47 protein-coding genes and 1 pseudogene (1 of these 48 cut by a window edge) are annotated in these 57,671 nt (G+C 73.1%); 19 read left to right on the forward strand and 29 right to left on the reverse strand.

All coding sequences use genetic code 11. From position 1 onward, the window contains the following. From K7B10_RS27930 to K7B10_RS27940, 3 genes and pseudogenes are all read right to left on the reverse strand, one after another. Positions 1-230 (reverse strand): annotated as a pseudogene (locus tag K7B10_RS27930) (hypothetical protein); the annotation flags it as partial. Positions 231-343: 113 nt separating this feature from the next. Next, on the reverse strand, positions 344-2,047 hold the full coding sequence (locus tag K7B10_RS27935; RefSeq protein WP_229340184.1) for a multicopper oxidase family protein: 1,704 nt from the start codon (positions 2,045-2,047) through the stop codon (positions 344-346). Positions 2,048-2,148: 101 nt separating this feature from the next. Beyond that, entirely contained in the window at positions 2,149-2,649 is a 501-nt protein-coding gene (locus K7B10_RS27940) for a hypothetical protein (protein ID WP_229340186.1), read from the reverse strand. A 71-nt stretch (positions 2,650-2,720) separates the two neighbouring features. Between K7B10_RS27940 and K7B10_RS27945 the strand changes: the two genes are divergently transcribed. Next, positions 2,721-3,431, forward strand: coding sequence for a DUF998 domain-containing protein (locus K7B10_RS27945; RefSeq protein WP_229340188.1), 711 nt, complete (start codon positions 2,721-2,723; stop codon positions 3,429-3,431). Next, a complete protein-coding gene (locus K7B10_RS27950; protein WP_229340189.1) occupies positions 3,428-4,360 on the forward strand; it encodes an alpha/beta fold hydrolase in 933 nt (310 codons plus the stop codon). Before K7B10_RS27945 ends, K7B10_RS27950 begins: the two co-directional genes overlap by 4 nt. On the opposite strand, the gene K7B10_RS27955 is transcribed toward K7B10_RS27950, so the two are convergent. The 4 genes from K7B10_RS27955 to K7B10_RS27970 all read right to left on the reverse strand — a co-directional run bounded on the left by K7B10_RS27955 (position 4,345) and on the right by K7B10_RS27970 (position 6,742). Next, the gene (locus tag K7B10_RS27955) at positions 4,345-4,764 is read right to left on the reverse strand and encodes a CBS domain-containing protein (protein ID WP_229340192.1); all 420 of its coding nucleotides are present in this window, start codon (positions 4,762-4,764) and stop codon (positions 4,345-4,347) included. The genes K7B10_RS27950 and K7B10_RS27955 overlap by 16 nt on opposite strands. Before the next feature lie 128 nt (positions 4,765-4,892). Beyond that, positions 4,893-5,594, reverse strand: coding sequence for a DUF305 domain-containing protein (locus K7B10_RS27960; RefSeq protein WP_229340193.1), 702 nt, complete (start codon positions 5,592-5,594; stop codon positions 4,893-4,895). After that, positions 5,591-6,277 carry a thioredoxin-like domain-containing protein gene (locus K7B10_RS27965; RefSeq protein ID WP_229340195.1) on the reverse strand — a complete coding sequence of 229 codons (687 nt, stop codon included), beginning with the start codon at positions 6,275-6,277 and terminating at the stop codon, positions 5,591-5,593. The genes K7B10_RS27960 and K7B10_RS27965 overlap by 4 nt, the downstream gene beginning before the upstream one ends. Positions 6,278-6,349: 72 nt before the next feature. After that, on the reverse strand, positions 6,350-6,742 hold the full coding sequence (locus K7B10_RS27970) for a hypothetical protein (RefSeq protein ID WP_229340197.1): 393 nt from the start codon (positions 6,740-6,742) through the stop codon (positions 6,350-6,352). Between the two features lie 173 nt (positions 6,743-6,915). Between K7B10_RS27970 and glnA2 the strand changes: the two genes are divergently transcribed. After that, positions 6,916-8,277, forward strand: coding sequence for a gamma-glutamylpolyamine synthetase GlnA2 (gene glnA2 / locus K7B10_RS27975; protein ID WP_030156261.1), 1,362 nt, complete (start codon positions 6,916-6,918; stop codon positions 8,275-8,277). Between the two features lie 102 nt (positions 8,278-8,379). Here glnA2 and K7B10_RS27980 read toward each other — a convergent pair whose 3' ends face one another. Next, complete coding sequence (locus tag K7B10_RS27980; protein WP_229340199.1) at positions 8,380-10,479, reverse strand: PIG-L family deacetylase; 2,100 nt, start codon at positions 10,477-10,479, stop codon at positions 8,380-8,382. 179 nt (positions 10,480-10,658) lie between these two features. Then, entirely contained in the window at positions 10,659-12,743 is a 2,085-nt protein-coding gene (locus K7B10_RS27985) for a PIG-L family deacetylase (protein WP_229340201.1), read from the reverse strand. 789 nt (positions 12,744-13,532) lie between these two features. On the opposite strand from K7B10_RS27985, the gene K7B10_RS27990 reads away from it, so the two are divergent. Next, positions 13,533-16,520: a bifunctional [glutamine synthetase] adenylyltransferase/[glutamine synthetase]-adenylyl-L-tyrosine phosphorylase gene (locus tag K7B10_RS27990; RefSeq protein WP_229340203.1), complete on the forward strand. Its 2,988-nt coding sequence runs from the start codon at positions 13,533-13,535 to the stop codon at positions 16,518-16,520. 12 nt (positions 16,521-16,532) lie between these two features. On the opposite strand, the gene K7B10_RS27995 is transcribed toward K7B10_RS27990, so the two are convergent. Both K7B10_RS27995 and K7B10_RS28000 read right to left on the reverse strand, forming a co-directional pair. Further along, complete coding sequence (locus K7B10_RS27995) at positions 16,533-16,925, reverse strand: hypothetical protein (RefSeq protein ID WP_229340205.1); 393 nt, start codon at positions 16,923-16,925, stop codon at positions 16,533-16,535. 75 nt (positions 16,926-17,000) lie between these two features. Then, positions 17,001-17,831: a helix-turn-helix domain-containing protein gene (locus K7B10_RS28000; RefSeq protein WP_229340206.1), complete on the reverse strand. Its 831-nt coding sequence runs from the start codon at positions 17,829-17,831 to the stop codon at positions 17,001-17,003. Between the two features lie 343 nt (positions 17,832-18,174). Here K7B10_RS28000 and K7B10_RS28005 point away from each other — a divergent pair, with 343 nt between their 5' ends. Genes K7B10_RS28005 through K7B10_RS28015 form a run of 3 tightly spaced genes read left to right on the forward strand, consistent with a single transcriptional unit; the run spans position 18,175 to position 20,458 of the window. After that, positions 18,175-19,023, forward strand: coding sequence for a helix-turn-helix domain-containing protein (locus K7B10_RS28005; protein ID WP_229340208.1), 849 nt, complete (start codon positions 18,175-18,177; stop codon positions 19,021-19,023). After that, on the forward strand, positions 19,020-19,277 hold the full coding sequence (locus K7B10_RS28010; protein WP_229340210.1) for a DUF397 domain-containing protein: 258 nt from the start codon (positions 19,020-19,022) through the stop codon (positions 19,275-19,277). The genes K7B10_RS28005 and K7B10_RS28010 overlap by 4 nt, the downstream gene beginning before the upstream one ends. Then, on the forward strand, positions 19,274-20,458 hold the full coding sequence (locus K7B10_RS28015) for a hypothetical protein (protein ID WP_229340213.1): 1,185 nt from the start codon (positions 19,274-19,276) through the stop codon (positions 20,456-20,458). Before K7B10_RS28010 ends, K7B10_RS28015 begins: the two co-directional genes overlap by 4 nt. Before the next feature lie 79 nt (positions 20,459-20,537). On the opposite strand, the gene K7B10_RS28020 is transcribed toward K7B10_RS28015, so the two are convergent. Further along, positions 20,538-21,143, reverse strand: coding sequence for a TetR/AcrR family transcriptional regulator (locus K7B10_RS28020; protein WP_229340214.1), 606 nt, complete (start codon positions 21,141-21,143; stop codon positions 20,538-20,540). A gap of 105 nt (positions 21,144-21,248) precedes the next feature. On the opposite strand from K7B10_RS28020, the gene K7B10_RS28025 reads away from it, so the two are divergent. Continuing rightward, entirely contained in the window at positions 21,249-22,790 is a 1,542-nt protein-coding gene (locus K7B10_RS28025; protein ID WP_229340216.1) for an APC family permease, read from the forward strand. Next, positions 22,712-24,292, forward strand: a complete 1,581-nt coding sequence (locus K7B10_RS28030; RefSeq protein WP_229340218.1) for an amidohydrolase — start codon at positions 22,712-22,714, stop codon at positions 24,290-24,292. The genes K7B10_RS28025 and K7B10_RS28030 overlap by 79 nt, the downstream gene beginning before the upstream one ends. 10 nt (positions 24,293-24,302) lie before the next feature. Here K7B10_RS28030 and K7B10_RS28035 read toward each other — a convergent pair whose 3' ends face one another. The 3 genes from K7B10_RS28035 to K7B10_RS28045 all read right to left on the reverse strand — a co-directional run bounded on the left by K7B10_RS28035 (position 24,303) and on the right by K7B10_RS28045 (position 27,960). After that, a complete protein-coding gene (locus tag K7B10_RS28035; protein WP_229340220.1) occupies positions 24,303-25,193 on the reverse strand; it encodes a phosphatase PAP2 family protein in 891 nt (296 codons plus the stop codon). A 68-nt stretch (positions 25,194-25,261) separates the two neighbouring features. Further along, positions 25,262-26,308 (reverse strand): LacI family DNA-binding transcriptional regulator, encoded by a 1,047-nt coding sequence (locus K7B10_RS28040; RefSeq protein ID WP_229340222.1) that lies wholly within the window; start codon positions 26,306-26,308, stop codon positions 25,262-25,264. Between the two features lie 26 nt (positions 26,309-26,334). Further along, complete coding sequence (locus tag K7B10_RS28045) at positions 26,335-27,960, reverse strand: glycoside hydrolase family 13 protein (protein ID WP_229340224.1); 1,626 nt, start codon at positions 27,958-27,960, stop codon at positions 26,335-26,337. 222 nt (positions 27,961-28,182) lie between these two features. Between K7B10_RS28045 and K7B10_RS28050 the strand changes: the two genes are divergently transcribed. The 5 genes from K7B10_RS28050 (at position 28,183) to K7B10_RS28070 (ending at position 34,114) form a co-directional block, all read left to right on the forward strand. Next, the gene (locus K7B10_RS28050) at positions 28,183-29,457 is read left to right on the forward strand and encodes an extracellular solute-binding protein (protein ID WP_229340225.1); all 1,275 of its coding nucleotides are present in this window, start codon (positions 28,183-28,185) and stop codon (positions 29,455-29,457) included. 8 nt (positions 29,458-29,465) lie between these two features. Then, a complete protein-coding gene (locus K7B10_RS28055) occupies positions 29,466-30,503 on the forward strand; it encodes a carbohydrate ABC transporter permease (protein WP_229340227.1) in 1,038 nt (345 codons plus the stop codon). A gap of 2 nt (positions 30,504-30,505) precedes the next feature. Further along, positions 30,506-31,420, forward strand: a complete 915-nt coding sequence (locus K7B10_RS28060) for a sugar ABC transporter permease (RefSeq protein WP_372481472.1) — start codon at positions 30,506-30,508, stop codon at positions 31,418-31,420. 76 nt (positions 31,421-31,496) lie between these two features. Then, on the forward strand, positions 31,497-33,104 hold the full coding sequence (locus K7B10_RS28065; protein WP_229340229.1) for a glycoside hydrolase family 13 protein: 1,608 nt from the start codon (positions 31,497-31,499) through the stop codon (positions 33,102-33,104). Then, positions 33,092-34,114: a LacI family DNA-binding transcriptional regulator gene (locus K7B10_RS28070; RefSeq protein ID WP_229340231.1), complete on the forward strand. Its 1,023-nt coding sequence runs from the start codon at positions 33,092-33,094 to the stop codon at positions 34,112-34,114. The genes K7B10_RS28065 and K7B10_RS28070 overlap by 13 nt, the downstream gene beginning before the upstream one ends. A 107-nt stretch (positions 34,115-34,221) precedes the next feature. Here the strand turns inward: K7B10_RS28070 and K7B10_RS28075 are convergent, their stop codons facing one another. Then, positions 34,222-34,473, reverse strand: coding sequence for a hypothetical protein (locus K7B10_RS28075; protein WP_229340233.1), 252 nt, complete (start codon positions 34,471-34,473; stop codon positions 34,222-34,224). A gap of 154 nt (positions 34,474-34,627) precedes the next feature. Further along, the gene (locus K7B10_RS28080; protein ID WP_229340235.1) at positions 34,628-35,176 is read right to left on the reverse strand and encodes a hypothetical protein; all 549 of its coding nucleotides are present in this window, start codon (positions 35,174-35,176) and stop codon (positions 34,628-34,630) included. A gap of 238 nt (positions 35,177-35,414) precedes the next feature. On the opposite strand from K7B10_RS28080, the gene K7B10_RS28085 reads away from it, so the two are divergent. Further along, positions 35,415-37,127, forward strand: coding sequence for a carbohydrate-binding module family 20 domain-containing protein (locus K7B10_RS28085; RefSeq protein ID WP_229340237.1), 1,713 nt, complete (start codon positions 35,415-35,417; stop codon positions 37,125-37,127). Positions 37,128-37,248: 121 nt separating this feature from the next. Continuing rightward, positions 37,249-42,591: a pullulanase-type alpha-1,6-glucosidase gene (gene pulA / locus K7B10_RS28090; RefSeq protein WP_229340239.1), complete on the forward strand. Its 5,343-nt coding sequence runs from the start codon at positions 37,249-37,251 to the stop codon at positions 42,589-42,591. Here pulA and K7B10_RS28095 read toward each other — a convergent pair. From K7B10_RS28095 to K7B10_RS28130, 8 genes are all read right to left on the reverse strand, one after another. After that, on the reverse strand, positions 42,578-43,114 hold the full coding sequence (locus K7B10_RS28095) for a GNAT family N-acetyltransferase (RefSeq protein ID WP_229340241.1): 537 nt from the start codon (positions 43,112-43,114) through the stop codon (positions 42,578-42,580). The two genes, pulA and K7B10_RS28095, sit on opposite strands and share 14 nt — an antisense overlap. A 22-nt stretch (positions 43,115-43,136) precedes the next feature. Continuing rightward, positions 43,137-43,859, reverse strand: a complete 723-nt coding sequence (locus K7B10_RS28100; RefSeq protein ID WP_229340243.1) for a TetR/AcrR family transcriptional regulator — start codon at positions 43,857-43,859, stop codon at positions 43,137-43,139. A 31-nt stretch (positions 43,860-43,890) separates the two neighbouring features. Continuing rightward, a complete protein-coding gene (locus K7B10_RS28105) occupies positions 43,891-44,940 on the reverse strand; it encodes a PDR/VanB family oxidoreductase (RefSeq protein ID WP_229340245.1) in 1,050 nt (349 codons plus the stop codon). Further along, positions 44,937-45,833 (reverse strand): metal-dependent hydrolase, encoded by an 897-nt coding sequence (locus K7B10_RS28110; RefSeq protein WP_229340247.1) that lies wholly within the window; start codon positions 45,831-45,833, stop codon positions 44,937-44,939. Before K7B10_RS28110 ends, K7B10_RS28105 begins: the two co-directional genes overlap by 4 nt. 142 nt (positions 45,834-45,975) lie before the next feature. After that, complete coding sequence (locus K7B10_RS28115) at positions 45,976-47,412, reverse strand: hypothetical protein (RefSeq protein ID WP_229340249.1); 1,437 nt, start codon at positions 47,410-47,412, stop codon at positions 45,976-45,978. Positions 47,413-47,586: 174 nt separating this feature from the next. Further along, a complete protein-coding gene (locus tag K7B10_RS28120) occupies positions 47,587-49,527 on the reverse strand; it encodes a hypothetical protein (protein ID WP_372481473.1) in 1,941 nt (646 codons plus the stop codon). Between the two features lie 98 nt (positions 49,528-49,625). Continuing rightward, positions 49,626-50,423: a tyrosine-protein phosphatase gene (locus K7B10_RS28125; protein ID WP_229340252.1), complete on the reverse strand. Its 798-nt coding sequence runs from the start codon at positions 50,421-50,423 to the stop codon at positions 49,626-49,628. Between the two features lie 80 nt (positions 50,424-50,503). After that, the gene (locus K7B10_RS28130; protein ID WP_229340254.1) at positions 50,504-51,106 is read right to left on the reverse strand and encodes a rhomboid-like protein; all 603 of its coding nucleotides are present in this window, start codon (positions 51,104-51,106) and stop codon (positions 50,504-50,506) included. A gap of 188 nt (positions 51,107-51,294) precedes the next feature. On the opposite strand from K7B10_RS28130, the gene K7B10_RS28135 reads away from it, so the two are divergent. Both K7B10_RS28135 and K7B10_RS28140 read left to right on the forward strand, forming a co-directional pair. Then, a complete protein-coding gene (locus tag K7B10_RS28135) occupies positions 51,295-51,981 on the forward strand; it encodes a hypothetical protein (protein ID WP_229340256.1) in 687 nt (228 codons plus the stop codon). A 77-nt stretch (positions 51,982-52,058) separates the two neighbouring features. Beyond that, entirely contained in the window at positions 52,059-53,501 is a 1,443-nt protein-coding gene (locus K7B10_RS28140; RefSeq protein ID WP_229340258.1) for a PepSY-associated TM helix domain-containing protein, read from the forward strand. A gap of 59 nt (positions 53,502-53,560) precedes the next feature. Here K7B10_RS28140 and K7B10_RS28145 read toward each other — a convergent pair whose 3' ends face one another. Continuing rightward, entirely contained in the window at positions 53,561-54,145 is a 585-nt protein-coding gene (locus tag K7B10_RS28145; protein ID WP_229340260.1) for a winged helix-turn-helix domain-containing protein, read from the reverse strand. A gap of 404 nt (positions 54,146-54,549) precedes the next feature. Next, complete coding sequence (gene glnII / locus K7B10_RS28150; RefSeq protein WP_229340262.1) at positions 54,550-55,569, reverse strand: glutamine synthetase; 1,020 nt, start codon at positions 55,567-55,569, stop codon at positions 54,550-54,552. Between the two features lie 265 nt (positions 55,570-55,834). On the opposite strand from glnII, the gene K7B10_RS28155 reads away from it, so the two are divergent. Further along, positions 55,835-56,776, forward strand: coding sequence for a Gfo/Idh/MocA family protein (locus K7B10_RS28155; RefSeq protein ID WP_229345463.1), 942 nt, complete (start codon positions 55,835-55,837; stop codon positions 56,774-56,776). Positions 56,777-56,829: 53 nt separating this feature from the next. Here the strand turns inward: K7B10_RS28155 and K7B10_RS28160 are convergent, their stop codons facing one another. Both K7B10_RS28160 and K7B10_RS28165 read right to left on the reverse strand, forming a co-directional pair. Further along, complete coding sequence (locus K7B10_RS28160) at positions 56,830-57,423, reverse strand: hypothetical protein (RefSeq protein ID WP_229340264.1); 594 nt, start codon at positions 57,421-57,423, stop codon at positions 56,830-56,832. A gap of 110 nt (positions 57,424-57,533) precedes the next feature. Continuing rightward, positions 57,534-57,671: the end of an ArsC/Spx/MgsR family protein gene (locus K7B10_RS28165; RefSeq protein WP_229340266.1), read on the reverse strand. Its footprint extends 234 nt past the window's final position; 138 of the gene's 372 nt are visible here — the last part of the coding sequence; its start codon lies off the right edge, out of view; its stop codon occupies positions 57,534-57,536.

Consider the following 57,671-nt stretch of genomic DNA (forward strand, 5'->3'; position numbering starts at 1 on the left):
GCCGCGGCGGGCTGCGCCTCGGGTGCGGGTGCGGGTGCGGGTGCGGGTGCCGGCTCGGGCTCGGGTGCCGGCTCGGCCTCGGGTGCCGACTCGGGCCGGGCTTCCGGCTCCGGGGTCTTGTCCAGCGAGAGGGGCTTCGCCGGCTCGGCGGCCGGCTCCGGTATGGGCGTGCCCGCGGGCTCCGTCGGCGGACCGGACGGGCTGTCGGGCTGGTTCGGGGGCGTGCTCATACCTGGCGGGAGTCCTCACGGTGCTGGTGTACGCGGTGATCACCAAGCCTGCCATGCGCCCCCGACAGCCCCAAAGGGGTTTGGCCCGGGGGGCCAAACCCCTCGTGCGGGAGCTACCGCCGGTAGCCGAGGACCGTCATCATCCCCGCCTCCGCGTGGTAGACGTTGTGGCAATGCACCATCCACAGCCCGGGGTTGTCGGCGTCGAAGTCCACCGTCAGCTTCCCCTTCGGCAGGATCAGCGCGGTGTCCTTGCGCGCCCCGCCCGCACCGCCGCCCAGGGCGAAGGTGTGCCCGTGCAGGTGCAGCGGGTGCCACATCGTTGTGGAGTTGTTGAACTGCAGCCGGACCCGCTCGCCCGCCTTCACCGGGTGCCGCTGGTCCGGGGTGTACGGCTTGCCGTCGAAGGCCCAGTCGTACTTGGCCATCCCGCCGGTGAGTTCGATCCCGATCGTGCGGTCCGGCGTACGGGCCGCCAGGGCGGCGGGCTCGGCCGCCCGCAGCGCGTCCGCCGTCAGCGGCCTGCCGGCCAGCTCGGCGGGCCGGGTCGCGGCCGTGGGCGCGGTGCCCGGCCCGGTGCGCAGCAGGGCGAGCGCCGACGCCGACCCGCCCTTGCCCTCGGCGAGCGCGGTCAGCGGGAACACCCCGTCCTGCGCGGTGACCAGCGCGTCGTACCGCTCGCCCATGCCGAGCAGCAGCGAGCCGGTCTTCGCGTGCTCCACCGGGTAGCCGTCGGTGTGGGTGACCGTCAGTTCGTGGCCGCCGAGGGCGATCCGGAAGGCGGTGTCCCCGCCCGCGTTGACGATCCGCAGCCGGATCCGGTCGCCCGGCCTCGCGGCGAAGACCGAGGGGTCCTGCGCCGTCCGGCCGTTGACCAGGTAGTACGGGTACGCCACGTCGCCCGGGTCCTTGCCGAGGACGTCGCTCTCCCCGCCCATGAGCAGCCGCGAGGGCGCGCCGCCGGCCGCCGGGGTCTGCGGGGTGGCGCCGCCGCCGTGGCCCGCGTGGCCGCCGCCCGTGTTCATGTCCATGCCCTTGCGGAGCTCGGCGAGGACCGCGTCCGGGGTGGTGCCGTCCACTCCGTCGACCCAGTCGTCCAGGACCACCACCCACTCCTTGTCGTAGGAGAGGGGTTCCTTCGGGTCCTCGACGACGAGCGGCGCGTACAGGCCGCGGTCCTGCTGCGCCCCCGAGTGGGGGTGGAACCAGTACGTCCCCGGGTGCGGGACGGCGAAGCGGTACGTGAAGGACCCGCCCGGCGCGATCTCGCGCTGGGTCAGGCCCGGGACCCCGTCCATGTCGTTGCGCAGGGCGAGGCCGTGCCAGTGCAGGGAGGTGGCCTGCGGGAGGTTGTTGGCCAGGGTCAGGGCGAGGGTGCCGCCCGCGGTGACCCGGACCTCCTGCCCGGGCAGCCGGTCCCCGTACGCCCAGGAGCGGACGGTGAGCCCGCCGCCGAGGTCGAGCGGGGTGGCGGTGGCGGTCAGCTTGACCTCGGAGAGCGGTCCGGTGGCCTTGCGGGCGGCCTCGGCGGCCTGCACCTCGGGCCCGGCGGGGTCCACGTAGCCGCCCGGCGAGGCGGCGGGGGAGGGGCCGCCGTGGTTCATGGACCCGTGGTCCATGCCGGAGCCGGCGGCCGCGCCGGAGCCGGCGTCGGAGCAGGCGGCGAGCAGCCCCGAACCGGCGAGGGCGGCGGTGGCGCCGAGGACGGCGCGGCGGGTGGGACGGCCGGGACGGTCGGACCGGTCCGGTCGGTCGGACTGGTCGGCCCGGTCGGCCCGGTCGGGAAGGGGGCGCGGTCGGTTGGGAAGAGAGCGCATGGAAGCACCTCGTGGCGTGTGTCGTACGAGCGGATGGGCACCGTCTGCTGCCGCCGTCGGGCCCGCTGCGCGGGCGTGCGGGGGCGGCAGCGGGCCCGTCGCTATACGCGCAGTACCGCCAGCCGGGTGAGGCGTTCGCGGGGTGAGGGCGGGTCGGGTCCGCCGGACCGGCCCGGCGTGCGGGCCGCGCCCCCGAGCGGCGCGGCGTCGCGGAGCCCGGCCGGTCCGGCGCCCAGGATCAGCAGCGTGAGCCCGCCGAGCACGGCCAGGCACACCGACATGGGGTCCATGCCGGAGCCGGGGAGCGGTGCCCCGGCGGCGGGGGCCCGGTCGCCCGAGGCCTCCCGTCGCGGCGTCCCGCCCGTGCCGTGGTCCGCGGTGTGGTCCGGGTCCTGGTCTGCGGCGATGTGGCCCGAGGTGTGGCCGGCCGCACGTACGGCCGAGGCAACGGCGGCGACCGGAGTCGCGTCCTCCATGGCGTGGGACCGACTCGGATGACCCAGGGTGTGCATGGTGACGATGCCCAGGAGCAGCACAGCGAGCAGCAGCAGCCGGGGCCACCGGGTGGCTCGCTGTGCGGTGCGCTGGGCAGGGCGCGTCATGGGCGGAACCCTACCCCGGGTGGGTATCTGACCGTAGGACCGGGTCCGCCGTGTTGAGGATGATGCGCAATATGTCCACCAATCCCGAAAAAGGACTGTTCGTGAAGAGCCCGTGGCCGGTCGCCCTCCTCATCGGCCTGGGCGCCGCCGCGTACACCGCCTGGGTGCTCGAGGTCGTCCTGTCGACCGGCCTGAACCCCATCGAGACGTACGTCAGCGAGCTCGCCGCCCAGGACCAGCCGCTCGGCGGGCTGTTCCGGGCCACGGACTTCACCGCCGGCCTGCTCGCCTTCGCGGGCGGCCTGCTGGGGCTCGCGTGGCCGCTGCGGGGCGGCGGGTCCCGGCGGCCCTGGTCGGTCGTCGGCTGGGCCGGCGTCACCCTCTTCGGCGCGGCCACCGCCGCCGACGCCTGGCTCCCGCTCAGCTGCACGCCCACCGTGGACCCCGTGTGCGCCGCCCGGGAGACCGCCGGCCTGGTCCCGGCCACCCATCAGGCCCACGCCGTCAGCAGCAGCCTCGCCATGACCGGCGCCCTCGTCGGGATAGTCGCCCTCACCTTCGCCGCCCGCCGCTACGGCCGGCTCGCCCCGCTCGCCCGCTACGGACCCGCCCTGGTGGTGACGGAACTGCTGGCCACCGTCTGGACCCTGTCCGCCATCGCGCTGTTCACCGCCGGGCGCGGGACCTGGGCGCTCGGCGCCGGGCAGCGGACGCAGGTGCTGCTCGTGGCGCTCTGGCTGGGCCTGCTCGCGTACTCCGTCCACAAGGAGCGGCGCACGTGACGGCGGGGCGCCGGGGCGAGCGCTTCGTACGCGTGGACGGGGTCCCCCTGCACGTCGTCGTCGAGGGGACCGGGCCCACCGTGGTGCTGAGCGCCGGGCTGGCGATGGCCTGGTTCGACTGGGACCCCGTCGCCGCGCTGCTCGTCGGGCAGGGCCGTACCGTGGTCCGCTTCGACCGTCCCGGGCACGGGCTGAGCGCCCCCGCCACCGCCCCGCCGACCGCCGCCGGGGAGGCGCGCCGGATCGCCGGGCTGCTGGACGCGCTCGGCCTGTCCGGCCCCGTCACCGTCGCCGGACACTCGATCGCCGGGTTCCACGCCGAGGCCTTCGCCCGCCTGTACCCCGAGCGGACCGCCGCCCTGGTCCTGGTCGACACCAGCATCGAGGAGGACCCCCGGACGGCGCTGCCCGCCGGGCTGCGCACCGGAGCCGCGCGCGTGCTCGGCCGGGCCCTGACCGCCGCGGGGCTGCCCGCCGCGCTCGCCGCGGGGCTGCCCGCCGCGCTGGGGCCGCTCGCGCGGCGCGCCGCCGTACGGGCCTCCCGCACCGGCGGCTCCGACCCGGCCGCGCGGGACCTCGTACGCCGCGTCTACCGCACCGGCCGGGTCTGGCGCGGCGCCCTGCTGGAGAACGCCCGCTACCCCGACGTCGCCGCCGAGGTGCTCGCGCTGCGCACCGGGCGCCCGCCGGCCGTGCCCGCCACCGTCCTCGCGGGGTACGACGGCTCGGCGGGGCGGGTGGCGCAGCGGTGGCTCGCGCGCCAGGCGGAGCTGGCCCTCCGGCTCGGAGCCCGCTTCGAGGTCGCCGAACCGGCGGGGCACCTGGTCATGCTGGACCGCCCGGGCCGGGTGGCGCGGGCGGTCCTGGATGCGGGGGTGCCGGACGCGGGGGTGCCTGATGCGGGGGTGGCCGGTCAGCGCCTCGCGTAGACCTTCTCGACGAAGCCCGCCAGCTGCTCCTCGGAGAGGTGCTGGGCCAGGTCGGCCTCGCTGATCATGCCGACCAGCTTCTTGTTCCTGATCACCGGCAGCCGCTTGATCTGGTGGCTCTCCATCTCCTCCAGCACGTCGCTGACGTCCGCGCCCGCGTCGATCCAGCGCGGGGTTCCCCGGGCCATGTCACCGCAGGTGACCTTCGCCGGGTCGTGTCCCTTGGCCACGCAGTTCACGACGATGTCGCGGTCGGTGAGGATGCCGCACAGCCGCTCGTCGGCGTCGCTGATGGGCAGGGCGCCCACATTGAGCCGGGCCATCAGCTGGGCGGCCCGGTCGAGGGTCTCGGTGGCGGGGATCCACTGGGCCCCGGGGTGCATGATGTCTGCGGCGGTCGTCATCGCTGAACCTCCCTGAGCGCCGTTCACGGCCGCTCGCGGACGCGCTCGGCCGCGGCGTTCCCCACGCGGCGGAACACACGCCCGTACGGGTGAGAGGACGCCTCCCCCCACCGTACGAGCGTGTCCCGTCACCCGCGCGGCGCGGCCCCGCGCTGTTTCAGCATGTCCGCCATCAGGGTGAGCTCCGACTGCTGCGCCTCGACCATGCCCTGGGCCAGCGCCCGCTCGGCGGGCGTCTTGCACTGCGCCGCGCAGCCCTGGGCCATCGCGACGCCGCCCTTGTGGTGGTCGGTCATCAGCTGGAGGTAGAGCACCTCCGCGTCCCGGCCCTCGGCGGCGCCGAGCTGCGCGAGCTCCTCCTTGGTGGCCATGCCCGGCATGAGCGCGCCGGGCTTGGTGGTGGCGCCGCCCATGTCGTGCCCGGCCATGGCGCCCGTGTCGTGCCCGGCGTGCCCGCCGTGCTCGTCCGCGGCCCCCATCCAGGACATCGGCGGCTCGTCGGCCACCACCTTGGGCAGTCCCCACAGGTCCAGCCAGCCCAGCAGCATGCCCCGCTGGTTGGCCTGGGTGTTGGCGATGTCGTACGCGAGCCCGCGCACCGGCTCGTCCTTGGTGCGGTCCCGCACGATGAAGGACATCTCCACCGCCTGCTGGTGGTGCACCGCCATGTCCCGGGCGAAGCCCGCGTCCGGGGAGTAGAGGCCGGGCGCGCGGGACGACGTACGGGAGCCGTCGCCGTCGCCGCCGCTCGCGGAGGCGACCGTGGCCGCCACCGCGAACAGCAGCGCGAGCAGGACGGCCGTCCCGGCCGCCCAGTACGTACGGGTCACTTCTCGGCCAGCCCGTTGGTGCAGGCCGCGCCCGGCTCGGGGGTCTGCGGGCCCTGCACGTACTTGGTGAAGAACTGCGCGACGCGCGGGTCGTCCGCCTTGTCCACCGTCAGCTGCTTGCCCCAGGCGCTCAGCATGATCGTGCCGGCCTGCTCCTTGTCCGGGCTCATCAGCGTGTACGGGGTCTTGGCCACCTTCCCGGCGAGCGCGTCGACGTCGCCCTTGGCGGCCTTCTCGTTGTACGTCACCCAGACCGCGCCGTGCTCCAGCGAGTGCACGGCGTTGACCTCGGGGATCGCGTTCTTGTAGACGTCGCCGTTGCAGTTCATCCAGCGCGGGTTGTGGTCGCCGCCGACCGGCGGGTTCATCGGGTACTTCACCGGGGTCTCGACGTGGTTGCGGCCGAGCGTCTTCGCGTCCCAGCTCTGCTCGCCGGTCACCGGGGTCTTGCGGGCCTCCGCCGCGGCGGCCTCGGCCTTGCGGACAGCCGCGGCCGCGGCGTCCTTCTTCTCCTTCTTGTCGATCATCACCCAGGCGCCGAATCCGACGAGCGCGGCGACGACGGCCGCGGAGGCGGTGATCGCGACGGCCTTGTTGCGCCGTTCGCGGGACTGCTCGGCGCGGCGCATCTCGGCTATGCGCGCCTGGCGGGAGTTGCTGTCGGGAGAGGTCCTGCTGGCCATGTGCCCTGAATCCTTCTGCTGAGGGGGGTGGAGGGATGGATCCGGTGGAGCGCGGTACGGCGCCCGGACCCGTCAGGTCCGCAGCACTTGGAGGGCGTGGAGGTCGGGGGCGCGCGCGAGCGTCCCGTGCGGCCGTGCCGGTCCGCCGCCGACGGCGCGCACGACGGGATCCGGGGCCGAGCCCGGCACGGTCACGGCGGGCGGCGGTGCGGGCAGCACGCCCGGGGCCACGTGCGAGAAGGGGGAGCAGCCGGGCGGCTCGTCGGGAGCCACGCAGACGGCGCGCGCGGCGGTCGCCGGGGTCTTGGCGGTGTCCGCGGCCCCCGCCGTCCCGGCGTGCGGCTCGCCCGGCCGTACACACAGGAACAGCGCTCCGAACAGCACCGAAAGGGCCACCGCGATGACGGCACGCCGACGTACGTGGCGCCCGATGCGCCCGCGTCGTATGTGCTCCCGGCCCCCCATGGGCGCAGATGGTAATGCTCATGACGGCCCCGAGGTCAGTGCGGGGGTGCCGCGACCTGTCAAGGATGCGTAATGTGGCGGAAACCGCGGCTGGCGATACTGGGCCCGCCCGACTGTGCCCCCGCCACTCGGGGGAGTGGTGCACAGGCCGTCTGAACTGCGAGGATGAAGGCATGGACAAGCAGCAGGAATTCGTCCTCCGGACGCTCGAGGAGCGCGACATCCGGTTCGTGCGCCTGTGGTTCACCGACGTACTGGGCTTCCTGAAGTCCGTCGCGGTCGCCCCCGCCGAGCTGGAGCAGGCCTTCGACGAGGGCATCGGCTTCGACGGCTCGGCCATCGAGGGCTTCGCCCGGGTCTACGAGTCCGACATGATCGCCAAGCCGGACCCCAGCACGTTCCAGATACTGCCGTGGCGCGCCGAGGCCCCCGGGACCGCCCGGATGTTCTGCGACATCCTGATGCCGGACGGCTCCCCCTCCTTCGCGGACCCCCGCTTCGTCCTCAAGCGGATCCTGAACAAGACCTCCGACCTGGGCTTCACCTTCTACACCCACCCGGAGATCGAGTTCTTCCTGCTGAAGGACAAGCCGCTGGACGGGACCCGCCCGGTGCCGGCGGACAACTCCGGCTATTTCGACCACACTCCGCAGAACGTCGGCATGGACTTCCGCCGCCAGGCGATCACCATGCTCGAATCCATGGGCATCTCGGTCGAGTTCAGCCACCACGAGGGCGCCCCGGGCCAGCAGGAGATCGACCTCCGCTACGCCGACGCCCTCTCCACGGCCGACAACATCATGACCTTCCGCCTGGTGATGAAGCAGGTGGCGCTGGAACAGGGTGTCCAGGCCACGTTCATGCCCAAGCCCTTCTCCGAGTACCCGGGCTCGGGCATGCACACCCACCTCTCCCTCTTCGAGGGCGACCGCAACGCCTTCTACGAGTCGGGCGCCGAGTACCAGCTCTCGAAGGTCGGCCGCTCGTTCATCGCGGGCCTGCTGCGCCACGCCGCGGAGACGGCGGCGGTCACGAACCAGTGGGTGAACTCCTACAAGCGCATCTGGGGCGGTTCCTCCCGCACGGCCGGCTCGGGCGGCGAGGCCCCCTCGTACATCTGCTGGGGCCACAACAACCGCTCGGCCCTGATCCGCGTCCCGATGTACAAGCCGGGCAAGACGGGCTCCTCCCGCGTGGAGGTCCGCTCGATCGACTCGGGCGCCAACCCGTACCTGACGTACGCCGTCCTCCTCGCGGCCGGCCTCAAGGGCATCGAGGAGGGCTACGAACTCCCGGCGGGCGCCGACGACGACGTCTGGGCCCTCTCCGACGCGGAACGCCGCGCGATGGGCATCGAACCGCTCCCGCAGAACCTCGGCGAGGCCATCTCCCTGATGGAACGCAGCGAACTGGTGGCCGAAACCCTGGGCGAGCACGTCTTCGACTTCTTCCTGCGCAACAAGAAGCAGGAGTGGGAGGAATACCGGAGCGAGGTCACCGCCTTCGAACTCCGCAAGAACCTCCCGGTGCTGTAACCGCAGGTCAGAGAGCCATAGGCGCACGCACAACACTCCGGGCCGGTGGTCACAGACCACCGGCCCGGAGTCGTCTCACGGCCCGGGGCCGTGGGGGCGGGGTTATTTCGGGGGGACCGCTTTGTGCCAGGGGGTTCGGGGGGGTTGGGGGCGGGTGGGGGGTGGGGTCGTCGTGACGTGGAGTTCGGCGTCCAGGCCCAGGACCGCCGTCGTCGTGGCGCCCGCCGGTTCGAGGACGCCGGCCGGGGCGCCCGCGTAGAGCATCTGCGACTCCGTCCACGCCGGCGGGCCGCCGAGGCCCGTCGTGCCGGCCGTGCCCGTGTCCGCGCGGCCCGACAGGAGGCGGCCCGCGACGCCGACCGCGCCGTAGCCCGCCCGGCCGCCGGCCTCCGAGACGCTGGAGACCTGCGGCTTGCCGGTGCCCGCGGTGACCAGGGCCGTACGGACGACCCCCGAGTCGGGGCGCCGGAAGTAGAGCCGGACGCCCGCGCCCTCCGGAGCCGCCGAGAGCGGGACCGTGGTGGCGGGCAGGCCCGTCGGGAACGGCCCCTGGAGCGGGGCGCCCGGGGCGGGCTGGGTCCAGGCCAGGACGGATTTGCCGGTGGTGGCGTACACCTGGCGCCGCCCGGCGGAGTCGACCGCCGTCACCGGGTCGCTCTGCAGGTCCTCGCCGCCCAGCTGCTGCCAGGCGCCGAAGACGCCGTCCGGCTGCTGCTCGCGGGCGCGCAGCGTGCGGCGGGAGTCGCGGACGTAGACGGTCAGCCGGCCGTCCGGGGTCACGGCCGCCGCGGGCGCGCTGATCGCGGAGGTGCCCTCTTCGTCGACGCCCTCGGGGGTGCCGAGCGACTGCCACGGCCCGAACGGGCCGTCGGGGGCGGCCTGGACGGCGTACACGATCTCGCGCCGGTAGTCCGACGCCCCCGGGCCGAGGACCGTACGGGTGGCGAGGACCGCGACGCGGCCGTCGGGGAGGCGGGCGCTGCTCGCGCCCGGGTCGATGCCGGTGCCGGGGAGCAGCTGCGGACCGGTCCAGGCGGCTGCGGCCGGGCCGTCGCCCGGCCGGGTCCAGACCGCCATCTGCCCGTCCAGGGCCGCGAAGGCGTAGAGCCGGCCGCCGGTGCCCGCCGCCAGCCAGGAGGTGGTGTCGGCGCGGGCGTAGCGCAGCGACTGGGCCCAGTTGCGGCCGGTCGGGCTGCTCGCGACCTTGCGGTCGCCGCAACCGGAGGGACTGCCGCAGTAGTTCTCGTGGTCGAGCCAGGCGTACGTCTTGAGGAAGCCGATCTTCGTCTCGGCCGTCTGCGGGTCCAGCGCGTGCGGGAGGGTGCCGTTGTGGTAGCCGAGGTAGTTCTGCACCGAGAACCGCGGGCGGTCCGTGACCTGGGCGGCGTACGCGGCGGTGGCGGCCTGCACGAAGCGGGCGCCGTACATGTGGTCCTGGTGGTCGGTGTACTTGCCGGTGTCGTGGTAGCGGCCCGGCGTCGGGTCCTGCATGCGTATCGTCGTCGGCTTGTACAGCGCGAGCAGCCCGGCTATCGACCGGACCACCTGGTCCTTGGTGTACGTGGACTGCTGCCGGACCGGCGTTCCGGAGGCCAACTGGGCCCCGAGCGCGGGTATCTTGCCGTTCCACAGTCCCCGCAGGCTGTCCGGGTTCTCGGCGGTGGGGTTGCGGGCCTCGCGCATCTGCAGCCAGACCAGGTTGACCTGCGGCCGGGCTATGAGCACGTCGAGCTCGGCCTGGCCGCCGCCCGCGGTGGGTATGACCGTGCGCTTCCAGGCGCTGGTGCGGTCCCCGGTGACCATCTGCGCGTACGCGCAGCGGATGCCGTTCTGCCGCGCCTCGGCGTAGTGGGCGCGGTCGGCGGGCTGCTCCGGGTCCTTGGCGCCGGCCCCGTTGGCCTCGTTGCGGCCGTCGGCCTCGCCGGAGGTCAGGTAGACGGTGGTGAGCTGCAGGCCGGCGGTCAGCGAGCGGCTGAGGTCCGGGTTCATGAAGAACAGGTCGTCGTCGGGGTGGGCGACGACCTGGACGACCGATCCGGAGGTGGTGCTCGCGGTCAGCGCGAAGTCCGGGCCCTGCTTCTGGGTGGCGGTGGCCTCTGCCGACGTCTGCTGGCCGGTCGCGACGGCGAGCACGCCGGTGGCACCGACGGTGAGTACGGGAAGGAGGGCAGCGAGGAGGAAGCGGCGACGGGCAATCGGCATCGGTCACGCCTTGGGTCGTTCCGGGCGGGAAGAACGGCAGTTCAGTCTTTGAGAGGCCAAATCGGGTGACTTGGTTCACCGATGTGCTCGATGACTCATGCTTTCCGGAAACGACCGGACGTGATTGTGCACGGTGCGTTTTCGACGCGGGAACGTGCCCGGGATGTGGACGGACGCGGTCAGCGGGCCGCTGCCGGCGGAGCCGCGTTGCGCGGGCCCACCGGCAGCCAGGGCGCCAGGTGCGCGTCCGCGTCGTCCGCCGACGAGGTCACGTACAGCCGCGCGTCGAGGCCCACCACCGCCAGGCTGACCGTGTTCCTGCCGGTCACCGCGGACGACGGCGCCCCGACGAACATCAGCGGCGACCGCTCCCACGGCCGCCCCTCGCCGAGGCCCGCGCCCAGCAGCCCTCCCGCCGAGCGGCCGGCCAGCACGTGCCCGCTCGCCGTCACCGAGCCGAAGCCCTGGAGTCCGCCGAGATCGGTCAGGTGGTTCACCTTCAGCCCGCCCTCGCCCGTCACCAGGGCGGTACGGACATTGCCCGAGCCCGGCTTGCGGAACCACAGCCGCACCCCGCCCTCGCGCCCCTCCGCGGTGAGCGGGAGCGTCGTGTCCGGCAGCCCGGTGGGCGTGGCCGGCCCGAGCGGGGCGCCCGGCTTCGGCTGCGTCCAGCCCACCACCGACTTGGTGGTCGCCGCGAACACCATGCGCCGTCCGGCGCCGTCGGTGGCGGTGACCGGGGTGCCGTGCAGGTCGGCGCCGCCGTACGAGGCCCACGGGCCCCAGCCGCCGCCCGCGAGCTGCACCCGCCCGCGCAGCGAGCCCGCGCCGTCGCGCACGTACGCCGCCAACTGCCCGCTGCCGTCGACCGCGACGGCGGGGCCGCTGATGTCGGAGGTCCAGTTCTCGTCGGCGGTCTCGGGCGTGCCGAGCGACTGCCAGTCCCCGAACTCCTCGGTGCCGGGGCCCTTCTGGACGGCGTACACGACCTCCCGCCGGTAGTCCGAGGGCCGCGCGCCGAAGGAGGTGCGGGTGCCGAAGGCTCCGATCCGCCCGTCCGGCAGGGTGACGGTGGCCACGCCCGGGTCCATGCCGGTGCCGGGCAGCAGGCGCGGACCGCTCCACGCGCCTATGGGGCCGGAGCGGTGCCAGAGCGCGACCTGGCCGTCGAGCACCTTGAAGGCCCACAGGCCGTGCTCCTTGTCGGAGGTCAGCCAGGAGGTGCCGGTGCCGCGGGCGTAGTTGACGGTCGAGGTCCAGCCGTTGCCGGCGGGGTGGTCGGCGATCTTGAGGTCGCCGCAGCCGGCGTTGCTGCCGCAGTGGTTCTGCTTGTCGAGCCAGGCGTAGGTGCCGAGTATGTCCAGCTTCTCCCTGGCCTCGTCAGGGCCCAGGGCGCTGGGCAGGGAGCCGTTGAAGTAGCCGACGTAGTTCTGCACCGCGAAGTGCGGGCGGTCCTTCGCGTCGACGTCCTTCGCGTACGCGGCGAGGGCGGCCTGCACGAAGCGGGCGCCGTAGAAGTGGTCCTGGTGGTCCGTGTACTTCTTGGTGTCCGGGAAGCGGCCGGGGGTGGGGTCCTGGGCGCGGACGGTGGTCGGCCTGTACTGCTCCAGGACACCGACGAGGGTGCGGACGACCTGGTCCTTGGAGTACGAGAACCGCTGCTTGACGGGGGTGCCGGAGGAGAGCTGGGCGCCGAGCGCGGCCGTCTTTCCGTCCCACAGGCCGTGCAGGCTGTCGGGGGCGCTGTCGTAGACGGTGCCGGCCTCGCGCAGCTGCAGCCAGACGAGGTTGACCTCGGGCTTGGCGACGAGGACGTCGACCTCGGCGTGGCCGCCGCCCAGGGTGGGGACGACGGTCCGCTTCCAGGCGCTGCCGCGGTCGCCGGTGGCCATCTGGGCGTAGGCGGCGCGGATGCCGTTCTGGCGGGCTTCGGCGTAGGCGGGCTTGTTGGGCGGGGTGGAGGCCTGCTTGCCCTCGGTGGCGTTGATGCCGTCCGCCTCGCCGGCGGTGAGGTAGACGGTGGTGACGGGGTGGCCGGCGGCTATGGAGTACCGCAGGTCGGGGTTCATGAAGTACAGGTCGTCGTCGGGGTGCGCGACGATCTGCAGCACCCGGCCGGGGTCGGGAGCGTCGACGGCCGCCGCCGGTGCGGGACCGGACCGGTCGCCGCCGATGCCGTCGAGGGCCTCGAAGGCCTCGGAGCCGCGCAGTACGAACATGCAGCACGCGGCGGTGGCGGCGCAGCCGGCCACCGCCTTGACCACCCGCCCCCGGCGCCGGGCGGCCGCCGGGGCTTCGGCCCGGCCGGAACGGCGGGGGCTTCGGCCCGGCCGGAACGGCGGGAGGCCCGCCCGGCGCCGCCGGGCCGCCGGGCGGTGACCGCGTCCGCCGCGTCCTGCGCGGCCGCCGGACCCTCGGCCCGTGCGCGGCGTGCGGCGCGGCGGCCGCCGGTGGCCGGGGTCCCCGGACCCCCGCCCGGTACGCCGGACCAGGGCTGCGCCCCGTTGAGCCCCGCTGTGCCGTGGGGCGGCGCGTACGGCGACGGCGCGCCCGGCGTTGCCCCGGCCGGTCCGGCCGGTCCGGCCGATGGATGCTGCGAAGGGTCCCAGCCGGGGCCACCCGTCGGGGCGGACGGGCCCCGGCCGCCGGCCCAGGGCTGCTGCGCCGGACCTCCGCCCGGCACCCCCTGCCACGGCCACGCCGCGTCCGCGTCCGGGCCGCCCTGCCGGGGTTCCGGTGACGGGGGGCCCTGCCAGGGGGTGTGGCCCTGGGGGCGGGGGCCTTCGGGCATCGGGGTCCTTCGGGGCGGGAGCGGACCGATGAGGTCCGAATATATGGAGATAGTCCGATAATCGCGATCATGGTACGTGTAGGCCGAACCGGTGAGTCGGGCACCCTCTCCGGCCGGGCCACGTCCTTCGGACCGGGCCGGATCGACCGCCGGACGCCGCAGGCCCGCATGATCCGAAAGACACGGGCTAGGCTCCACCCAGGCCCGCTCGGGGCCCGCTCGGGCAGTGGTGGCGAAGGCGACGTACGCGGGAGGCGGCGGGATGACAGTCCCGGGACGCAGGAGCAGTACCTTCATGCGGCTGCTGCGCAGCGGCTTCACCGACCCCTCGGCCGCGGCCAGGCTGCTCGACTCCGACGTGCTGGCCTCCGTACGCACCGATCCGGTGCTGCTCGACGCCCTCGGGGCCACCGCCGATCCCGACCTCGCCCTCCTCGGCCTCGTCCGGATCGCCGAGGCGCAGAGCGAGGACGAGCGGCCCGTACTCCTCGACACCCTGGTCAGCGCCAAGCCGCTGCGCGACCGCCTCCTCGGCGTGCTCGGCGCGTCCGAGGCGCTCGCCGACCACCTCGCCCGCCACCCCCGCGACTGGCACGCCCTCGTGACGTACGAGGCAGCCGATCTGCACCCCGGGCTGGCCGAGTTCGAGCAGGGGCTCGCCCAGGCCCACGACCCCGTCGCCCTGCGCGTCGCCTACCGCCGCTGCCTGCTCTCCATCGCCGCCCGCGACGTCTGCGGCACCATCGACGTCGCCCAGACCGCCGCCGAGCTCGCCGACCTCGCCACCGCCACCCTGCGCGCCGCCCTGCGGATCGCTTCCGCCGCCGCCCCCGAGGACGCCGCGGCCTGCCGGCTCGCCGTCATCGCCATGGGCAAGTGCGGCGGCAACGAGCTCAATTACGTTTCCGACGTCGACGTCATCTTCGTCGGGGACGCACCCCCAGGCGCCGACGAGGGCAAGGCCGTCCAGGCCGCCACCCGCCTCGCCTCCCACCTCATGCGGATCTGCTCCGAGACCACCATCGAGGGCACGATCTGGCCCGTCGACGCCAACCTGCGCCCCGAGGGCCGCAACGGCCCCCTCGTCCGCACCCTCGCCTCCCACCTCGCCTACTACCAGCGCTGGGCCAAGACCTGGGAGTTCCAGGCCCTCCTCAAGGCCCGGGCCGTCGCCGGCGACCCGGACCTCGGCGCCCAGTACATCGACGCCATAACGCCGCTGGTCTGGCACGCAGCCGAACGCGAGAACTTCGTCGCCGACGTCCAGAAGATGCGCCGCCGCGTCGTCGACAACATCCCCGCCGCCCAGGTCGACCGCGAGCTCAAGCTCGGCCCCGGCGGCCTGCGCGACGTCGAGTTCGCCGTCCAGCTGCTCCAGCTCGTCCACGGCCGCAGCGACGCCGGCCTGCACTCGGGCAGCACCCTCGACGCCCTGCACGCCCTGGCCGCAGGCGGTTACGTCGGCCGCACCGACGCCGCCCAGCTGAACGACGCGTACCGCTTCCTGCGCGCCATGGAGCACCGCATCCAGCTCCACCGGCTGCGCCGCACCCACCTCGTCCCCGAGGACGAGGCCGATCTGCGCCGCCTCGGCCGCTCGCTGGGCCTGCGCACCGAACCCGTGGCCGAGCTCAACAAGGCCTGGCGCCGCCACGCCTCCGTGGTCCGGCGCCTGCACGAGAAGCTCTTCTACCGGCCGCTGCTCGACGCCGTCGCCCAGCTCGCCCCCGGCGAGGCCCGGCTCTCCCCGCGCGCCGCCGGCCAGCGCCTCGAAGCCCTCGGCTACGCCGACCCGGCCTCGGCGCTGCGCCACCTCGAAGCCCTCGCCTCCGGCGTCACCCGCAAGGCCGCCATCCAGCGCACCCTGCTGCCGGTCATGCTCGGCTGGTTCGCCGACTCCGCCGATCCGGACGCCGGCCTGCTGAACTTCCGCAAGGTCTCCGACGCCCTCGGCAAGACCCCCTGGTACCTGCGGCTCCTGCGCGACGAGGGCGCCGCCGCCGAGAACCTGGCCCGCGTCCTGTCCGCCGGCCGGCTCGCCCCCGACCTGCTGATGCGCGCCCCCGAGGCCGTCGCCCTGCTCGGCGACCCCGGCGGGCTCACCCCCCGTACGCACGAGGCCCTGGAGCAGGAGGTGCTCGCCGCCGTCGGCCGCGCCGAAAGCGCCGAGGCGGGCGTCGCCGCGGCCCGCGGGGTCCGCCGTCGCGAGCTGTTCCGTACGGCCGCCGCCGACATCATCCGCTCGTACGGCACGGAGGACCGCCCGGCCGAAGAGGACACCGGCGCCCTCGTGGACCGGGTCGGCGGAGCCCTCTCCGACCTCACCGCCGCCACCGTCGCCGGAGCCCTGCGCGCAGCCGTCCGCCACCACTGGGGCGAGACCCTGCCCACCCGCTTCGCGATCATCGGGGTCGGCCGCTTCGGCGGCCACGAGCTGGCCTACGGATCCGACGCCGACGTCCTGTTCGTCCACGAACCCCGCGAGGGCGTCGACGAACAAGAGGCCGCCAAGGCCGCCCAGACCGTCATCGCCGAAATGCGCCGACTGCTCCAACTCCCCACCGCCGACCCGCCGCTGCTCATCGACGCCGACCTGCGCCCCGAAGGCCGCTCCGGCCCCCTGGTCCGTACGTTGTCCTCGTACGCCGCGTACTACCGGCGCTGGTCCCTGACCTGGGAGAGCCAGGCCCTGCTGCGCGCCGAACCGGTCGCGGGCGACGCCGAGATCGGCGCCCGCTTCATGGAGCTGATCGACCCGCTGCGCTACCCGATGGAGGGCCTCGGCGAGGACGCGGTCCGCGAGATCCGCCGCCTCAAGGCCCGCATGGAATCCGAGCGCCTCCCGCGGGGCGCCGACCCCACGCTCCACACCAAGCTGGGCCGCGGCGGGCTCAGCGACGTCGAGTGGACCGTCCAGCTGATCCAGATGCGGCACGCCTGGGCGGAACCGGGCCTGCGCACCACCCGCACTCGCGAGGCCCTGGCCGCCGCCCACGCGGCCGGCCTGATCCCGACCGAAGAGGCGCAGATCCTGGACGAGGCCTGGGTACTGGCGACCCGGGTCCGCAACGCGGTGATGCTGGTCCGCGGCCGCGCCGGGGACACCTTCCCCTCGGAGGCCCGCGAACTGGGCGCCGTGGGCCGCTACCTGGGCTACCCGGAGGGCACGGCCGGCGAACTGCTCGACGACTACCGCCGCATCACCCGCCGCGCCCGAGCGGTGGTGGACGACCTGTTCTACGGGGCGTAGTCCGGCCCGGGGCTAGTGCACCGGCGGGTAGTAGGGCTCGGGCTGCGGCTGGCTGGCGCAGGAGTGGTTGTTCCATTCGCGCTGGTAGGCCCTGTCGTACCCGGTCTTGTAGCCGCGGTCCCTGGACTGCTGCACGTCGCTCGGGTTGGGCCACCACAGCGGATAGTTCTTCTGGCGGCACTGCCGACCGTCGTCCGCCCCACGGGCCTCGCCCTGCCTCAGCCCCTCGCAGTAGGCCCGGGCCTTCTGGTTCGTCGAGACGTGCCCCGTGGAATAATCCCAGACCGTGCCGTCCAGCTTGCAGAGGGTCGCGGTCGGTGCGACGGAGACCTGGCCGGACGGGGGTTGCGCGGCGACGGCTGCCGGTCCGATGGTGAGCGAGGCCGAGAGCGCGAGGCCTGTCAAAGCAAACAGTGGTGAGTAACGCATGACGTGCCTCCCCCACCAGTTCACCCCTGTGGGCGCGGCCCCGCCACTCGGCTACGCCGCGTGTGCGTCCGCGGGTGGGCAGTCGCGGCAGCGGCCCGGGACGGGGGAGCGGAAGGCGCGGTCGCAGCCGTCGCAGGTGCGGAGCGGGTGGATCTCGCGGTCGGGCGGTACGGGGCGTGCCGCGCCGGCGTCGGGCAGCCGGGGCGGGAGGAGCTCCCGCAGGCGGTGGGCGAGCAGCGCGGCCGGGGAGTGGATGGCCGTCATCGGCAGCGACCGCGTCAGGGCGTCGGCGACGGCGCTCGGGGTCAGCCCGCGCTCCAGCCACACCGCCGCGGCGGGCGCCAGTCGTACGGTGTCCCGCTCGGACAGCACGAGCCGGGGATCGCGCAGCCGCAGCCGGGCCAGCAGCTCGCGGGCCTGGAGCTCGGTTTCGGAGACGGTGGCCGGGGCGGGGTCCGCCTCCGGTTCGGGGTCCGGTTCGGGAGCCGGCTTCCGCTCGGCCGCGGTGGGCTCGGCGCGCCGCTCGCGAGCGGCTGCCGCCATCGCGGGCGGGTTGTTGTACGAGACCGTGCAGGTCACGATCCGGCCGGTGGGGAGCCGCTCGTGGTAGCGGGCCAGGTAGCCGTGTTCCTCCAGCTCGCGCAGGGTGGCCGCGATGCGGACTTCCCCCTCGGGGAAGCGTTCGGCGAGGGCCTTGATGGTGACCTTCGCGCCCGGCGGGAGGGACTGGATGTGCGTGGCCAGACCGATCGCGCCCATGCTCAACTCGCGGTGCTGGGCGAGGTGGTTGCCGATCTTGACGTAGCCGCGGCGGTGGTCGTGGTTGATGTGCCGGATGCCCGACGAGGCGCGCGAGGGCGCGCTAAACTGCTGGTCAGCCATGGAAGGGTCGTTGCCTTCTCTTGGTCAGGCCCTCGGTCGGGATTGGCGTCCCGTACGAGGGCCGAATTGCGTTTATGGGGTTGTCGGGGGTTAGCGTGCCCGACGGATTGGCATATGCGCCAGCCGGGTTGGGGTGATTCACCCGTCCGGGTGAGAGGGGAGGGGGAGGTGAGGAGAGGTCATTTCCCCCGGTTGTTTGTCTTTAGATGTCGAGCGTCACCGGCTATCGCCCCACCGGAGCGTGGAAACCTCGATCCGGCGAAATCGGACTTTCCGATTCCCGTGCCTCGACGTGTGCATCCGTGCATAGCCTGAAGGGAGTTGCGGGCCAACGGAGGTGGCAGTGAGCGCAGAGGGTACCGACGAGTCGAGCTGGGCACTCGACCCGGAGGACGAATCCGGGGCGGTCGTCGCGGCGGTGGGGCGCCAGTTGAAAATGTGGCGGGAAGCGGCCGGACTTGACCGATCCGCTTTCGCTGAACGGATGGGCTACGGGGCGGACCTGACCCGCAAGATCGAAAGCGGCATCCGCATTCCGCGCCCGGAGTTCCTGGACAAGGCGGACGCGGTTCTCGGTGCGGGCGGGAAGATCGCCGCGATGAAGGTGGACGTCGAAAAGGCCCGTTACCCCAAGAAGGTTCGGGATCTTGCCAAGTTGGAATCCCAAGCGGTTGAGCTCGGCGCCTACGGGAACCACAACTTCCACGGACTGCTGCAGACCGAGGAGTATGCGCGGGCGCTGTACGAGATCCGACGGCCGGCCTTCTCGTCGGACGAAGTGGAGCGCCACGTCTCGGCGCGTATGGCTCGCCAGCGCATGTTTGAGCGCCAACCTGCCCCTGCGCTGACCTTCGTACTGGAGCAGGTGGTCCTGGAGCGGCGGCTCGGCGGACAGGGCGTGTTGCGCAGGCAGTTGGAGCATCTGTTGGACATCAGTTCCTTGCGGAATGTCGAGGTTCAGGTGATGCCGACAGCCTGCGAGGACCATGCCGGGATGGGAGGTCAGATCCAGGTACTGAAGCTGATGGACGGATCGACGGTGGGCTACGTCGAAGCGCAGTTGCTCAGTCGGCTGGTCACTGACGCCAAGGAGATCCAAATCCTCGAACTGCGGTATGGGATTATCCGTTCGCAGGCTCTCAGCCCACGGGAGTCACGAACGTTCATCGAGAAAGCGCTGGGAGAGACATGAGCATCAAGCCCTCGGGCAGCGGCCTTTCCGCACTGATGTGGGTCAAGAGCAGCTACAGCGCCAGCGACAGCAACGACTGCGTCGAAGTCGCCTGGACCAAGAGCAGCTACAGCACTGCCGACGGGCCCGAGTGCGTCGAGGTCGCCCGTACCCCCGGGACCGTCCTCGTCCGGGACTCCAAGCGGCCCGACGGCGGCCGGCTGGCCGTCGCCCCGGCCGCCTGGGACGGGTTCGTCACCTACGCCGCCGCGTGAGAAGCACGGGTCCGGCCGTCAAGGCCGTCGTCCGCTACCGGCGGCCGGATCCGGAGTGCTGGACGGTCGTGGTCAGGGCGGCCTGCAACCCCCTCGGCAGCAGCTGGGACGCGGCCAAGGCGGTGGCCCAGGCCGGCCCCGCCGTCTCCGGGCACGCCGACCGGCTGGCCAGGGCCCTCGCCACGCGGCTCGGGAACGTCGAGGAGCTCGCGGTCGCCCTCGCCGGTACGGGGGACCTCCGCGCGCTGCCCGCCCTCCGGCGCATCGCGGAGGGCGAAGGGGTCCCGTTCCACGTCCCCTGGGTCTCGCACCTGGCCGCGCTGCCCGCCGCGGAACTGCTCCCGACGATGCGGGCGGTGCTGCGCCGGGCTCCGGCGAAGTACCACGCGAGCACCGCTGCCCTCGAACTCCTCGCGCTCTGGGGCCCGGCCGCCGCGCCCGCCGTACCCGAGGTGGTCCCGTACCTGGAGGGCCCGTACGCCTACGGCGCCCTGCGCGCTCTGGGCCGGATCGGCCCGGCGGCGGCGGGAGCGGCGGACCGGCTGGCCGACTTCGCCACCGGCCGCGCCCCGCGGGCCGCCCGCCACCATCCGCGGCTGGCCGCCTGGGCGCACTGGAGGGCCACCGGCGACCCGGCGCTCGCCCTCGACGTGTGCGGGGCGGCCGTGCGGTCCGGGACCGCCAGCCACGGCCTGCCCTTCCTCGCCGATCTCGGACCTCTGGCCGCCGCCCACGCGGACACCGTGCGCGGCCTGATGGAATCGCCCGGCGCCTGGACCCGCGTCGCCGCAGCCCATGCGTACGGGCGGATCACCGGGGACCCGGACCCCGCCGTGCCGGTGCTGCTGGCGGAAATGGACCCGGACTGGACCGGGAACCCGGCCCTGCCGACCCGGGAAGCCGTCCGCCGCCTCGGGGAGCTCGGCGCCCCGGCCGCCGCCGCGGCGCCCTTGCTGCGCCGGATCCTGGCGGCGGAGGAGCGGCTGAGCCACCCGTACGAGAGCATCCGGATCCTGGCCGACGAGGCCTACGCCCGCACCCTCGCCGAGGCGTTGGCGCGGATCGGCGCCAGTGCGGACGGCCCGGCAGCGGCCCCGGAGTTCGTGCCGGAGCCCTCGCCCGAGGCCCGGCGCGGGGTGCTGGGGCGATGGCTGGGCCCGCGCGGAGCGCGCACCAGCTGACCGCTCCCGTACGCGCCCCGCACGGTGCGGGCGTATGCCGCGAACGCGGCACCCACCCGCCGGCCTCGCGCCGCAGGCCTCAGGCCGCTTCGCCCCGCAGGGAGCGGGCGTACGTCAGGAACGCGGCCAGGCCCAGGTCGAAGGCGGCGTCCGCGCGGCCCGGGCCGACGGCCGTCAGGGCGTCCGCGAGCAGCGGCGTGTCCGGTGACGGCTCCCACATGGCCTCGGGGGCGGTCAGGTCCAGCGCCGAGCCCAGCACCAGGTTCTCCAGCGCCGTCAACAGCGGCATCACCCCGTCGCGGGTGAACCCCGCCGCCAGCAGCATGCCGACCGCGCGTTCGTACTGCGCCAGCACCCTCGGGGCCCGCACCGGCGTGGTCATCAGCAGCGGGATGGCCCGCGGCGAGGCCGCGAAGGCGGCCCGGTACGAGCGCGCCCAGGCCTCCAGGGCCCGGTCCCACGGCTCCAGGTCCAGCGTCTCGCCCGCGATCCGGTCGCACACGAGCTCCCGCACCAGCTCCACCACCCCCGCCCGGCCGTCCACGTGGTGGTACACCGACCCGGTCTGCACGCCGAGCGCCCGGGCGATCTGCGGAACGCTGAACTCGCCTTGCTCCGCGACCAGTTGCAGGGCGGTCGCGGCGATCCGCTCCCGGTCGAGGAGGGGGGTGCGCGGCCGTGCCATCGGTTTCTCCCACCGTGAGGTCTTCCCGTACGCCAAAACCGGAGGCTACATTGCCGCAAACCTAAAGCCTTTAGGTTTTGGTCTCCCCGAAGGGTGCACTGCCGCATGCCCGAAACGCCGGAACCGCCGACCGACAGACCCGCCCTGCGCCGCGCGGCGCTCGGCACCGCCGACATCTCCTTCTTCGTCGTCTCCGCCGCCGCCCCCCTCACCGTCATGGCCGGGGTGGCCCCCGTCGCGATCCTGCTCGGCGGGATCGGCGCCCCCGCCGGATACCTCCTCGCCGGGCTCACCCTCGCCGTCTTCGCCGTCGGGTTCACCACCATGAGCCGCCACGTCCGCAGCGGCGGCGCCTTCTACGCGTACATCACCCGCGGCCTCGGCAAGCGCGTCGGCATCGGCGCCGCCCTGCTCGCCCTCGTCGGCTACAACGGCATGGAGATCGGGGTCTACGGCCTCCTCGGCACCACCACCGCCGACACCGCCCACGCCCTCGGCGGCCTCGACGTCCCCTGGCTCCCCGTCTCCCTCGCCGGCCTCGCCCTCATCTGGTACGGCGGCTTCCGCTCCATCGACTTCGGCGCCAAGCTGCTCGGCGTCCTGCTCGTCGCCGAGACCGGGATACTCGTCCTGCTCGCCGCCGGAGTCCTCCTCAAGGGCGGCGCCCACGGACTCTCCATCGGCTCCTTCGCCCCCGGTGCGGTCCTCGTCCCCGGCACCGCCGCCGTCCTGGCCTTCGCCTTCGCCGCGTTCACCGGCTTCGAGTCCACCGTCATCTACCGCCGCGAGGCCCGCGACCCCGACCGGACCATCCCGCGCGCCACCTACATCGCCGTCGCCTTCCTCGGCCTCTTCTACGCCTTCATCGTCTGGACCGTCATCCAGGCCTTCGGCGCCGAGGAGGTCATGGCGGCCGCCGCCGCGGACCCCGGCGGCCTGTTCTTCGCGGCGATCACCACGTACGTCGGCCCCTGGGCGGCCGACCTCATGCACCTGTTCATCGTCACCAGCGTCATCGCCTCCCTCCTGGCCTTCCACAACGCCATCAACCGCTACGCGCTCGCCCTCGCCGAGGAGGGCGTCCTGCCCGCGGCCCTCGGCAGGGTCCACCCGCGCCACCGCTCCCCGTACCTCGCCGGGCTCGCCCAGACCGCCCTCGGTGCGGTGATCGTCCTCGCCTTCGCGCTGGCCGGGGCCGACCCGTACCAGCAGCTGCTGCTCTGGGTGAACACGCCCGGCATGATCGGGCTCATGGCGCTGATGCTGCTCGCCGCGATCGCCGTACCCGTCTACTTCCGGGGCACCGCGCACACCGAGGGCCCCTGGCGGACCCTGGTCGCGCCCCTGGCCGCCGCCGTGCTGCTGGCCGTCGCGATCTGCCTCGTCGTCTCCCGGGTGGGCCTGTTCACCATGGCCTCCACCACCGTGAACACCGTCCTCGTCGCCCTCGTCCCCGCAGTGTTCCTGGCCGGGCTCGCGCTCGCGCAGCACCTGAAGACCCGCCGCAGCGAGACCTACGCCCGGTTCGCCGCCGAGCCCGCAACCGACGTACCCGAAGGAGAACAGCCGTGCCCGCTGCCGACACCGTCCTCACCGGAGCCCGCGTCCGCACCCTCGACCCCGGCCGCCCCGAGGCCCGCGCGGTAGCCGTCCGCGGCGGCGAGATCCTCGCCGTCGGCGACGTGGCCGACGTGCGCGACTGGCGCGGCCCCGCCACCGAGGTGGTCGACCTCGGCGGCGCGACCCTCACCCCCGGCCTGACCGACGCCCACAGCCACCCCGTCTGGGGCATCGAGATGGCCACCGGGACCGACCTCTCGGCCGTCCGCGACCTCGACCAGCTCCGGGCCGCCCTGCGCACCGCCCCGCGCCCGGCCGGCTGGGTCCTCGGCCACGGCCTCGACCACAACGCCTTCGGCGGCCGCCCCGTGGACACGGCACTGATCGAGGAGGCCCTGGCCGGCGCCCCCGCCTTCCTGCGCCTGTACGACGGCCACTCCGCCCTCGCCTCCGGCGCGGCCCTGGCCGCCGCGGGCATCACCGGCCCGCGCACCTTCGACCAGCGCTCGGAGATCGTCTGCGGTCCGGACGGCCGCCCCACCGGCCACCTCATCGAGCACGCGGCGATGGCCCTGGTCAGCGCCCTCGCCCCGAAGCCCCCGGCCGCCGAGCGGCGCACCCGGCTCACCGCCCTGCTCGGGGAGATGGCCGCCACCGGCCTCACCGGGGCCCACGTCATGGATCTGGGCGACGGTGACGTACCGGCCCTGCTCGCCGGCATCGAGTACGAGGACGACCTGCCGCTGCGGCTGAACCTGGCGCCCTGGTGCATGCCGGGCACCACGCCCGAGGAGCTGGCGGAGCTCATCGCACTCCAGGGCGTGCACGGCCGCCACTGGCAGGTCGGCGGGGTCAAGTTCTTCATGGACGGCACCGTCGAGGGCGGCACCGCCTGGCTGGAGCACGCCGACTGCCACGGCCGGGGCACCGACGCCTTCTGGCCCGATCCCCAGGCGTACTCGGCGGCCGTACGGACCCTCGACGCGGCCGGGGTGCGCACCGCGACCCACGCCATCGGCGACGCGGCGGTCCGCCACGTCCTGGACACGGTGGCCTCGCTGGGCGCCCAGGCCCGGACGCGGCACCGGATCGAGCACATCGAGACCGTCCCCGACGACCAGCTGAAGCGCTTCGCGGAGCTCGGGGTGATCGCCTCGATGCAGCCGCCGCACACCGCCTACACCCGGGCCGACCACAGCGACGAGTGGTCGAAGCGGCTGGGCCCGGACCGGGCGGGAAGGGCCTGGCGCTGCCGGGACCTGCGCGACGCGGGGGCCGTGCTGGCGTTGGGCTCGGACTGGCCCATCGCCCACCACGACGCCCGCAGGGTCCTGGCCGTCGCCCGCAGCCCGCTGGGCGCGGCCGCCGCGGGGCCCGCCCTGACCGGGTTGATGGCACTGGAGGGCATGACCTCGCACGCGGCGCTCGCGGCGGGGGAGCAGCGGGTGGCCGGCCGGATCGCGGCCGGCTTCCGGGCGGACCTGACGGCCTTCGTCCTCGACCCCGTGGAGACCGCCCCGGACGAGCTGGCGCAGGCCCCGATCCGGCTCACGATGTCGGGCGGCCGGATCACGTACGGGGAGGTCTGAACGACGACCTCTAGGCCTTGCGGAACCGGTTCAGCAGGGCGGACGTCGCCGGATGCGGTCCCGTCTCCTCGGGCTCGCGCGGCAGCCGGTGCGGCAGCGAGCCGTACCAGCCGCGCGAGACCGTGTAGCCGAACGCGAGGCAGAGCATGCCGCCCGCGGCGTCCAGCCAGAAGTGGTTGGCGGTGGCCACGATGACCACGAGGGTGGCCACCGGGTAGAGCAGGCCCAGGATCCGGGCCCACGGGGCGGAGGCGACAGCGAAGATCGTCAGCCCGCACCAGAGCGACCACCCTATGTGCATCGAGGGCATGGCCGCGTACTGGTTCGACATGTGCTTGAGGTTGCCGGAGGCCATCGAGCCCCAGGTGTGGTGGACCAGCACGGTGTCGACGAAGTGCCCGCCGTTCATCAGCCGCGGCGGCGCGAGCGGGTAGAAGTAGTACCCGAGCAGGGCCACGCCCGTGGTGGCGAAGAGGACCATGCGCGTGGCCGCGTAGCGCCCCGGATGGAACCGGTAGATCCACACCAGGACGCCGATGGTCACGACGAAATGGAGCGTGGCGTAGTAGTAGTTCATGCCGACGATCAGCCACGTCACCGAGTTGACGGCGTGGTTGACCGACTGCTCCACCGCGATGCCGAGGGTGCGTTCGAGGTCCCACAGCCAGTCGGCGTTCGCGAGGGCGTCCGCCTTCTGCTCCGGCACCGCGTTGCGGATGAGCGAGTAGGTCCAGTAACTGACCCCGATGAGCAGGATCTCGAACCAGATCCGCGGCCGGCGCGGAGCGCGCAACCGGGGCAGGAGAGCGCGCTGAACCCCCGGACGGGAATCACTCTCGGTCACGTGGGGTGACAAGGCTTCCGTCCGGGTTTCCAGTGTCTTCACGCTCGATTCACCCATGGGGAAAGAGTCTGCCAGATGCCTTCTCGCCTTCGATCATCCCTCGGGACGGTCTGCGGCGCAGCGGCTCAGCCCTGGGGAGTAGAGGATCCCCTGCGTTGCTGCGGACCGGAGGCGGTGGACCCGCGGACCACCAGCTCGGGCAGGAAGACGAACTCGCTGTGCGGGGCCGGCGTACCGCCGATCTCCTCCAGCAGGGTGCGGACCGCGGCCTGCCCCATGGCCTGCACCGGCTGCCGGATGGTGGTGAGCGGCGGATCGGTGAACGCTATGAGGGGGGAGTCGTCGAAGCCGACGACGGAGACGTCCTGCGGCACGCGCAGACCCTGCTGCCGGGCCGCCCGGATCGCCCCGAGCGCCATCATGTCGCTGGCGCACACGATGGCGGTGCAGCCGCGCGCGATGAGCGCGGCCGCCGCTGCCTGCCCGCCCTCCAGCGAGTACAGCGAGTGCTGGACGAGTTCCTCGACCTCGGCCTCGTCGAGACCGAGCCGCTCCTTCATCCCGAGCCGGAAGCCCTCGATCTTGCGCAGCACGGGCACGAACCGCTTGGGCCCGACCGCGAGCCCGATCCGGGTGTGCCCGAGCGCGGTCAGGTGGGTCACGGCGAGCTGCATCGCGGCGCGGTCGTCGGGGGAGACGAAGGGGGCCTGCACCTTGTCGGAGAACCCGTTGATGAGGACGTACGGGACGCCCTGCCCGCGGAGTTGGTCGTAGCGGCCCATGTCGGCCGTGGTGTCGGCGTGCAGCCCGGAGACGAAGATGATGCCGGAGACCCCGCGGTCGACCAGCATCTCGGTGAGCTCGTCCTCAGTGGACCCGCCGGGCGTCTGCGTGGCCAGCACCGGGGTGTACCCCTGGCGGGTCAGGGCCTGGCCGATGACCTGCGCGAGCGCCGGGAAGATGGGGTTGTCCAGCTCGGGGGTTATCAGGCCGACGAGCCCCGCGCTGCGCTGACGCAGCTTGACGGGACGCTCGTAGCCGAGCACGTCGAGCGCGGCCAGCACCGATTCACGGGTGCCCGCGGCCACACCGGGCTTGCCGTTGAGCACGCGGCTGACTGTGGCTTCGCTGACCCCCGCCTGGGCTGCGATGTCGGCTAGCCGTGCGGTCACGGGATTGGACTGTACCGGTCCCCGGCTCACAACGCCCACCACGTGCACGCATCGGCCGGCAGCAGTACGGTCCGGCCGTCCGTCTCCACCGGTGCGCTGGAGAGTACGGGCCGCCCCGGCGAGGCCAGTTCGAGCGGCTCGGAGCGGCTGTTGAGGGTGCAGGCGAATCCGGGCCGGGTGAAGTGGAGCACGCCCTCGGGCGCAGGAAGCCAGGTCAGGGGGGCCGCGTCGGGGGCGCCGAGGCCGGGCAGCGCGCGGCGCAGCTCCAGGGCGGCGCGGTACAGCTCCAGGGTGGAGTGGGGGTCGCCGGTCTGGGCGGCGACGCTGAGCGGGGCCCAGTCGGCGGGCTGCGGGAGCCAGCTGCCGGCCGGCCCGAATCCGTACGGGGGCAGCTCGCCGGACCAGGGCAGCGGGATCCGGCAGCCGTCGCGCAGCCCGTCCTGCCCGGCGGAGCGCAGGAAGGCGGGGTCCTGGCGCACGGCGTCCGGGAGGTCTTCGACCTCGGGCAGGCCGAGCTCCTCGCCCTGGTAGACGTACGCGGACCCGGGGAGCGCGAGCATCAGCAGCGCGGCGGCCCGGGCGCGGGACAGACCCTGGGCGCCGCCCCCGTACCGCGTGACATGGCGTACGACGTCGTGGTTGGACAGCACCCAGGTGGTCGGGGCTCCGACGGAGGCGGTGGCGGCCAGGGACTCGTCGATGACGGTCCGCATCGCGCGGGTGTCCCACGGACAGTTCAGGAAGCGGAAATTGAAGGCCTGGTGCAGCTCGTCGGGGCGGACGTACAGGGCGAGCCGCTCGGAGGTCGGCGCCCAGGCCTCCGCGACGCCGATGCGCGGGCCCTCGTAGGAGTCGAGGAGCCGCCGCCAGGAGCGGTGGATCGCGTGGACCCCGTCCTGGTCGAAGAAGGGGAGCGGCTCGGTCCCGATCAGGGTGGCCTGGGCGCCGCGGCCGATGTCGGGCAGGCCGGGGGCCTTGACCATGCCGTGCGCGACGTCGATGCGGAACCCGTCGACGCCGAGGTCGAGCCAGAAGCGCAGGACGGAGGCGAACTCCTCCGCGACCTCGGGGTGCTCCCAGTTCAGGTCGGGCTGCTCGGGCGCGAAGAGGTGCAGGTACCAGGCGCCGTCGGGGGTCCGGGTCCAGGCGGGTCCGCCGAAGACGGACTCCCAGTCGTTGGGCGGGCGCTCCCCGCCGGGGCCGCGGCCGGGGCGGAAGTGGTAGCGGGTCCGGGCCTCGGACGCGGGGTGGGCGAGGGCCTCGCGGAACCAGGCGTGCCGGTCGGAGGTGTGGTTGGGCACGACGTCCACGATGACCCGCAGGCCGAGCGCGTGGGCGGCCCGCACGAGCTCGTCGGCGTCGGAGAGGTCGCCGAAGAGGGGGTCGACGGCCCGGTAGTCGGCGACGTCGTAGCCGCCGTCGGCCTGCGGGGAGACGTAGAAGGGGGTGAGCCACACGGCGTCGACCCCGAGCCGGGCCAGGTGGGGCAGGCGCGCGCGCACCCCCTGGAGGTCGCCGACGCCGTCGCCGTCGCTGTCCGCGAAGGACCGTACGTACACCTGATAGATGACGGCATCGCGCCACCAGCCGCCGCTTGCGGTGACCTTGCTGGAAGCGCTTGCAAGCCGGGAGGCGGTCAGCTCATGGGTCATATAGGGGTCAACGCGCGCACATGCCCCCTGGTTGCGGGCCTGATGCCCCGAAGGAAGTTCGAACAACCAGCAAGCGGCGGCAACCGTCAGGACACACGGTTGTAACGATCGGCCCAGCTTGCAGAAAATTGCCGCAAGCTCTTTCGGACGGCTTTCAGGCTTGTTACGTTCCCTGCAACTCGGGACCGCGAGGGCGCGGCCGGGATCATCGAAGGAGTTCATATGCGGCGTGGCATAGCGGCCACCGCGCTGGTCGCGACCCTGGCGCTCGCGGCGACGGCTTGCGGTGGGGACGACAAGGGTGCGGCCGGCGAGACCAAGGCAGGCGGCGAGCTTTCCGGCACGGTCACGTGGTGGGACACCTCGAACGACGCCGAGAAGGCCAGCTTCCAGAAGATCGCCGAGGCGTTCACCGCGAAGCACCCGAAGGTCACCGTCAAGTACGTCAACGTCCCGTACGGCGACGCGCAGAACAAGGTCAAGAACGCCTTCAGCAGCGGTTCCGAAGCCCCCGACGTGATCCGTGCCGACGTCGGCTGGGTCGCGGACTTCGCCTCGCTCGGCTACCTCGACGAGGTCCCGGCCGAGACGGCGAAGAAGGTCGACGCCGAGTTCCTGCCGCAGGCCGCGGCCAGCGGCAAGTTCGAGGGCAAGACCTACGCAGTCCCGCAGGTCATCGACACCCTCGGCCTCTTCTACAACAAGAAGATGCTCGCCGACGCCGGCGTTCAGCCCCCCAAGACCCTGGAGGAGCTGAAGACCGCCGCCGCCGCGATCAAGGCGAAGAGCGGCAAGGCCGGCCTGTACCTGCGCGGCGACGACTCGTACTGGTTCCTCCCGCTCATCTACGGCGAGGGCGGCGACCTCGTCGACGCGAAGAACAAGACGGTCACCGTCGACAACCCGGCGGGCGTCAAGGCGTTCAAGACCGCCCGCGACCTGGTCACCTCGGGTGCGGCGATCACCAACGCCACCGACGGCTGGACCAACATGCAGACCGCCTTCAAGTCGGGCGAAGCCGCGATGATGATCAACGGTCCGTGGGCCGTCGCCGACACCTACGCCGGCGACCAGTTCAAGGACAAGGCCAACCTCGGCGTCGCCGCCGTACCGGCCGGCTCCGTCAAGGCGGGTGCCCCGCAGGGCGGCCACGACCTCGCCGTCTACGCCGGTTCCAAGAACCGCGCCGCCGCGCACGCCTTCGTCGAGTACATGACCTCGCAGGACGTGCAGGTGCAGTCCACCAAGGAGCTCAGCCTGCTCCCGACCCGGACCGCCGCCTACGAGCAGCCGGACGTCAAGTCCAGCGAGATGGTCCAGTTCTTCAAGCCGGCCGTGGACAAGGCCGTCGAGCGCGCCTGGATCCCGGAGAACGGCTCCCTCTTCGAGCCGCTGAAGGTCGAATACACCAAGGCGATCACGGGGGCCTCGAGCCCGGAGGACGCGGCCAAGTCGGCCGGCGTCGAGTTCCGCAAGATCCTCAAGGGCTGGAAGTAGACAAGACGATGGCTGCTCACACCAGCCAGTCGGTGGCGAAGGCCGCGGGCGGCGACGGGGAAGACCCCGTCGCGGCCCGCGGCCGGAGCCGCAGGACTGACACCGCAACCGCCCGGAACGACGGTGGCGTCAGGCGTGCCCTCGCCACCCACTGGTACGCCTGGGCCATGATCGCCCCGGTGGTGCTCGTCCTCGGCGTGATCATCGGCTGGCCGCTCGCCCGCGGCATCTACCTGTCGCTGACCGACGCCAACGAGCGCAATGTCGGCCGTACGATCGGCGCCAACCACATCGAGGCCACGTACAAGTTCGTCGGCCTCGACAACTACGCCGACGTCCTGGCCGACCCGGTGTTCCTGCAGCGGCTGGTGTGGACGGTGGTGTGGACCGTCCTGTGCGTGTCGATCACCTTCACGCTCGGACTGGCCCTGGCCAACATGCTCAACCGGGAGTTCCGGGGCCGCGCCGCCTACCGGATGGCGCTCATCCTGCCCTGGGCCGTTCCCGGCTTCGTCTCCGTCTTCGCCTGGCGGTTCCTGTTCAACCGCGACAGCGGCATCCTGAACAAGATCCTCGAAGGGGGCGGCATCTCGGCGGTCCCGTGGCTCGACGACCCGACGTGGGCGAAGTTCTCGGTCGTCGCCGTCAACGTCTGGCTCGGCGTCCCCTTCATGATGGTCGCCCTGCTCGGCGGGCTGCAGTCGATCCCCGGTGAGCTGTACGAGGCCGCCGAGATGGACGGGGCCACGGCCTGGCAGCGGTTCCGGCACATCACCCTGCCCGGGCTGCGGTCGGTGAGCATGACGGTGATCCTGCTCTCCACCATCTGGACCTTCAACATGTTCCCGGTGATCTTCCTGCTGACGCGGGGCGGACCGGGCGACTCCACCGAGATCCTGGTGACCCAGGCGTTCCGGGAGGCCTTCGTGGCCAGCCCGCGCGATTTCGCGGGCTCCGCCACCTGGGGCGTGCTCATCCTCGCCCTGCTCATGATCTTCGCGCTGGTCTACCGGCGCTCGCTGCGCAAGCAGGGAGAGGTGTGGTGACCGTGACGACGACCGACGTTCCCGCGAGCAAGCCGGACGCGAGCAAGCAGAGCGCGAGCAGGCCGGACGCGAGCAAGCAGAGCGTGCGCAAGAGGGGGGAGCGCTCCCCGCTCGCCTCCGCCGGACTGCACGTCACCCTGATCGTGGCGTCCGTGATCGCCGTCTTCCCGGTGCTGTGGGTCCTGCTGACCTCCATCAAGCCCGCGAAGCACGCCATCTCCACGGACTTCGTGAAGGAACCGACCCTCGACAACTACCGCTACCTGGTGGAGTCGACCTCCTTCTTCACCTGGTTCGGCAACTCCGTGCTCGTCGCCGGCATCACCACCGTCCTCGGCGTGTTCATCGCCGCCACGACCGGGTACGCCGTGAGCCGGTTCAAGTTCCCCGGCATGAAGCCGCTGATGTGGACCCTGCTCATCACGCAGATGTTCCCGATGGCCATCCTGATCGTCCCGCTCTACAACCTCATGGGACAGCTGGGACTGCTCAACCAGCCGCTCGGGCTGATCATCACGTACCTCACCATCGCCGTGCCGTTCTGCGCCTGGATGATGAAGGGCTTCTTCGACACCATCCCGGTCGAGATCGACGAATCCGGCCGCGTCGACGGACTCAACCCCTTCGGCACCTTCTGGCGCCTGATCCTGCCGCTGGCCAAGCCCGGCCTCGCCGTCACCGGCTTCTACTCGTTCATCACCGCCTGGGGCGAGGTCGCGTACGCCTCCGCCTTCATGGTCGGCGACGAACACCTCACCCTCGCCGGGGGCCTGCAGACCTTCGTCACGCAGTACACCTCCAACTGGGGTGCGATGAGTGCCGCTTCGGTCCTCATCGCCATCCCGGCGGCCATCTTCTTCCTCTTCGCCCAGCGTCACCTCGTCGCCGGGATGACGGCAGGCGCGACCAAGGGCTGACGCCCCTCTCGCGACCACAGGGCCGACCACCCTGCCTGCCCCCTCTCACCCCCGGCCCGATCTCTCCAAGGACGACATGACCCAGCACCTCGCCGACGCACTGACTTCGGACAGTGGCCTTCCCACCACCACCGGCACCCGGCCCGGCTGGTGGAGAGAAGCGGTGATCTACCAGGTCTATCCGCGCAGCTTCGCCGACTCCAACGGGGACGGCATGGGGGACCTCGAAGGCATCCGCAGCCGTCTGCCCTACCTCAAGGAGCTGGGCGTCGACGCCGTCTGGCTCAGCCCCTTCTACGCCTCCCCGCAGGCCGACGCCGGCTACGACGTCGCCGACTACCGGGCCATCGACCCCATGTTCGGCACCCTGCACGACGCCGACGCCGTGATCCGCGAAGCCCACGAGCTGGGCCTGCGCATCATCGTGGACCTCGTCCCCAACCACTGCTCCGACCAGCACGAATGGTTCAAGCAGGCGCTTCGGGAGGGCCCCGGCACCCCGCTGCGCGAGCGCTTCCACTTCCGCCCCGGGCAGGGCGACGACGGGGAGCTGCCGCCCAACGACTGGGAGTCGATCTTCGGCGGTCCGGCGTGGACCCGCGTCGCGGACGGCGAGTGGTACCTGCACCTCTTCGCCCCCGAGCAGCCCGACTTCAACTGGGAGCACCCGGCCGTCCAGGACGAGTTCCGCTCCATCCTGCGGTTCTGGCTCGACCTGGGGGCCGACGGCTTCCGCATCGACGTCGCCCACGGCCTGGTCAAGGCCCCCGGCCTGCCCGACCTCGGCCGCGACGAGCAGCTCAAGCTGCTCGGCAACCAGGTGCTGCCCTTCTTCGACCAGGACGGCGTCCACGAGATCTACCGCTCCTGGCGCCTGGTCCTCGACGAGTACGCGGGCGACCGCATCGGCGTCGCCGAGGCCTGGACCCCCAGCGCCGACCGCACCGCCCTGTACCTGCGCCCCGACGAGCTGCACCAGGCGTTCAACTTCCACTACCTGAGCACCGGCTGGGACGCGGAGGCGCTGCGCGCCACCATCGACGAGTCGCTCGACTCGATGCGGCCCGTCGGCGCCCCCACCACCTGGGTGCTGTCCAACCACGACGTGGTCCGCCACCGCACCCGCTTCGGCAGCCTGGAGCGGGCCCGCGCCGCCGCGCTGCTGATGCTGGCCCTGCCCGGGTCCGCGTACGTCTACCAGGGCGAGGAGCTCGGCCTGCCCGAGGTCGTGGACCTCCCCGACGAGGTGCGCCAGGACCCCTCGTTCTTCAAGGCGAACGGCCAGGACGGACTCCGCGACGGCTGCCGCGTGCCGATCCCGTGGTCGGGCGACCAGGCCCCGTACGGCTTCGGCGAGGGTGGCAGCTGGCTGCCGCAGCCGGCCGAGTGGGCCGGGCTGAGCGTCGAGGTCCAGACGGGCGACCCGGCCTCCACCCTGGAGCTGTACCGGGCGGCGCTGCGGATCCGCCGGGAGCGCGGCGACCTGGGCGCGGGCGACGCGGTGGAGTGGCTGGAGGCGCCCGAGGGCGTGCTGGCGTTCCGCCGCGGCGACTTCGTCTGCACGGTCAACACGACGCGGGAGCCCGTCCGGATGCCCGCGCCGGGGACGGTGCTGCTGGCGAGCGGCGAGGTGACGGACCCCGGGGTCCTCGGGGCCGACACGGCGGTGTGGTGGCAGGGGTGACCTCCCCGCTCCGGCTGACGGACATCGCCGCGCAGGCCCAGGTCAGCGAGGCGACGGTCAGCCGTGTGCTCAACGGCAAGGCGGGCGTGGCGGCCGGCACCCGGCACAAGGTGCTGGCCGCCATGGACCTGCTGGGCTACGAGCGCCCCGTACGGCTCAAGCGCCGCAGCAACGGCCTGGTGGGGCTGCTGATCCCTGAGCTCACGAACCCCATCTTCCCGGCGTTCGCGCAGGTCATCGAGCAGGCGCTGGCCGGACACGGGTACACGCCGGTGCTGTGCACGCAGACCCCCGGCGGGGCCACCGAGGACGAGCTGGTGGAGCAGCTGGAGGAGCGGGGGGTCACGGGGATCGTCTTCCTGTCGGGCCTCCACGCGGACTCTTCGCTGGACCCGTCCCGCTACCAGCGCCTGTCGTCGCGGGGGATCCCCTTCGTCCTGATCAACGGATTCAACGAGCACGTCAACGCCCCCTTCATCTCGCCGGACGACCGGGCGGCGGCGGACATGGCGGTACGCCACCTCGCCGACCTGGGCCACCGGCGGATCGGCCTGGCCATAGGGCCGACGCGGTACGTCCCGTCGGCGCGCAAGGAGGCGGGGTTCAGGGCGGCGGTGCCGGAGGCGGAGGAGGAAGGCCGGATCCAGCGGACGCTGTTCACGGTGGAGGGCGGCCACGCGGCGGGCGGAGCCCTGCTGGACCGCGGCTGCACGGGCATCGTGTGCGGCAGCGACCCCATGGCGCTCGGCGTGATCCGCGCGGCGAGGGAGCGCGGCCTGCGCGTCCCGGAGGACGTGTCGGTCGTCGGCTTCGACGACTCCCCGCTGATCGCCTTCACGGACCCGCCGCTGACGACGATCCGCCAACCGGTCCGCGCCATGGCCACGGCAGCGGTGGGAGCCCTCCTGGAGGCGGTGGCCGGAACCCCGGTCCAGCGCACGGAGTACGTCTTCCAGCCGGAGCTGGTGGTGAGGGGCTCGACGGCCCAGGTCCCGGAGGACACCCCCTAGGAGCCGGTCGCAGGGCACTGGGCACAGGCACCGGTCACCGGCCACCGGGACGCCGCAGGGGCGGCCGACGTCACCGTCGGGCCGCCCCTGCGGTGCGGGCCTCGGGATCAGGCGCCGAGGTGGTGGCCCTTCAGCCACTCCTTCTCGCTGCTCTTCTCGCAGGACGAGTTGTAGACCGGGCCGGCGAACGCGGGCAGGTTGTGCGGCACCGCGGCGAACGTGGAGCAGTTCGACGACTTGGCCGCGTGGCCGCCGCCGAAGTAGTCGATGTCGACTCCGTCGGCCAGGGCGGCGCCGGCGCCGCCGAGCAGGATGCCTGCAGCCAGGACGGACGCGGTGACAGCGGAACGAATACGCATGACTCCCCTAAGGATCATCGGAGGGACGCGCTGTTCGGTCCGCGCGTCGGCCGGTCCAACCGTCCATGAGCGCCACTGGGAACGGGCGTTCACTCCAATGCCCGCAGCTGTATCGTTTCGACACTCTGCGCCCCTTTGCGCGCCCCCCGGTCGCTCACGGGTCGCGGAGGCCGCGAGCGAGGACCGGGGGGCCGCCGTCGCCGGAGCCCGGCAGGACGACGAGGAACCGCCACCGGTCGTCCTCGACGACGGCCATGCCGATGGCCGCGGCGGCCGCGAACGCCTCGGCGGCGGGCCCGGCACCCTCGGTCAGCTCGTCGAGCCGGGCGTGGAACCCCGCCAGGTCCGCGGAGGGGCCGTTGATCCACAGCCGGACCGGCGCGCCCCCGCGCAGGGCGGCGAGCAGCTCCTCGCGGATCCGGCCCCCGGCCGCGGCCCGGACCCGCCCGTGAAGGCGTTCCTGGACGCACGGCTCCGTCGGGGCGTCCTTCGCCGCCCGGCGACACCGCCGGCACGACTGCAGGGCGTCGGGCTCGAACAGGTGGAGACGGCAGGTGAGGCAGCGGGCCGCTATCCCGCAGAGCGTCCCGCGCCCGCCACCCGCGTGCTCGACCCCGGGCGCGCCCCTCACCTCGCAGGCCCCGAACCGGGCCGCCACCCGCGCCGTCGCGAACGACCAGCCGTCGTTCCGTTCATCGATCACGCACGGGAGCATGCCACCGGCAACCGGTCGGCTCACGACCGGGCCCCGTCCGCTTCGCCGGTCGTCGACGCGGACACGGATGCGGATGCGGACGCCGCCGGGCCCTACACCGTCCGCCCGTACGGCAGGACACGCCCCGGAAACAATTCTGCAATCTCTTGCGCAAACTCTTGCAGCGCTCTTACCTGGCCCCTACGGTCTCTGCAATCCCCACCTCTCCCGCCAGGAGGCCCCCCGCATGCCTGCCAGAGCCGTCAGAGCTGCAACTCTTTTCACCTCGACCGCACTCGCCGCCGGCGCCCTCCTCACCGGCCCGGCGCCGCAGGCCGCCGCCGCGACGCCCGGGGACAAGGACGTCACCGCCGTCCTCTTCGAGTGGCGTTTCGAGTCCGTAGGCAAGGCCTGCACCGACTCGCTCGGTCCCGCCGGATACGGGTACGTCCAGGTCTCGCCGCCCCAGGAGCACATCCAGGGCCCCCAGTGGTGGACCTCGTACCAGCCCGTCAGCTACAAGATCGCCGGGCGGCTCGGTGACCGCGCCGCGTTCAAGGCCATGGTCGACACCTGCCACGCCGCCGGGGTGAAGGTCGTCGCCGACTCCGTGATCAACCACATGGCCGCCGGTGACGGCGTGGGGACCGGGGGGTCCTCGTACACGAAGTACGGGTACCCCGGGGTCTATTCGGGTTCCGACATGGACGACTGCCGGGCGACCATCTCCAACTATCAGGACCGGGCCAACGTCCAGAACTGCGAGCTCGTACAGCTCGCCGATCTCGACACCGGCGAGGACTACGTACGCGGGCGCATCGCCGGGTACCTGAACGACCTGCTGTCCCTGGGCGTCGACGGCTTCCGGATCGACGCCGCCAAGCACATGCCGGCCGCCGACCTCGCCAACATCAAGTCCCGGCTGACGAATCCTTCCGTCTACTGGAAGCAGGAGGCGATATACGGAGCCGGTGAGGCCGTCTCGCCCTCCGAGTACCTCGGCAACGGCGACGTGCAGGAGTTCCGCTACGCCCGGGACCTCAAGCGGGTCTTCCAGAACGAGAACCTCGCCTACCTGAAGAACTTCGGCGAGGCCTGGGGGTACATGCCGAGCGGGCAGTCCGCCGTCTTCGTCGACAACCACGACACCGAGCGCGGCGGCGACACCCTCAACTACAAGGACGGCTCCGCCTACACCCTCGCAGGCGTCTTCATGCTGGCGTGGCCGTACGGATCCCCCGACGTGCACTCCGGGTACGAGTGGACCGACAAGGACGCCGGTCCGCCGAACGGCGGCTCGGTCGGTGCCTGTTACACCGACGGGTGGAAGTGCCAGCACGCCTGGCGGGAGATCTCCTCCATGGTCGGCTTCCGCAACGCCGCCCGCGGCCAGGCCGTCACCAACTGGTGGGACAACGGCGCCGACCAGATCGCCTTCGGGCGCGGGGCCAAGGCGTACGTCGCCATCAACCACGAGGGCGCGGCCCTCACCCGGACCTTCCAGAGCTCGCTCCCGGCCGGCGACTACTGCGACGTGCAGAGCGGTCGCACCGTCAGCGTGAACTCCGCCGGGCAGTTCACCGCCACCCTCGGGGCCGGGACCGCCCTGGCCCTGCACGTCAACGCCCGTACGTGCACCGGCGGTGGGACCACGCCGCCGCCGGCGGCCGCGGGCGCCTCGTTCGCCGTCAACGCCACCACCGTCCCCGGGCAGAACATCTACGTCACCGGCGACCGCGCCGAGCTCGGCGGCTGGAACACCGGCAGCGCCCTCAAGCTCGACCCGGCGGCCTACCCCGTCTGGAAGCTGGACGTCTCCCTCCCGGCCGGGACGGCGTTCTCGTACAAGTACGTACGCAAGGACGCCGCCGGGAACGTCACCTGGGAGAGCGGCGCCAACCGCACCGCGACCGTCCCGGCGAGCGGCAAGGCCGTACTCGACGACACCTGGCGCAGCTGACCCCCACGCACCCCCCACATCCCCCACGCAACCCCACCGACCAGGGCCGCCCGGCGTCCACAGACCCCGCCATCCGCCGGGCGGCCCTCATCCACGCGACACGTAACCAAGGAGATCCGCCTTGATACGCCCCGCCGCAGGAGTGCTCGCCGCCGCCCTGGCCGTGACGCTCCTGCCCGCCCTCCCGGCCGCGGCCTCAGCGCCGCCCGCCCCGCCCTCGGACGCGAAACTGGCCGCCGAGCCCGCGCGGCACGATCTGACCCGGGAGCAGTTCTACTTCGTCCTCCCGGACCGGTTCGCGAACGGCGACCCGCGCAACGACACCGGCGGCCTGACCGGCAGCCGGCTGGAGACCGGGCTGGACCCGACGGACAAGGGCTTCTACCAGGGCGGCGACCTCAAGGGGCTGACCGACCGGCTCGACTACATCAAGGGGCTCGGGACCACCGCCATCTGGATGGCGCCGATCTTCAAGAACCAGCCGGTGCAGGGGAAGGGGGCCGACGTCTCCGCCGGCTACCACGGGTACTGGATCACCGACTTCACGCAGGTCGACCCGCACTTCGGCACCAACGCCGACCTGGAGCGGCTGATCGGCAAGGCGCACGCGAAGGGGATGAAGGTCTTCTTCGACGTCATCACCAACCACACCGCCGACGTCGTCGACTACCGGGAGCAGTCCTACTCCTATCTCTCCAAGGGGGCCTTCCCCTACCTGACGAAGGACGGGGTGCCGTTCGACGACTCCGACTACGCGGACGGGAAGCGCAAGTTCCCCGCCGTGGACGCCGAGTCCTTCCCGCGGACCCCCTTCGTGCCCGACGCGAAGAAGAACCTGAAGGCTCCCGCCTGGCTCAACGACCCGACGATGTACCACGACCGGGGCGACTCCACCTTCTCCGGAGACTCCTCCGAACAGGGCGACTTCTTCGGCCTCGACGACCTGTGGACCGAACGCCCCGAGGTCGTCAGCGGGATGGAGAAGATCTACGAGAAGTGGGTCAAGGACTTCTCGATCGACGGCTTCCGCATCGACACGGTCAAGCACGTCAACACCGGGTTCTGGACGCAGTGGGCCACCGCCCTCGACAAGTACGCCGCCCAGCACGGCCGGAAGAACTTCTTCATGTTCGGCGAGGTCTACTCCGCCGACACGGCCGTCACCTCCCCGTACGTGACGCAGGGCCGCCTCGACGCCACCCTCGACTTCCCGCTCCAGGACGCGATCCGGGCGTACGCCTCCCAGGGCGCGGCCGCCTCGCGGCTGGGATCCGTACTGGCCGACGACTACCGGTACACGACGGACAAGGCGAACGCGTACGAGCAGGTCACCTTCCTCGGCAACCACGACATGGGCCGTTTCGGGAGCTTCCTGAAGCAGGACCGGCCGGGGGCGGGGGAGCAGGAGCTGCTGGACCGCTACCGGCTGGCCAACGAGCTGATGTTCTTCTCCCGGGGCAACCCGGTGGTCTACTCCGGCGACGAGCAGGGCTTCACGGGCGCGGGCGGTGACAAGGACGCCCGGCAGCCGCTGTTCGGCACGCGGATCGCGGACTACCTGGACGACGACCAGCTCGCGACCGCGCGCACGCACGCGAGCGATGCCTACGACCCGGGACATCCGCTCTACAAGCAGATCAGTGCTCTCTCGAAGCTGACGAAGGACCACCCGGCCCTGCGGGACGGCGTCCAGAGCGAGCGTTTCGCCGACGGGTCCGTCTACGCCTTCGCCCGCACCGACGCCCGCTCCCGCACCGAGTACCTCGTCGCCGCCAACAACGCCGCCGAAGCCCGGACCGTCGAGCTCGACGCCCCGGCCGGAGCCCAGTACCGCACCCTGTACGGCGGCAGCGCCCTGCTCCGCGCCTCCGCGGCCGGCAAGCTGACCGTCACCGTGCCCGCCCTCGGCTCGGTGGTCCTCCAGGGCATCTCCCCCCTCGCGGCCCCCGCCACCAAGCCCGCCCTCACCCTCAAGGCCCCGGCGCCCGGCGCCACCGGAACCGTCGAGCTCTCCGCCGACGTCACCGGAGGCGGCCTGAACCGGGTCGTCTTCGCCGCCCAGACCGGCACCGGCGCGTGGCAGGTCCTCGGCTCCGCCGACCACGCCCCGTACAAGGTCACCCAGCACGTCACCGCGCCCGCCGGCACCGCCCTGCGCTACAAGGCCGTCGTCGTCGATTCCCGCGGCCGCACCGCGAGCGCCCTCGCCGAGTCCGTCTCCGGCCAGGTCCCGCCCACCCCGGTCCCCACCGCCACCCAGCGCGACTACGCGGTCGTGCACTACCGCCGTCCCGACGGCGACTACACGAACTGGCGGCTGTACGCGTGGGGCGACCTCGCCGACGGCGAGGCCACTCCCTGGCCGGCCGGCCACGACTTCACCGGCCGCGACGCCTACGGCGCCTTCGCCCACGTCCGCCTCAAGCCCGGTGCTTCCTCGATCGGCTACCTCGTCATCGACAAGGACGGCAACAAGGACGTCGCCACCGACCGCACCCTCGACGTGACGAAGAGCGGCGAGGTCTGGCTGGAGCAGGGCAAGGAGGCGGCCACCACCGAACGCCCCGTCTACCCGCCCCAGGACCAGGCCAAGGCCGTCCTCCACTACCAGCGCCCCGACGGCGCCTACGACGGCTGGGGCCTGCACGTCTGGACCGGCGCCGCGACCCCGACCGACTGGTCCAAGCCGCTGATGCCCGCCCGCACCGACTCCTACGGCGCCGTGTACGAGGTCCCGCTCGCGGCCGGGGCGACCAGCCTGAGCTACATCCTCCACAAGGGCGACGAGAAGGACCTGCCCACCGACCAGTCCCTCGACCTGAAGGCCACCGGCCACGAGGTCTGGATGCTGGGCGGCCGGGCCCCGTACCTCCTCCCGCAGCCGGCCGGTTCCTCCGCCGCCCTCGACCTCACCAAGTCCGAGGCCGTCTGGATCGACCGTTCCACCCTCGCCTGGAACGCCCCCGCGACCGCCGCCTCCGTCCAGCTCCTCGCCTCACGCGAGGGCACGATCACCGCGGAGGACGGCGTCCTGCGCGCGGACGGCGCCCAGTGGCTGCGCCTGGCCAAGACCGAGCTCACCGCCGCCCAGAAGCAGGAGTTCCCGCACCTCGCGACGTACGCCGCCTACTCCGTCGACCCCCGCGACCGGGACCGCGTACGGGAGGCCCTGCGCGGCCAGCTCGTGGCGAGCGCCCGCGCCGCGACCGGCGCCGTACTCGCCGCGACCGGCGTCCAGCTCGCCGGCGTGCTCGACGACCTGTACGCGAACACCGCCGCCCTCGGACCGGTCTTCAAGGACGGCCGCCCCACCCTCTCCGTCTGGGCCCCCACCGCCCGCCAGGTCGCCCTCGAACTCGACGGCCGCACCGTCCCCATGCGCCGCGACGACACCACCGGCGTCTGGTCGGTGCGCGGCGAACGCGGCTGGACGGGCAAGCCCTACCGCTACGACGTGACCGTGTGGGCCCCGAGCACCCGCAGGATGGTCCGCAACCTCGTCACCGACCCGTACTCCACCGCCCTGACCACCGACTCCACGTACAGCCTGGCCGTCGACCTGGCCGACCCGAAGCTGGCCCCGCCCGGCTGGCGCGGCCTGCGCAAGCCCGCGGCCGTCCCCTTCACCTCCGCCCAGATCCAGGAGCTCCACATCCGCGACTTCTCGGTCGCGGACCCCACGAGCGCCCACCCCGGCCAGTACCTGGCGTTCACGGACACCGGCTCGGCGGGCATGCAGCACCTGCGCGCGCTCGCCGCCTCCGGCACCTCCTACGTCCACCTCCTCCCCGCCTTCGACATCGGCACGATCCCGGAGAAGCCCTCCGACCGCACCGAACCCGCCTGCGACCTGAAGGTGTACGCGCCGGACTCGCCCGAGCAGCAGGCCTGCGTGGCCGCCGCGGCGGCGAAGGACGCGTACAACTGGGGCTACGACCCGCTGCACTACACGGTGCCGGAGGGCTCGTACGCGAGCGACCCGAACGGCACGGCCCGTACGGTCGAGTTCCGAAGGATGGTCCAGTCCCTGAACGGAGCCGGCCTGCGGACCGTCATGGACGTGGTCTACAACCACACCGTGGCCTCCGGCCAGTCCGACAAGTCCGTCCTCGACCGGATCGTGCCGGGCTACTACCAGCGGCTGCTGGCGGACGGCTCGGTCGCCAACTCCACCTGCTGCGCCAACACCGCGCCCGAGAACGCCATGATGGGCCGGCTCGTCGTGGACTCGATCGTCACCTGGGCGAAGGAGTACAAGGTCGACGGCTTCCGCTTCGACCTGATGGGCCACCACCCGAAGGAGAACATCCTCGCCGTCCGCAAGGCACTCGACGCCCTGACCGTCGCCAAGGACGGGGTCGACGGCAAGAAGATCATCCTGTACGGGGAGGGCTGGAACTTCGGCGAGGTCGCGGACGACGCCCGCTTCGTCCAGGCCACGCAGAAGAACATGGCCGGCACCGGCATCGCCACCTTCTCGGACCGCTCGCGCGACGCCGTCCGCGGCGGCGGCCCCTTCGACGAGGACCCGCGCGTCCAGGGCTTCGCCTCCGGCCTGTTCACCGCCCCGAACGCCTCGCCCGCGAACGGCACGGCGGAGCAGCAGCGGGCCCGCCTGCTGCACGACCAGGACCTGATCAAGGTCGGGCTGTCCGGCAACCTCGCCTCGTACGCCTTCACGGACAGCTCGGGCCGGCACACCTCGGGCTCCGAGGTGGACTACAACGGCTCCCCGGCCGGGTACGCGGCGGCCCCCGGCGACGCCCTCGCCTACGCCGACGCGCACGACAACGAGACCCTGGCCGACGCCCTGGCCTACAAGCTGGCGCCGGGCACCTCGGCCGCGGACCAGGCCCGGATGCAGGTCCTGGCGATGGCCGTCGGCACCCTCTCGCAGGGCCCGTCGCTGACCCAGGCCGGAACGGACCTGCTGCGCTCGAAGTCCCTCGACCGCAACTCGTACGACAGCGGCGACTGGTTCAACGCCGTCCACTGGGACTGCCGCGAAGGCAACGGCTTCGGCCGCGGCCTGCCCCCGGCCGCCGACAACGCTTCCAAGTGGCCCTACGCGAAGCCGCTGCTGGCCGGCGGCAAGGCACCGGGCTGCACCGAGATCACGGGCGCGTCCGCCGCCTACCGCGACCTGCTGCGGATCCGTACGACGGAGCGGGCCTTCGCCCTCACCACGCCCGAGGCGGTCCAGGCGGCGCTCGCCTTCCCGCTCTCCGGCAAGGACGAGACCCCGGGGGTGATCACGATGACCCTCGGCGACCTGGTGGTGGTCTTCAACGCCACCCCCGCCGCCCGGTCCCAGCGCGTCCCGGCCCTCGCGGGCACCGCCTACGCCCTGCACCCGGTCCAGGCGGCCGGCTCCGACCCCGTGGTCAGGCAGGCGACGTACGACGCGAAGACGGGAGAGTTCACGACGCCGCCGCGCACGGTCGCCGTCTTCACACGACGGTGAGCTGATCGAGCCGCTTCTCGAGCAGGATCACCCCGTACACCCGCCCGTCCTTGCCCTCCTTGTGGGGGAACTCCCCGACCACCCGGTAGCCCGCGCCCCGGTAGTACGCGAGCAGCCGGGGGTTGGTGGAGACGCAGTCCAGCCGCGCCCGCGGCAGTCCGGAACCGGCGATCCGGCGCTCGGCATGTTCGAGTATCCGCCGTCCGGCGCCCGCGGGCGCGGTTTCGCGGTCCACCATCAGCCGGTGCACGTATCCGGCGACCGGCGGCTGCACGCCCCAGGCCTCCTCGTCGGACCACCACAGCTCGTACGCGCCGATGATCCGCCCGTCGGGGTCACCGGCGAGCCACACCTCGCCCTCGCGCATCTTCGTCAGGAAGTGCGCGGCGTCCTTGTCCCCGGGCTTCCACTGGTCGATCCCGTGCTTGCGCATCCACCGGGCGGCCTGGTCGTACAGGGTCACCAGCGCGGCGGCGTCCTTCTCCGCGGCACGCCGGAACAAGATCCCGTCATTAATGATCACGGGCGCATTATCACGCGGATGATCACCGGGGGTCGGTAACGGCGGCCTCCACCGTCGGCGGCACCAGCCCCACGAGCCGCCCGACCAGCTCCCCGAACGGCCCGTCGGCCGGCTCGTCGCGAAGGATCCGGCCGAGGACGGCGGCCATCTCCGCGTCGTACGCGGCGCTCACGGCGGCCAGCGCGGCGAAGTCGTGCACGAGCTGCAACTCCAGCTCGGCCCGCGGGATCTTGCGCCCCTCCAGCCAGATCAGCGCGGTGGACTCCGCCAGCGACACCCAGGACCGCACCACGAGCTCCAGCCGCGCGGGCGGGTCCTCGATGCCGATGTGCGTCACGATCTGCTCGTAAGCGGCCTGCCGGACCTCGTCGATCATCGCGTTGGTCCGGTTGCTGCCGACGGCCGGGCCGCCGCGCATCAGTGCCGAGAAACCGGGCCCGTGGTCGTCGACGAACGCGAAGAACCGGCCCATGACGCGCAGCAGCCGTGCCCCGAGCGGCCCCTCCCGGGGCTCGACGAAGCGCTGCGCGAGCTCGTCGGCGGCCCGCCGCAGAGCGGCCTCGTACAGGCTCAACTTGCCAGGGAAGTAGTGGTAGACGAGCGGCCGCGATATCCCCGCGGCCGCCGCGATCTCGTCGATCGACACGTCGTCGGGCGACCTGAGGCTGAACAGCTCCAGGGCCACGCCGATCAGCTGCTGCCGCCGCTCCTCGACACCCATCCTGCGCCGCGTCCCGGTAGTCATGCGCAACACCCTACTGGGCCTGCGGCGACGCTCAGAGGTCGAGGACCAGGTGGTCGTCCTGGGCGCGGGAGACGCACAGCAGCATCGAGTCCTCGCGCTCCTGGTCCGTGAGGAGGGTGTCGCGGTGGTCGACCTCGCCCGCGAGGACGCGGTGTTGGCAGGTACCGCAGAAGCCCTGCTCGCAGGAGTACGGGGTGTCGGGCAGCTCCCGGCGGACCGCGGCCAGGGTGGTTTCGCCCGCCGCGACCTCGATCGTGCGGCCCGAGCGGTGGAGTTCCACCGTGAAGGGCCGGGAGGTTGCCGTCGTGGGCGTCGTCGCCGTGAAGCGTTCGAGGTGGACCGCAGCGGTGGGCGGGGCCGCTTCCCGGACCGCGTTCATCAAGGGGGCCGGGCCGCAGCAGTAGACGAGGGTGCCGGGGGGCGTCGCGCCGAGAGCGCTCAGGTCGGGCAGGCCCGCCTCGTCCTCGGGGACGAGGGTGACCCGGGAACCGTACGCGGCCAGTTCGGCGGTGAACGGCATGGAGGAGCGCGAGCGGCCGCCGTACAGGAGGGTCCAGTCCGCGCCCGCCGCCGTGGCCTCGCGCAGCATCGGGAGGACCGGCGTGATGCCGATGCCGCCCGCGACGAAGACGTACGAGGAGGACGGCACCAGCTCGAAGCGGTTGCGGGGCGGGCGTACGGGGAGCTCCGCGCCCTCCACCAGCTGGGCGTGCGCCTCCCGGGATCCGCCGCGGCCGTCCTCGATCAGCCGGATCGCGATCGTGTAGCGGCCCGTGTCGGCCGGATCGCCGCAGAGGCTGTACTGGCGGACCAGGCCGGACGGGAGCTGTACGTCCACGTGCGCGCCCGGGGCCCACGGCGGGAGCTCCGGGGATTCGAGGGTGAGCATCAGCACCCCGTCCGCGGGCTCCGTACGGGAGGTGATCAGCGCGGGCAGCCAGCGCCGCGGGGAGTGGCCCGAGACCGGGGTGTCCAGCGCCGGGAGGGGCCACAGCGGGGAGCGGGCGATGCGCCCCCGTAGGGCGCGCCGGGCCAGCAGCGCCGCGCCCGCCACCGCCGCCAGCTTCAGGGCGCGGCTCATGCGGTGGCACCGCCGTTCGCGCCGGGGGAGGAGGCCAGGTAGGCCACGGCCTGGGCCGTGGAGCCCTCCTGGGACGGGTGGTACGAACGGGACAGGTACGTCGGGATCGACTTGAGCATCGCGCCCGCCGAGGGCAGCGTGCCCTGCCGGCCGGCCCGGAAGAACTGGCCCAGGGAGGCCTTGGCGGCGGGCAGTTCCGGGTCGTTCTCCATGAAGAAGCGGGCGCCCCGCTGCCAGAGGAAGACGAGCGCCGTGAAGGCGGTGGCCCAGGTGCGGGCCCGCCGGTGGTAGCCGCCGTCCACGTGCATGAAGAGGTCGAAGGCCACCGAGCGGTGCTCCACCTCCTCCGCACCGTGCCAGCGCAGCAGGTCCAGCATCACGGGGTCCGCGCCCCGGCGGTCCAGTTCGTCCGCGTTGAGCACCCAGTCCCCGAGGAACGCCGTGTAGTGCTCGATCGCCGCGATCAGCGCGACCCGCTCCATGAGCCACCAGTGCCGGGCCTTGCCCGGAGGCAGTGTCCGGTCGCCGAGCAGCTTCTCGAAGAGCCAGTCCACCTGCGCCGTGTAGGGCGTAGGGTCCAGGCCCAGCCGCTTGAGGTGGGGGAGCACGTCGTCGTGGGCGGCGGCGTGCATGGCCTCCTGCCCGATGAACCCGACGACGTCCGCGCGCAGTTGCTCGTCCTTGACGTACGGGAGCACCTGCTTGTAGACGTGCACGAACCAGCGCTCGCCCGCGGGCAGCAGCAGGTGCAGCACGTTGATGGTGTGGGTGGCGAACGGGTCGCCCGGCAGCCAGTGGAGCGGGGTGTCCTCCCAGCCGAAGGACACGTTCCGCGCCTTGAGCTCGATGTGCTCCGACGCCACGGGGGCGGGCGCGTGCGGCGTATTAGACATGGCGTCAATGTACTGAGGGGTAGGGGAGAGGAAAACCCCTCTGCGCCCACCACTTCACGCAGGAGTCCCCCGGGCGCGGTACGCGCCCGGGGGACTCCGGTCTGCTGCCTTCCGGTACGGCCTGGGGCTCGGCCGGTACGGCCTAACGCTCGGCGTGGCCGCTCGCGAGGGCCCACTCGCGGTTGAGGGCGCCCAGCGGGATCTTGCGCTCGAAGAGCGGCGTGCCGAACAGGGAGAGCTGCAGGTGCAGGTTCCCGCTCAGGTCGAAGCCGCCGTACAGCGCCCACGAGCCGCTGAGGGAGTTCTTGCCGTCGCTGGACGCGGTCGCCTTGGCGTCGGCCTCACCGCGCAGGTACGGAGCGAAGTCCGCGCTGACGCCGACGGCCCCGTACAGGCCGACGGAGGCCTCGGCGCCGAGCGCGCCCTTGACCTTGCCGGAGGCGGTGACGGTCGCCGTGACCGGCGTGCTCTTGACGTTGGACTGGCTGACCGGCGTCCAGCCCTTGCCCAGGGCGTACGTGCCGCCGACCTTGAAGTCGCCCTTGACGTCCTGCTGGACGTCGAGGGTGACGCGGCCGTCGGCCTCCACCTGGACGTAACAGGTCATGTCGAGGTTGACGACGACCGGCACCGGGCCGACCTGGATGACCGGGGCGCTGTGCAGCTTGGCGAAGGGGATCCGCTTGGGCGCCCCGGTGCTCGCGGCCGCGCGGCCCTGGAGCTCCCACTGCGAGGACCAGTCACCGCTCATGCCGAGGAAGGCGCCGCGCGGGCCGGAGCCGCCGCTGCCGTCGTACGAGAACTCCACCTGCGGGGCGAGCTGGACGAACCCGGACACCGAGGCGCCGGCCGAGGCGGGGGCGTCCGGGGCGGTGTCGACGGCGGCGTTCACGTCGAGCCGCAGGTTGCCGAGCGGCAGCTTCGCGCCCTCGGGGCCGAACTTCACGCCCCCGGTCTTGGCCCAGGAGAAGGTGACGCCCTTCATCAGGGGCTCCACGGTGACCGACGACGGGTCGACGGGGACCTTGCCGTCGGCCTTGTCGTCGTTCAGGACGGAGGCCAGCGTGGTGGAGGCGGTCTTGACCTCGGTGCCGCGGTCGGTCTTCCCGACCACCTCGGTGACCTTGGCGAGCAGGCCGTTGGGGGCACCGGGCGCCGGTGCGCTGGCGATGACGTCACCCACGGCGACGGGCTTGTCGGCCGACGGGGAGGCGGAGGGGGACGCGGATCCGGAGGGCTTGGCGGTGGCGGAGGGGGTGGTGGACTTGCCGGGTGCGGGCCCCTGCGGGGCCTTGGCTATGACGGCCCGTCCGCTCGCCTGGTCGTACGAGGCGACCTTGAACGAGGACTGCTCCGTCCTGCCCTTCGCGCCGGCGCGGGCCACGGCCGCCGGCGTCGGAGTCCCCTGCGGCGCCGCGGCCACGTCGAGCTGCTGCGACGTGCCGTCGCCGGCGGGCGCGAGGGTGGCGGGGGCGGCCGCGTCGGCGGCGCCGGTGTGCGGGGTCGAGGAGCAGCCGGTGGCGGTGAGCGCGAGTGTGGTCAGGCCGGGGAGCAGGAGCCGTCGGGCGAGCATGCGCACGTGGGTGAACCTTCAGTACGTGAGGGGGGTGTGGGTGGGTTACCGCGTGGTAACCGGAATCCGATCATGCCATGTTTGCCATGCGGCCGTCATGCCCGGATTCCGCCAACTACCCGACCAGTACTGATGGTTGAGGCACCTTACGGTTGAAGATTCACCCACGTCCTCGCGGTACTAACGCAGCACCCCCGCCCTCGTGCCGTCCGTCAGCCTGCCCGCCAGCTCCACCTGCGCGCCCGCCGGCGCCTTCACCGCCAGCCGGTTGCCGTTCGCCGAACCGTTCACCCCGCCACCCGACACCGACAGCGAGGCGAACTGCGCGCTGCCAGCCGCCAGTACGTACCACTGGCCGGCCTTCGACTTCCACAGCACGCCCGCCAGCACCCGCGGCTCCCGCGCCCCGCAGGCGGGCGAGCCCTCCGCCTTCGCCGCCTGCGCCGCCAGCGGGGCGCCCGGGGCCAGGAACTGCGCCTGCACCCGGTCCTCCGTGCCCGCCCAGGTCTCGGCCCGGGTGCACAGCCAGGTCGCCGTGCCGTCGCCCTCGGGCAGCGGCTGCTTCGCGTACGTCCAGGCGTTGACGCTGCGGACGCCGTGCGAGCGGACCGACGGCAGCAGGCACGCGATCCGCGACCAGTCGCCCAGCTCCGCCGCCTCCGCCACGTCGCGCTCCGCGCCCGGCGCGCCCGAGGTCAGCCGGGCCGGGGTCAGCTCGCCGAGGTCGGTGACCAGCCGGGTGGCACCGCCGCCGGTCAGGGCCAGGGCGTTCCAGCCGGTGCAGTTGCCCGTCGGGGCCGGGCTCGCCACCGGCGGGGTGACCCCGTCCCGGCCCGGCTTCAGCGCCGCCGGGGCCTCCCCGGGCTTGAGCAGGTCCCGCAGTCCCACCCCGGTGACCCACGGCGCGGTCAGGTAGCGGACGTTGCCGTCGACCCGGCTCAGTACGAGCGCGGTCGCGCTCTCCGCCGAGGCGGCGTCGGTCCGGGCGAAGTCGAGCGCGGCGACCGAGGTCCCGGTGCGGGGCTCGGCGTAGCGGACCACGCGCAGGCCGTCGTACAGCAGGACCACGACCGCCTGGTCGACGGTGCCCGCGAACAGCAGCTGCGGCGGGCCCATCGGCGGTCCCGGCGGGGTGCCGGGCGTCGCCGAGGCGACGACGGCCGAGCCGGGCCGGGCCCACACGGCCAGCGCCCGGCGCAGCAGTTCGGCGTCGTCGGTGCGGTCGCCGCGGGCGGGCCAGGTGGAGAAGCCCGTACGGGAGGACGTGCGCCAGGCGGTGGGCGCGACCCGGACCAGCTTGCCCGGATCCAGGGCCTGCTGCGCCGCCGCGTTGAGGGCGTACGGCGGGGCCGCGGCCCCGTCCGCGCCCCAGCCGCCGCCGGGCAGCGCGAGCAGCGCCCCGCACACGGCGAGGGCGGCCGCGGCGGCCAGGGAGGCCCGCGCGAACCGGCGCCGGCGCAGCAGGTCGGTGGGGCGGGCCTGGAGCGCGCACGGATCGAACTCGGGGGAAGCGAACAGGGCGTCGTTGGCCGGATCCCCCGATTCCGCGACCGCGGCGGCCGGGTTCGCGACCCCGGCCTCGGTGAGCACCCGGAGCACCTCCGGCTCCGGCAGCCGCTCCAGGGCGCGCAGTACGCAGGCCGCGCGGCCGGGGCCGTCGAGGGTGGCCAGCCACTGGTCCAGGGCCAGCTCCTCGGCCCCGCCGGAGCGCGGGAACAGCCGCAGCCCCCACACCTGGGGGAGCAGCGGAGGCAGTTGCGCCCGCCGGGGCAGCGCCCTGAACGTCAGCGGAACCCCGGCCTCAAGGGCGGCGCGCAGCACCCTCAGCCGTACGTACGCGTACCCCGAGTCGGCGCCCGGCGTCCCGCGCTGGCCCGGAACCCCGCCCTGCACGGCGGCCGCGGCGGCCTGCGCACCGGCGCCGCGCCGCCCGCGCGGGAGCGCCCGCTGGGCCAGCGAATGGGCGGTGAGCACCCGCCGGTTGCGGCCGAGGGAGGGCGGCAGCACCAGGTAGGCGAGCCGCACCAGCCGCGGGTAGTGCTCGACGATGGCGGCCTCGGCCAGCTCGACGTCGGGCGGCACGGGAGAAGGGGGGCGGGTGGCGGTGTCCGGCGCAGTCACGTTCAGCAGAACGAGCGAATCGTCGGATGGTCACCCGTCCCCGGGTCGCCCGTCCGGGCCGGAAGCCGCCGAGCCGAACGGGGACCGGGTGCCAGGGATCAGGCCGTCAGGCGGGTGCGGAGCGCTTCGACCGCCTCGTCGGGGACGCCGAGGCCCTCGCGCACGTACTTCTCCATCGAGCCGTACCGCGCGCTCACCTCGTCGAGCGCGGCCTGCAGGTACTCGGGGAACACGCCGATCAGGCCCAGCGCGATGTCCGGGTTGCCGCCGGCGACGGTGAAGCCCTCGATCATCGGCGCGAAGGCCTGCTTGACCGCCGGATTGACGGACAGGTACTCGGCCATCAGGGTCTCGTCGTCCGCGCCGAGCAGCGCCAGCACGACGGTCGCGCCCCAGCCCGTGCGGTCCTTGCCGGCCGTGCAGTGGAACAGCAGCGGGCCGGCCTGCGGGTCCGCGAGTTCGGTGAGCAGGGTCCGGTACGCGGCCTGCGCGGAGGCGGTGGACACGAAGGACCGGTAGGTGTCGGCGAACAGCACCTGCACCTTGCCGCCGCCCAGGTGCTCCTCGGCCATCGCCGGGTCGGACAGGAGGTCCTTGAGCTGCGTGGCGGCCGGCACCTTCCCGGAGCTCAGCTTGTCGGCGAGGACGTCCTCGATCAGGAGGCGGACGCCCTGCGGTATCCGGTCCGGGTGGTCGGCCCGCTCGGCGTCGGTGCGGAAGTCGATGACCGTGCGCAGGCCCAGCGCGGCCACCACCGGGTCGGCGTCCACGTCGAGGCGGTCGAGCTGGCCGGAGCGCAGGACCAGGCCGGGGCGGACGGTGCGGCCGTCCGCGAGGGGGGTGCCGCCGAGGTCGCGGAGGTTGGCGACGGTGGTGGAGGGGGTGGTCGTGGTCATCGTGGCGGCTCCAGCGGTGTGCGTGCGGCGTGGGCGGTGCGTTGGGTGTGAGGGGTGCGGTGGGTGTGGCGGATATTCGGTCATCCGATTTTCGGGTGTTTTGTCCCGGATAGGTAATCGAAGGCGAGGGACAGCCCGACCCCGAGCCCCAGTGCCGCCAGGTGCCCGGCGTCCGTGAAGTTCCGGCCCCGTCCCAGCACCGGCCCCGCGGCGAGCGCCAGCAGTCCCACCCGGGCGGCCGTGCGGACCGGGCCGCGGGGCAGCGCGGAGGTCAGCGCGCCGAGCACCGCGTTGAAGCCGTAGCTGGCGCCCACGTCCAGGGCCCGCCGCGTCGGGGCGTCGGCCCTCCCGTGCAGGGCGCCGAACACGAGGAGTGTCGCCGCGGCGTGCCCGAAGAGGAACACCCCGGCCGTCCACCAGGCCCCGTACGCGTACTCCGCGTACCCGAGGACCGCGACGAGCAGCAGCGCGTACGGCAGCGGCATGGGTTCCTCGACGACGAAGGCGCTGCTCAGCAGGGTGTCCCAGCGGCCGGCCGCGAGATTGTCGACATTCGTCGAGCAGCCGCGCAGCACGCGCTCGCACTCCGCCGGACCCCGTCGCTCCAGGGCGTACGCGCCGAGCTGGAGCCCGCCCGCATACACCACGCCGAGGGCCGGCGGCGGCCACAGCAGTGATTTCATCCGATCATGATCGGACACCACCCTCGGACTGGCGGAACCGGGGCCCGTGCGAGCATGTTTCAGCCATGCCAGGAACCTCCGCGCCACTGCGCGTCACACGGGCCGCGATGTTCGCGGCGGTGTGCACCGCATTGGGCGCTGCGGGGCATTCGTACCTGTCCGGCGCGGATATCCCGCCGATAGGCCTTATGGGTGCTTTCGGGGTGACGGGCGGGCTCGCGTGGCTCGGCGCAGGGCGCCGCCGCGGGCCGGTCGGGATCGGCGCCGCACTGCTCGCCGTGCAGGGCGTACTGCACCTGCTCTTCTCGGGCAGCCAGGCGGGGAACGCGGGCCACCGGGTCCCGGCTCCCGTGCCCATGTCCGGGCACCACCCCGTGCCGGGCGGCGTGGACGGCACACATGCCGTGCATTCCCTGCAGGGCATGGCGCAGGCGCACGGCCTCGCCGACATGAGCGCGATGGCCGGCATGCCCGGGATGGCCGGAATGAACGGCGCGAGCGCCATGGACGGCATGAGCGCCATGGACGGCATGGCCGGCATGGCCGGGCACGGAGGACTCGGCATGATCGCCGCCCACGTGCTCGCCGGTCTGTTCTGCGCCGCCTGGCTGGCCCGGGGCGAGGCCGCCGTGTTCCGGCTGGCCCCCGTCCTCGGCGCCGCGGCCCTGCTGGCGGCCCGGCCGCTGGCCCGCGCGTTCGCGCTGCTCCGGGCCCGGGTGGCCCCCGTACCGTCGCCGCCCGCGCCCCGGCCCTCGTACGAACCCCCGCGCAGGCTGCGCGGAGCGGTGCCCGCCCACGCCGTGGTGCGCCGCGGGCCGCCGCGGTGTCCGCACACCCGCGCCACGGCCCCCGGCCGCAGCGCCCTCGCCGTCTGACCGGGCGGCCGAGGGGGCGAGACCTGGGGCCGGTCCACCCCACGTCTTCGCCATTGCGCCAACACCTTAGGACCCCCATGTCCCTTGACGAGGTTCAGGACGTCCGCACCCCGGACGCCGCCGCGACCCCCGACGCACCCGCCGCATCCTCGAAGCCCGGAGCCTGGGCCGCCCTGCGGCCGCTGCTCCTGCGCATGCACTTCTACGCCGGGATCCTGATAGCCCCGCTCCTCTTCCTCGCCGCCGCCACCGGCCTGCTGTACGCGGGCTCCTGGCAGGCCGAGAAGATCCTCTACGCCGACGAACTGACCGTCGCCCGGGTCGGCGGGAGCACCGCCCCGCTCAGCGCCCAGCTCACGGCCGCCCGGGCCACCGTGCCGGAGGGCAAGGTCGTGGCCGTGTGGCCCGCGCCCGATCCCGAGGCGACCACCCGTGTGATCATGGAGGTCCCGGGGCTGGAGGAGGGCCGGACCCGTACCGTCTTCGTGGATCCGTACACGGCCCACGTCAACGGAGCGCTGACCACCGAAGGCGACGCGCTGCCGCTGCGCGCCTGGCTCAGCGAGTTCCACTCCAGCCTCCAGCTCGGCGAGTTCGGCCGGAACTACAGCGAGCTCGCCGCGAGTTGGCTCTGGGTCGTCGCGCTCGGCGGCCTCGCCCTGTGGATCGGCCGCCGCCGCTCCCGCAAGGCCCTGCTCGTCCTGCCCGATCGCGCCGCCACCGGCCGCCGCAAGACCCTGTCCTGGCACGGGGCCGTCGGCCTCTGGGCCGTCACCGGACTCGTCGCCCTCTCCGCCACCGGCCTGACCTGGTCGAAGTACGCGGGCGAGAACATCGGGCAGCTCCAGGACGGGCTCGGCGGCGCCACCCCCTCGGTGTCCGCGGCCCTCGCCCCCGGTTCGGACACCGGCTCCGACGCGCACGCCGGCCACACCATGCCCGACGGCACGGAGATGGCCGCGACGCCACCCACCGCGGACATCGGCGTCGACAAGGCCGTGGCCGCCGCCCGCGCCGCCGGGGTCACCCACGAGCTCCGCGTCACCCTGCCCGCCAAGGGCAACGGCTACGTGATCAAGGAGCAGGACAAGCAGCTGCCGGTCCACCTCGACTCGGTCGCCGTCGACCCCGCCGACGGCCGGATCATGGACGAACTGCGCTTCGCCGACTACCCGGTCCTCGCGAAGCTGACGCGCTTCGGCATCGACCTGCACATGGGCAAGACCCTCGGCCTCGCCAACCAGATCGCGCTCGGCGCGCTCGCGGTCGCGGTGATGTTCCTGGTGTTCTGGGGCTATCGGATGTGGTGGCTGCGCCGGCCCACCAAGGACCGCGCCCTGTCGGCCGGCCGCGCGCAGCCGCGCGGGGCCTGGCGCAAGGTGCCGCTGACGATGCTGCTCCCGCTCGCCGCCGCGACCGCGGTGGCCGGGTGGTTCGTACCGCTGCTCGGCATCAGCCTGGTCGCGTTCCTGGCGGTCGACGTACTGCTGGGGGCGGTCGCGGCGCGCCGCGCCGCCTGAGTCGTGTCGTCAGGTGGGCCCGTACTCCGCGCAGGGGTGCGGGCCCGCCCCTCGTCCGCTCAGGGCGCGTACTTGTAGCCCACGCGGCGCACGGTCTGGATCGCACCGCGGTGCGCCGCGCCCAGCTTGCGGCGCAGGCGGGCGACGTGGACGTCCACGGTCCGGCCGTCGCCGACGTGGCCGTAGCCCCAGACCGTGGTCACCAGCTGGTCGCGGCTGTGCACCCGGTGCGGGTGCGTCACGAGGTGGGCCAGCAGCTCGAACTCCAGGTACGTCAGGTCGAGCACCCGGCCGTCGACCTCGGCGGTGCGCTGGGCGGCGTCGATGCGGACGAGCTCGTCCCCGGCGGCGGTCGCCGCCGGGGGCTGGGGAACGGACTGCGGGGCGAAGGCGATCGGCGGCTGCAGGTCGTCCGGTCCGGCCGGTACGAGGACCAGGTAGCCGACCATCGGCGGCTGGCCCGGCAGCGTCGGCAGGGAGTGCTGCGGCGCGGGCAGCCAGGTGGCCCCGGGGGGCAGGAGGTCGACCACGCGGTCGGCCTCGCTGCGGTCCACGGCCCGCAGCCGGTGGCGCGGACCGGGCGGGTAGGCGAGGGGCGCGGTCGCAGCGGAGGCGGCAGAGGTCAGCGAACGGGTGTGAGACATGAGTGGTCAGCTCTTTCACGCGAAGTGGTCGGCAAGAGACGTACGTACGTCATCGCGTACCGCGCGGACCGAAGGCCTCGGGGAGCTCTGTTGGCGATCCCGAAAGGCTTTAGAGGGCCGGCGCGTTCTCCGTGCGGCGACACACCCGGTCGAAGTCGTGATCCTGACGGGAGGGCCAGAACGGCTCGAGGTCGCTGCGACCGTTCGAGGTGTGCGAGTGGCTGGCCATGAGCGCCATTGAAGCAGATCCGGGGGGCCCGGGGCACGTCCCGTCTCAATCAGTGGAGCGGAATCTCAAATTCCGCCGTGAGTCCTCCAGCGGACCTCCGGTAGCCCCCACGCACGACGCCCGCCGGGCCACAAGGGCTCGGCGGGCGTCGTGCGTTGCGAGGGCGGACCGGGTCTCAGACCAGGCCCTCCTTCTTCAGGCTCGTGCAGCAGGTGTCGACGATGAGGCGGGTCACCACGTACGGGTCCACGTTCGCGTTCGGGCGGCGGTCCTCGATGTACCCCTTGCCGTCCTTCTCCACCTGCCACGGGATGCGGACCGAGGCGCCGCGGTCCGAGACGCCGTAGCTGAACTCGTTCCACGGGGCGGTCTCGTGCAGGCCCGTCAGGCGCTCGTCGATGCCGGCACCGTAGTTCTTGACGTGGTCCAGCGGCTTCGAGCCCTCGCCCAGCGCCTCGCACGCCGTGATGATGGCGCGGTAGTCCTCGCGCATCGCCTTCGTGGAGAAGTTGGTGTGCGCACCGGCGCCGTTCCAGTCGCCCTTCACCGGCTTCGGGTTCAGCGTCGCGGAGACGTTGAAGTCCTCGGCGGTGCGGTACAGCAGCCAGCGCGCGATCCACAGCTGGTCCGAGACCTCCAGCGGGCCGACCGGGCCGACCTGGAACTCCCACTGGCCGGGCATGACCTCGGCGTTGATGCCGGAGATGGCCAGACCCGCCGCGAGGCAGTGGTCCAGGTGCTTCTCGACGATCTCGCGGCCGAAGATCTCGTCGGCGCCGACACCGCAGTAGTAGCCGCCCTGCGCGGCCGGGAAGCCGCCCACCGGGAAGCCGAGCGGCCGGATGCCGTCGAAGAAGGTGTACTCCTGCTCGATGCCGAAGATCGGCTCCTGGTCCCCGAACTGCTCGGCGATCGGACGCAGCAGGGCGCGGGTGTTCGACTCGTGCGGGGTCATGTCGATGTTCATGACCTCGCAGAGCGCGAGCACGTTGTCGCCGCCGCGGATCGGGTCCGGGCAGGAGAACACCGGCTGGAGCACGCGGTCGGAGGCGTGGCCCTCGGCCTGGTTCGTGCTCGATCCGTCGAAGCCCCAGATCGACAGCGCCTCGCCGTCGGCCAGGATCTTCGTCTTGGAGCGCAGCTTCGCCGTCGGCTCGGTGCCGTCGATCCAGATGTACTCAGCCTTGTAGCTCACGGGCCCCATCCTTCGGTGCGTCGCTCCGGCGCAGACTCTGCGGGTACTGAGTTGCGGGTGCTGCGTTGCGGGTGCTGTGTTCGTCGTGCCGCGTTCGTCGTACTGCGGTGCGTTGCGGTGTAGACCGCAGCGTGCCCGCTCGCGATTTCTCTTCCGTTGCCCGTGTGTGAACCCCGTGTTACCGAGGTTTACACCGCAGGTCGAGCGGGTTGTGCGGGTTGGTGGCAGCACACCCGTCCGAGTGGGGCAGACTGAGCGGGTGAGCATTTCGTACGATTTGACCTCGGCCGATGATCCTGCGGACTCCCCCCGCCTGCCCGCCCGCCCCCGGGTCGGCCTGCTGGGCACCGGCCCCTGGGCCCACCGCACCCATGCCCCCGCCCTCGCCGCGCACGCCGGCTCCGAGTTCGCCGGAGTGTGGGGCCGCCGCCCCGAAGCCGCCGCCGAGCTGGCCGACGCGTACGGCGTGAAGGTGTACGAAGACCCCGACGCGCTGTTCGCCGACTGTGACGTCGTGGCCTTCGCCCTGCCGCCCGACGTCCAGGCCCCGCTGGCCGTGCGCGCCGCCGCCGCGGGCTGCCAACTCCTGCTCGACAAGCCCGTCGCCACGACCGCCGAGGACGCGCGCGCCGTCGCCGACGCCGCCGCCCGGCACGGCGTCGCCTCCGTCGTCTTCCTCACCCTGCGCTTCGCCGAACCCGCCGCCGGCTGGGTCGCCGAGCAGGCCGGCCGCTCCGGCTGGTTCACGGCCGCCGCCCACTGGCTCGGCGCCGTGTTCCCGCCCGACGGCGCGCCCAGCGCGTACGCCGACTCGCCCTGGCGCAAGGCCAAGGGCGGGCTGTGGGACGTCGGCCCGCACGCCCTGTCCGTCCTGATCCCGGTCCTCGGCGACGTCACGTCCGTCAGTGCCACCCGCGGCCCCTCCGACGTGGTCCAGCTCGCCCTGCGCCACGCCTCGGGCGCCGCCAGCACGGCCGTGCTCAGCCTGGGCGCGCCGACGGCGGCGGCCGGGGTGGGGCTGGAACTGCGCGGGGCGGAGGGGGTCTTCTCGCTGCCGAACTGGACCGACGTACCGGGTGCGTACGGGCGCGCCCTCGACGCCCTGATCGCCGCGGCCCGCACCGGCGTTCCGGACCCCCGCGACGCCCGGTTCGCGGCCCGCCTGACGGAAATCCTGGCGGAGGCGGAGTCCCAGCTCCCGTCGTGAGCGGGGCGCGGCCCCGGGACCCCGGGACCCGGGGCCCCGGGGCCGCGGCGGCGCTACTTGATGACCGCGTTGGCCACGATGATGGCGAGGCCGATGGTGGCGTCCGCCATGCCGGTGAGCAGGGCCTGGCCGAGCCGGTGGCCGACGCGGAGCGCCACGAAGGAGCCCCACGCGAACAGCAGCGCGGTGTTCAGGCCGAGCCCCACGGCGGTCACCGCGTGCGAGTCCAGGTGGGTGAGCCCGGCGATGAGCAGCAGTGCGACGGTGGGCAGCGTGGCCACGATCATCGGCCACTCGTTCCACAGCGCCCGCGAGAGCACCCGCCACCGGAGGGCGGCGGAGCCGGCCTGATGGCTGGACATGTGGTGCGAGTATCCGTGCGCGAGCGCGGCCGCGCAGGCGGTGACCAGGACCCAGCTGGCGTCGTAGAACGGCGTGTACTCCTCGCCCGCCTGGTCCAGCGCGGCCAGCAGGCCGGAGGCGAGCACGGTCCCGTAGACCCCGCCGAACATCCAGTCGGCACCCCGCCGCGGCGGGGGCAGGCGGGGCCCTGGGGGCTGCTGCCGGCTCCGCGCGCCCTGCGCGCCCCGCTGATCCGGCCCGGTGTGGTCGGTCTGCCCGGTCTGCCCGGTCTGCTCGTCGGTCATCGCGGCCCTCTGAGGCGTTCCCTTTGGTGTGGTGAATCCCGTTTGGCTGATTTCACACCCTATGGGGTGGGGACGTGAGGCGGAGATGAGGAACGGGGCGGGCGGCCCGGTCAGGGGCGGCGGGACAGGGCTTCGCGGACCGCTTCCTCCGAGCGGGCGACGACCGCCGTGCCGTCCTCCGCCGTGATGATCGGGCGCTGGATGAGCTTCGGGTGCGCCGCGAGGTGGGAGATCCAGCGGCCCCGCGC

Origin of the sequence: Streptomyces flavotricini (assembly GCF_020639365.1) — a bacterium.
In the GTDB taxonomy this organism is placed as follows: domain Bacteria; phylum Actinomycetota; class Actinomycetes; order Streptomycetales; family Streptomycetaceae; genus Streptomyces; species Streptomyces flavotricini.

Bases quoted from the DNA above. Each gene is read 5' to 3' on its own strand.
- K7B10_RS28045 (WP_229340224.1), bottom strand. From the start codon at position 27,960: ATGACCCATGAGCTGACCGCCTCCCGGCTTGCAAGCGCTTCCAGCAAG.
- K7B10_RS28020 (WP_229340214.1), bottom strand. From the start codon at position 21,143: ATGGCACGGCCGCGCACCCCCCTCCTCGACCGGGAGCGGATCGCCGCG.
- K7B10_RS28130 (WP_229340254.1), bottom strand. From the start codon at position 51,106: ATGAAATCACTGCTGTGGCCGCCGCCGGCCCTCGGCGTGGTGTATGCG.
- K7B10_RS27970 (WP_229340197.1), bottom strand. From the start codon at position 6,742: ATGGGGGGCCGGGAGCACATACGACGCGGGCGCATCGGGCGCCACGTA.
- K7B10_RS28100 (WP_229340243.1), bottom strand. From the start codon at position 43,859: ATGACTACCGGGACGCGGCGCAGGATGGGTGTCGAGGAGCGGCGGCAG.
- K7B10_RS28105 (WP_229340245.1), bottom strand. From the start codon at position 44,940: ATGAGCCGCGCCCTGAAGCTGGCGGCGGTGGCGGGCGCGGCGCTGCTG.
- K7B10_RS28055 (WP_229340227.1), top strand. From the start codon at position 29,466: ATGGCTGCTCACACCAGCCAGTCGGTGGCGAAGGCCGCGGGCGGCGAC.
- K7B10_RS28085 (WP_229340237.1), top strand. From the start codon at position 35,415: ATGCCTGCCAGAGCCGTCAGAGCTGCAACTCTTTTCACCTCGACCGCA.
- K7B10_RS28035 (WP_229340220.1), bottom strand. From the start codon at position 25,193: ATGGGTGAATCGAGCGTGAAGACACTGGAAACCCGGACGGAAGCCTTG.
- K7B10_RS28065 (WP_229340229.1), top strand. From the start codon at position 31,497: ATGACCCAGCACCTCGCCGACGCACTGACTTCGGACAGTGGCCTTCCC.
- K7B10_RS28145 (WP_229340260.1), bottom strand. From the start codon at position 54,145: ATGTCTCACACCCGTTCGCTGACCTCTGCCGCCTCCGCTGCGACCGCG.
- K7B10_RS27990 (WP_229340203.1), top strand. From the start codon at position 13,533: ATGACAGTCCCGGGACGCAGGAGCAGTACCTTCATGCGGCTGCTGCGC.
- glnA2 (WP_030156261.1), top strand. From the start codon at position 6,916: ATGGACAAGCAGCAGGAATTCGTCCTCCGGACGCTCGAGGAGCGCGAC.
- K7B10_RS28135 (WP_229340256.1), top strand. From the start codon at position 51,295: ATGGGTGCTTTCGGGGTGACGGGCGGGCTCGCGTGGCTCGGCGCAGGG.
- K7B10_RS27940 (WP_229340186.1), bottom strand. From the start codon at position 2,649: ATGACGCGCCCTGCCCAGCGCACCGCACAGCGAGCCACCCGGTGGCCC.
- K7B10_RS27955 (WP_229340192.1), bottom strand. From the start codon at position 4,764: ATGACGACCGCCGCAGACATCATGCACCCCGGGGCCCAGTGGATCCCC.
- K7B10_RS28125 (WP_229340252.1), bottom strand. From the start codon at position 50,423: ATGACCACGACCACCCCCTCCACCACCGTCGCCAACCTCCGCGACCTC.
- K7B10_RS27980 (WP_229340199.1), bottom strand. From the start codon at position 10,479: ATGCCGATTGCCCGTCGCCGCTTCCTCCTCGCTGCCCTCCTTCCCGTA.
- K7B10_RS28110 (WP_229340247.1), bottom strand. From the start codon at position 45,833: ATGTCTAATACGCCGCACGCGCCCGCCCCCGTGGCGTCGGAGCACATC.
- K7B10_RS28025 (WP_229340216.1), top strand. From the start codon at position 21,249: ATGCCCGAAACGCCGGAACCGCCGACCGACAGACCCGCCCTGCGCCGC.
- K7B10_RS27945 (WP_229340188.1), top strand. From the start codon at position 2,721: ATGTCCACCAATCCCGAAAAAGGACTGTTCGTGAAGAGCCCGTGGCCG.
- K7B10_RS27965 (WP_229340195.1), bottom strand. From the start codon at position 6,277: ATGGCCAGCAGGACCTCTCCCGACAGCAACTCCCGCCAGGCGCGCATA.
- K7B10_RS28075 (WP_229340233.1), bottom strand. From the start codon at position 34,473: ATGCGTATTCGTTCCGCTGTCACCGCGTCCGTCCTGGCTGCAGGCATC.
- K7B10_RS28050 (WP_229340225.1), top strand. From the start codon at position 28,183: ATGCGGCGTGGCATAGCGGCCACCGCGCTGGTCGCGACCCTGGCGCTC.
- K7B10_RS28000 (WP_229340206.1), bottom strand. From the start codon at position 17,831: ATGGCTGACCAGCAGTTTAGCGCGCCCTCGCGCGCCTCGTCGGGCATC.
- K7B10_RS28140 (WP_229340258.1), top strand. From the start codon at position 52,059: ATGTCCCTTGACGAGGTTCAGGACGTCCGCACCCCGGACGCCGCCGCG.
- K7B10_RS28010 (WP_229340210.1), top strand. From the start codon at position 19,020: ATGAGCATCAAGCCCTCGGGCAGCGGCCTTTCCGCACTGATGTGGGTC.
- K7B10_RS28160 (WP_229340264.1), bottom strand. From the start codon at position 57,423: ATGACCGACGAGCAGACCGGGCAGACCGGGCAGACCGACCACACCGGG.
- K7B10_RS27935 (WP_229340184.1), bottom strand. From the start codon at position 2,047: ATGCGCTCTCTTCCCAACCGACCGCGCCCCCTTCCCGACCGGGCCGAC.